This window comes from Acinetobacter sp. JADD-222, from assembly GCF_049310645.1.
The window spans coordinates 403700-444938 of record NZ_JBMOWI010000001.1 but is presented as its reverse complement, the minus strand read 5'-3'; the positions used below and the strand labels follow the sequence as shown (position 1 = coordinate 444938).

The 41239-nt window shown below is 38.2% G+C and carries 35 protein-coding genes and 1 pseudogene (1 of these 36 only partly in view); 18 read left to right on the top strand and 18 right to left on the bottom strand.

Translation table 11 applies throughout. From position 1 onward, the window contains the following. Positions 1 to 337 (top strand): transposase (locus tag ACO6UW_RS02005; protein ID WP_161414176.1); only part of this gene is annotated, 337 nt, incomplete at its 5' end. Between the two features lie 50 nt (positions 338 to 387). On the opposite strand, the pseudogene ACO6UW_RS02000 reads toward ACO6UW_RS02005, so the two are convergent. Both ACO6UW_RS02000 and ACO6UW_RS01995 read right to left on the bottom strand, forming a co-directional pair. Then, positions 388 to 744 (bottom strand): annotated as a pseudogene (locus tag ACO6UW_RS02000) (histidine kinase); the annotation flags it as partial. 175 nt (positions 745 to 919) lie between these two features. Beyond that, a complete protein-coding gene (locus ACO6UW_RS01995) occupies positions 920 to 1711 on the bottom strand; it encodes an A1S_2505 family phage non-structural protein (protein ID WP_017386250.1) in 792 nt (263 codons plus the stop codon). A 179-nt stretch (positions 1712 to 1890) separates the two neighbouring features. Between ACO6UW_RS01995 and uvrB the strand changes: the two genes are divergently transcribed. The 8 genes from uvrB (at position 1891) to proB (ending at position 11435) form a co-directional block, all read left to right on the top strand. After that, the gene (gene uvrB / locus ACO6UW_RS01990) at positions 1891 to 3912 is read left to right on the top strand and encodes an excinuclease ABC subunit UvrB (protein ID WP_002118463.1); all 2022 of its coding nucleotides are present in this window, start codon (positions 1891 to 1893) and stop codon (positions 3910 to 3912) included. Positions 3913 to 4005: 93 nt separating this feature from the next. Further along, positions 4006 to 4593 (top strand): lipocalin family protein, encoded by a 588-nt coding sequence (locus tag ACO6UW_RS01985; RefSeq protein ID WP_017402788.1) that lies wholly within the window; start codon positions 4006 to 4008, stop codon positions 4591 to 4593. Positions 4594 to 4703: 110 nt separating this feature from the next. Continuing rightward, a complete protein-coding gene (rarD, locus tag ACO6UW_RS01980; RefSeq protein ID WP_081037777.1) occupies positions 4704 to 5651 on the top strand; it encodes an EamA family transporter RarD in 948 nt (315 codons plus the stop codon). Between the two features lie 216 nt (positions 5652 to 5867). Next, positions 5868 to 7325 carry a glyceraldehyde-3-phosphate dehydrogenase gene (locus ACO6UW_RS01975; RefSeq protein WP_002118702.1) on the top strand — a complete coding sequence of 486 codons (1458 nt, stop codon included), beginning with the start codon at positions 5868 to 5870 and terminating at the stop codon, positions 7323 to 7325. A 149-nt stretch (positions 7326 to 7474) separates the two neighbouring features. Continuing rightward, entirely contained in the window at positions 7475 to 8200 is a 726-nt protein-coding gene (locus ACO6UW_RS01970; protein WP_017399267.1) for a hypothetical protein, read from the top strand. Positions 8201 to 8211: 11 nt separating this feature from the next. Next, on the top strand, positions 8212 to 8886 hold the full coding sequence (locus ACO6UW_RS01965; RefSeq protein ID WP_005073191.1) for a hypothetical protein: 675 nt from the start codon (positions 8212 to 8214) through the stop codon (positions 8884 to 8886). Positions 8887 to 9065: 179 nt separating this feature from the next. After that, positions 9066 to 10286, top strand: a complete 1221-nt coding sequence (gene cgtA, locus ACO6UW_RS01960; RefSeq protein WP_002118576.1) for an Obg family GTPase CgtA — start codon at positions 9066 to 9068, stop codon at positions 10284 to 10286. A gap of 15 nt (positions 10287 to 10301) precedes the next feature. Continuing rightward, positions 10302 to 11435 (top strand): glutamate 5-kinase, encoded by a 1134-nt coding sequence (gene proB / locus ACO6UW_RS01955; protein ID WP_002118789.1) that lies wholly within the window; start codon positions 10302 to 10304, stop codon positions 11433 to 11435. Positions 11436 to 11461: 26 nt separating this feature from the next. On the opposite strand, the gene ACO6UW_RS01950 is transcribed toward proB, so the two are convergent. Together ACO6UW_RS01950 and ACO6UW_RS01945 are read right to left on the bottom strand one after the other, a co-directional pair. Beyond that, positions 11462 to 12118, bottom strand: coding sequence for an HAD-IB family hydrolase (locus tag ACO6UW_RS01950; RefSeq protein ID WP_057062842.1), 657 nt, complete (start codon positions 12116 to 12118; stop codon positions 11462 to 11464). Continuing rightward, on the bottom strand, positions 12085 to 13293 hold the full coding sequence (locus tag ACO6UW_RS01945) for a DUF1615 domain-containing protein (protein WP_057062846.1): 1209 nt from the start codon (positions 13291 to 13293) through the stop codon (positions 12085 to 12087). The genes ACO6UW_RS01950 and ACO6UW_RS01945 overlap by 34 nt, the downstream gene beginning before the upstream one ends. Positions 13294 to 13376: 83 nt before the next feature. Between ACO6UW_RS01945 and dusB the strand changes: the two genes are divergently transcribed. Then, entirely contained in the window at positions 13377 to 14402 is a 1026-nt protein-coding gene (dusB, locus tag ACO6UW_RS01940; RefSeq protein ID WP_005067871.1) for a tRNA dihydrouridine synthase DusB, read from the top strand. 37 nt (positions 14403 to 14439) lie between these two features. On the opposite strand, the gene ACO6UW_RS01935 is transcribed toward dusB, so the two are convergent. Then, the gene (locus ACO6UW_RS01935; RefSeq protein WP_032063315.1) at positions 14440 to 15486 is read right to left on the bottom strand and encodes an NAD(P)H-dependent flavin oxidoreductase; all 1047 of its coding nucleotides are present in this window, start codon (positions 15484 to 15486) and stop codon (positions 14440 to 14442) included. Positions 15487 to 15603: 117 nt separating this feature from the next. Continuing rightward, positions 15604 to 16305, bottom strand: coding sequence for a VIT1/CCC1 transporter family protein (locus ACO6UW_RS01930; protein WP_002118524.1), 702 nt, complete (start codon positions 16303 to 16305; stop codon positions 15604 to 15606). Positions 16306 to 16572: 267 nt separating this feature from the next. On the opposite strand from ACO6UW_RS01930, the gene ACO6UW_RS01925 reads away from it, so the two are divergent. Both ACO6UW_RS01925 and wecB read left to right on the top strand, forming a co-directional pair. Then, complete coding sequence (locus ACO6UW_RS01925; RefSeq protein WP_065387997.1) at positions 16573 to 17790, top strand: tetratricopeptide repeat protein; 1218 nt, start codon at positions 16573 to 16575, stop codon at positions 17788 to 17790. 1 nt (position 17791) lies between these two features. Continuing rightward, the gene (gene wecB / locus ACO6UW_RS01920) at positions 17792 to 18934 is read left to right on the top strand and encodes a non-hydrolyzing UDP-N-acetylglucosamine 2-epimerase (RefSeq protein ID WP_057062840.1); all 1143 of its coding nucleotides are present in this window, start codon (positions 17792 to 17794) and stop codon (positions 18932 to 18934) included. Here the strand turns inward: wecB and ACO6UW_RS01915 are convergent. The 9 genes from ACO6UW_RS01915 to ACO6UW_RS01875 form a co-directional block, all read right to left on the bottom strand. Continuing rightward, complete coding sequence (locus tag ACO6UW_RS01915; RefSeq protein WP_032035907.1) at positions 18919 to 19839, bottom strand: hypothetical protein; 921 nt, start codon at positions 19837 to 19839, stop codon at positions 18919 to 18921. The two genes, wecB and ACO6UW_RS01915, sit on opposite strands and share 16 nt — an antisense overlap. Further along, on the bottom strand, positions 19817 to 21661 hold the full coding sequence (locus tag ACO6UW_RS01910; RefSeq protein ID WP_065387996.1) for a hypothetical protein: 1845 nt from the start codon (positions 21659 to 21661) through the stop codon (positions 19817 to 19819). Before ACO6UW_RS01910 ends, ACO6UW_RS01915 begins: the two co-directional genes overlap by 23 nt. Further along, positions 21662 to 22912: a glycosyltransferase family 2 protein gene (locus ACO6UW_RS01905; RefSeq protein ID WP_002118919.1), complete on the bottom strand. Its 1251-nt coding sequence runs from the start codon at positions 22910 to 22912 to the stop codon at positions 21662 to 21664. It lies immediately after the preceding gene. Then, positions 22899 to 23795, bottom strand: coding sequence for a hypothetical protein (locus ACO6UW_RS01900; RefSeq protein WP_002118561.1), 897 nt, complete (start codon positions 23793 to 23795; stop codon positions 22899 to 22901). The genes ACO6UW_RS01905 and ACO6UW_RS01900 overlap by 14 nt, the downstream gene beginning before the upstream one ends. Further along, positions 23795 to 24538: a hypothetical protein gene (locus ACO6UW_RS01895; RefSeq protein ID WP_057062838.1), complete on the bottom strand. Its 744-nt coding sequence runs from the start codon at positions 24536 to 24538 to the stop codon at positions 23795 to 23797. The genes ACO6UW_RS01900 and ACO6UW_RS01895 overlap by 1 nt, the downstream gene beginning before the upstream one ends. 195 nt (positions 24539 to 24733) lie before the next feature. Then, a complete protein-coding gene (locus ACO6UW_RS01890; RefSeq protein WP_057062837.1) occupies positions 24734 to 26176 on the bottom strand; it encodes a cryptochrome/photolyase family protein in 1443 nt (480 codons plus the stop codon). A gap of 118 nt (positions 26177 to 26294) precedes the next feature. Further along, positions 26295 to 26777, bottom strand: a complete 483-nt coding sequence (locus ACO6UW_RS01885; RefSeq protein ID WP_002118581.1) for an FKBP-type peptidyl-prolyl cis-trans isomerase — start codon at positions 26775 to 26777, stop codon at positions 26295 to 26297. A gap of 135 nt (positions 26778 to 26912) precedes the next feature. Further along, positions 26913 to 28199, bottom strand: a complete 1287-nt coding sequence (locus ACO6UW_RS01880; RefSeq protein WP_057062836.1) for an NAD(P)/FAD-dependent oxidoreductase — start codon at positions 28197 to 28199, stop codon at positions 26913 to 26915. 97 nt (positions 28200 to 28296) lie between these two features. Beyond that, positions 28297 to 29616 carry a D-alanyl-D-alanine carboxypeptidase PBP6B gene (locus ACO6UW_RS01875; RefSeq protein ID WP_057062835.1) on the bottom strand — a complete coding sequence of 440 codons (1320 nt, stop codon included), beginning with the start codon at positions 29614 to 29616 and terminating at the stop codon, positions 28297 to 28299. 171 nt (positions 29617 to 29787) lie between these two features. On the opposite strand from ACO6UW_RS01875, the gene ACO6UW_RS01870 reads away from it, so the two are divergent. Together ACO6UW_RS01870 and ACO6UW_RS01865 are read left to right on the top strand one after the other, a co-directional pair. Continuing rightward, positions 29788 to 31491: a M61 family metallopeptidase gene (locus tag ACO6UW_RS01870; protein WP_057062834.1), complete on the top strand. Its 1704-nt coding sequence runs from the start codon at positions 29788 to 29790 to the stop codon at positions 31489 to 31491. Positions 31492 to 31891: 400 nt separating this feature from the next. Further along, on the top strand, positions 31892 to 34129 hold the full coding sequence (locus ACO6UW_RS01865) for an NADP-dependent isocitrate dehydrogenase (RefSeq protein WP_002118624.1): 2238 nt from the start codon (positions 31892 to 31894) through the stop codon (positions 34127 to 34129). Between the two features lie 115 nt (positions 34130 to 34244). Here ACO6UW_RS01865 and ACO6UW_RS01860 read toward each other — a convergent pair whose 3' ends face one another. Beyond that, a complete protein-coding gene (locus ACO6UW_RS01860) occupies positions 34245 to 35033 on the bottom strand; it encodes an rRNA large subunit pseudouridine synthase E (RefSeq protein WP_005067912.1) in 789 nt (262 codons plus the stop codon). A 196-nt stretch (positions 35034 to 35229) separates the two neighbouring features. Here ACO6UW_RS01860 and icd point away from each other — a divergent pair, with 196 nt between their 5' ends. Further along, positions 35230 to 36486 carry an NADP-dependent isocitrate dehydrogenase gene (gene icd, locus ACO6UW_RS01855; RefSeq protein WP_005067916.1) on the top strand — a complete coding sequence of 419 codons (1257 nt, stop codon included), beginning with the start codon at positions 35230 to 35232 and terminating at the stop codon, positions 36484 to 36486. A gap of 35 nt (positions 36487 to 36521) precedes the next feature. Here the strand turns inward: icd and ACO6UW_RS01850 are convergent, their stop codons facing one another. Further along, the gene (locus tag ACO6UW_RS01850) at positions 36522 to 36647 is read right to left on the bottom strand and encodes a hypothetical protein (RefSeq protein WP_014207334.1); all 126 of its coding nucleotides are present in this window, start codon (positions 36645 to 36647) and stop codon (positions 36522 to 36524) included. Further along, a complete protein-coding gene (locus ACO6UW_RS01845; protein ID WP_057062833.1) occupies positions 36644 to 37822 on the bottom strand; it encodes a YbfB/YjiJ family MFS transporter in 1179 nt (392 codons plus the stop codon). Before ACO6UW_RS01845 ends, ACO6UW_RS01850 begins: the two co-directional genes overlap by 4 nt. Positions 37823 to 37918: 96 nt before the next feature. Between ACO6UW_RS01845 and ACO6UW_RS01840 the strand changes: the two genes are divergently transcribed. The 3 genes from ACO6UW_RS01840 to ACO6UW_RS01830 all read left to right on the top strand — a co-directional run. Then, the gene (locus ACO6UW_RS01840) at positions 37919 to 38800 is read left to right on the top strand and encodes a LysR family transcriptional regulator (RefSeq protein ID WP_002118709.1); all 882 of its coding nucleotides are present in this window, start codon (positions 37919 to 37921) and stop codon (positions 38798 to 38800) included. Positions 38801 to 39008: 208 nt separating this feature from the next. Next, entirely contained in the window at positions 39009 to 40403 is a 1395-nt protein-coding gene (locus ACO6UW_RS01835) for an L-cystine transporter (protein WP_002118474.1), read from the top strand. 149 nt (positions 40404 to 40552) lie between these two features. Continuing rightward, positions 40553 to 41239: the 5' portion of a PhzF family phenazine biosynthesis protein gene (locus tag ACO6UW_RS01830; protein WP_032063308.1), read on the top strand. The gene runs 129 nt beyond the window's last position; 687 of the gene's 816 nt are visible here — the first part of the coding sequence; it begins with the start codon at positions 40553 to 40555; its stop codon lies beyond the right edge, outside the window.

The window sequence follows — 41239 nt, the reverse complement described above, 5'->3', positions numbered from 1 at the left end:
CACCAAGCAATGCCGTCAGGTCATTGCAGATCGGCAAGCACATGCGGTGATTCCACCTAGAAAAAATGCGAAACCATGGAAAGATACAAAGAGTAGCTCGCTAGAGCGAAATGAATTACTTCGAACAATTAAACGTTTAGGTAGGACACTATGGAAAAAATGGTCAGGCTATCATCGCCGAAGTTTGGTTGAGACTAAAATGCACTGCATCAAATTATTAGGAGATAAACTCAGTGCAAGGAGCTTTGATAGCCAAGTCAATGAGGTTCATGCACGTGTAGCAGTCCTCAACAGATTTACGGAATTAGGTCGACCACTTACCCAAGTTACGCCTTAAATTTGGCTCAATTAGGGGCGCTTTGCCTTTCAAATCTTTGTGCAACAAAGCCCTGATAAGGTGTAATTCACGGTAGTGCTTGAAAAATGGGTTTTGCCATTCCATAACGCTTCAAGTTCATAAATATGTGATTCGAACATTTCCTTTTTAAAAATAAGGTTCAAATTCGAATAGAGTTCTTCATGTGTTGTTGCTTCAAAAAGTTCTAAAGTTTTTTGGTTAACACGAATAATTTTAATTTTATGAGCGCATTCGATAACTAAGTGTTTATTTTGATTTAAAAAGTCATGAAGGTTTTCAATTCCTTGCTTTCTCCATAAATCAAATTGTTGTTTAACTTCACTGAAATCCTCAATCCACATTGGAATTGGGCTAAGGTCAAAAATCGAAGAATCTAAAGTTTCCATATGTTTCTTTAAGTATTCAGTTTGCCTTAAAGTATAATGAGAAAAATTAAGATTTGGGAGGATAAAGAGTTTAAATATATTAGAATAATTAAAAATAAAAGGATTAAATGTAATTAAAAATAAAATAATGAGAAAGCAGAGATTATCTGCTTAACTCATAAATTCATAAGAAAAATTAACGATTAATAGGGTGATCAATGTTTTTTTCACCACGCCATAACTTAATAAAATCTTGCTCATCAAAATCGTAAAGTTCCATCAGTGCAACAACTGCACTTACAAAAATCATGGCACCCTCAGAGTTTCCATGAAGATTGAAAATTTTACCGTTTAACTTCCCTAAAATATCACTAAGCTCATGATCACGGCCTCGTCCATAACGATCTCGTGGGTACAACTCTTCATTTAAGACAATAAGAGCTATGGCTTTTTCAGCATCTGATAAATCAGTTTTATCTAAAGCTTCTTCAAATGATTCACTGCCATGATTAAAGTAAAAAATAACTTCATCATTAATGAAACTTTGTACCATCTTTTGAGTTAAAGTCGGAAATTGTGATACTGCATTATCTTCTACATAGGGTTTAAAAGATTCCGGAAAGATAACGTTATGATAAATCCCTTTAAAAAGAGGAGCGATTTCGGAAACTTTATAACCAGCAATGCCACAACCTAATGCAGTAATGAAATATTTCATTTTAGGATGATTTTTTGTGTATACCTTAAAGTCTTCAACATAATGCTGAATTTGTGAAAGTGGCATTTGTTGAATGTGTTCATTTAAAGTTGGAATTGCAAAGCTTTGACCAGCCCAGCCACGACCTACACCTTCAACTGCTCCGAAGTGCTGACTTGCAACGCGCGCTGCACCACTACCGTGTTGTCCAGCAAGATTACTTCCAAATACAAAAACTGTATCTTCGGGAAGTTCGGTTACAATACTTTCATCATGATATTGATAGGTCATGGTTATACTTTTTGTTTAATGGATAGCTTCATGTTGCAACCGATTAGGGTATTGGTCAAGTGTTAAGATGCTTAATCTTTTACATTGAATTTCCAGCTCAATTTAGACTTTAAATTAAGATAAAAATCCCCATTAAAAGGGGAGACGTTAAATTCAATTTTTCATAAAGAGAGATAACTTTGAACGAAAATCAACCTTTTGATTTGGTCACTCATTATCAGCCAGCAGGTGATCAGCCACAGGCCATTGAAAAGCTGGTAAATGGTATCGAGCATGGTTTTCGTAATCAGTTATTGCTGGGTGTAACTGGCTCGGGTAAAACCTATACCATGGCGAATGTGATCGCTCAAACACAGCGACCTACAATTGTGATGGCTCATAACAAAACTTTGGCTGCCCAGCTTTATGGAGAGTTTAAAGCGTTCTTCCCTAATAATGCGGTTGAGTATTTCGTAAGTTACTATGATTACTATCAACCCGAGGCTTATGTTCCATCCTCAGATACTTTTATTGAAAAAGATGCCGCTATTAACGATCACATTGACCAGATGCGACTATCAGCAACACGTGCTTTATTAGAGCGTCGTGATGCAATTATTGTGGCCTCGGTTTCTGCAATTTATGGTTTGGGTGACCCAAATGCTTATATGCAAATGTTACTGCATGTGGTTGAGGGCGACCGTGTAAGTCGTGATGAAATTATCCGCCGTTTGGTTGAAATGCAATATACGCGTAATGAACTTGAGTTCTTACGTGGTACATATCGAATTCGCGGCGAAATTATTGATATTTTCCCTGCCGAATCTGATCAACATGCGATTCGTATTGAACTATTTGATGACGAGGTCGATTCGATCCGTTGGTTTGACCCGTTAACGGGTAAAATGGTCCGTAAAGTTCCACGTGTTACGATTTATCCAAAAAGCCACTATGTAACGCCGAAAGATCATCTAACTCGTGCTATTGATACAATTAAAGATGAGTTACAAGATCAACTTAAATTCTTCCGTGAACATGACAAATTGCTGGAAGCCCAGCGTATTGAGCAGCGTACCCGTTATGATTTAGAAATGATGCAACAGTTGGGCTATACCAATGGTATCGAAAACTATTCACGTCATTTATCGGGCCGTCCAGCTGGTGAAGCGCCTCCAACTTTATTTGATTATGTACCAGAAGATGCATTACTGATTATTGATGAGTCACACGTTACAGTTCCGCAAATTGGAGCGATGTATAAAGGTGACCGATCACGTAAAGAAAATTTAGTGAATTACGGGTTCCGTTTACCAAGCGCACTTGATAATCGACCAATGAAATTTGAAGAGTGGGAGCGCATTGTACCGACGACCATTTTTGTCAGTGCAACACCTGCTAAATATGAGCTAGAAAAGTCTGACCAAGTGGTTGAACAGGTGGTACGTCCAACAGGACTAATCGATCCTGAAATTGAAGTTCGTCCTGTATTAACTCAAGTCGATGATGTTCTTTCTGAAATTAATATTCGTAAGAACCTAAATGAACGTGTGTTAGTGACCACTTTAACAAAGCGTATGGCGGAAGATCTGACTTCTTATTTAAAAGAATACGGGGTTAAAGTCGCTTATTTACACTCGGATATTGATACAGTTGAACGTGTCAAAATTATTCATGAGTTACGTACAGGTGTATTCGACGTTTTAGTCGGTATTAACTTGTTGCGTGAAGGTCTCGACATGCCAGAAGTTTCTTTAGTTGCTATTTTAGATGCAGATAAAGAAGGTTTTTTACGTTCAGAACGCTCACTCATTCAGACAATTGGTCGTGCCGCGCGTAACGTGAAAGGTAAAGCAATTTTATATGCTGACCGAATTACTGATTCTATGCAAAAAGCAATAGATGAGACTGAACGCCGTAGAGCTAAACAAATCGAGTTCAACGAGTTGCATGGTATTACGCCACGTAGTGCTGTTCGTCAGGTCATCAAAGAAATTGATTCAGGCGAAGTGCTTTCAGACGACGAAATTGATGAGAAGGTGCTTGAACAAGCACAAGCTTTAAGTGCTGACGAAAGACATATTCTCTCTGATCCAAAATTGTTTAGTAAGCATATTACTAAGCTTGAAAAAGAGATGTTAAAAGCTTCGAAAGATTTACAGTTTGAGCAAGCAGCACGGATACGTGATGAAATCATTCGACTAAAAGCGCAAATGTTGCAATAAACGAATACATAACGCTACATAATGTGTTTAAAAAACAAGCTACTGTAGATATTTGAGTTCTTTTGTATTCACAACTAATCGTTGAGGGCAACAATGGCATTTCGAAATAATGTTCCGCAAGCCAGCTGGCGTTTGGCTAAAATTGCGTTGGGCGGTGTCGTTTTGGCTGGTTTGGCTGTTGGAACCTATGTCTATGCCCAGCCGAAACCTTTGCAAACTGTCTATAAAGTTGAACTGGACCGATATTTAGGTGTTTGGTATGAAGTCGCGCGTAAACCTGCATTTTTCCAAAAAAAGTGTGCTTATAATGTATCTGCAACCTACACCTTAAACGAAAATGGAAATGTAGTAGTAGATAATCGCTGCTACGATAATAGAAAACAATTACAGCAATCTATCGGGGAGGCCTTTGTGGTTAACCCGCCATATAACACCAAATTGAAGGTAAGTTTTTTACCGGAAGCTGTAAGATGGATTCCGGTAATCCGTGGGGATTACTGGATTTTAAAGCTAGATGAAGACTATCAGACTGTTTTGGTTGGGGAACCTTCACGTAAATACCTTTGGGTGTTATCAAGAGACCCTCATCCAGAGCAAGAAGTGGTAGATGAATATTTAAATTATGCAAAAACATTAGGTTTTGATATTCGAGATATTATTCGTACAGAACATAAAGAATAGTGGTATATGTCTGTTTAAGAAAAAACCATGTTTTTACATGGTTTTTTCTTTTTTATAGTGGATAAATCAAGTATTGTAGTGAGTTGTTTTTACTAAAGTCTAAGAGGTTAATGATGTTTAAGGGCGTGATCTTGTCTGTCATGGCATCATTCACTTTTGGTGTACTTTATTTTTATACTCAATTATTAAGCCAGCTAGATAGTGAGCAAACTTTTGGATGGCGGATTATTGCAACACTGCCGTTCCTTACTTTATTTATGTGGTGGAGTGGTGATTTAGCTTATATCAAAAATATCTATCAACGTATTTTGGCTAAACCTTCTTTACTATTATTGTTAATCACAACCTCTATTTTAACCTCAGTACAACTTTGGCTTTTTTTGTGGGGGCCGATGCATGGGCGTGGGTTACAAGTCTCTTTGGGATATTTCTTATTACCGCTGGTTCTTGTCTTAGCTGGAAGTGTGTTGTATGGCGAAAAAATATCAAAATTTCAATGGGTAGCAATTATTCTTGCAGTCATTGGTGTTAGCCATGAGATATGGCGTTTAGGAAGTATTGCGTGGGAAACTGCATTGGTAGCAGTTGGATATTCTGCCTACTTTTTATTACGTAAAAAAATTAAAACAGATAATTTAGGGGGCTTTTGGTGGGATTTGGTCATTATTATGCCCGTTGCGATTTATTTAACTCATACAGGTTTGCAGCCATACAGTAAATTTATAGACCAACCAAGTCTTTCTTTGATCATTATTGGGCTTGGAATTTTAAGTGCTATTGGTCTGGGAAGTTATATTCTGGCAAGTCGCTTTCTACCTTTAGTTGTGTTTGGACTCTTAGGATATTTGGAACCTGTATTACTTGCTTTAGCTTCTTTAGTTTTAGGGGAGAGCATTGGTCAAGAAGAATGGTTCACTTATATTCCGATTTGGTGTGCTGTTTTTGTACTCGTTTTAGAAGGGGCAATTCATCTTTATCAACAACGGCAAAAAGCCCAAAATCTGCAACTTAATATCACGAAATATCAAAAAAGATTAAAAAATGATGAGTTCAATTAGGTCGTCAGAACCTAAAAAGTAAGAAAAAGCAAAAATTTAGCTGCTTTAAACAATAAGATAATAAAAAATAATTATAGGTATTTTATGAATTTATGATGAATTTTAGGAAAATCTAGTCACTAACGTCAGCTTTTGATTCATTCTTGCCAATAATTCCATTACAATTACGGGGTTTTAAAAATCACGCCTAGATATAATTAATTAGAGGACGTATCTGTGAGCAAAGACACTATCATCGCCCTGCACGCTGAACACCAAGGCCGTTGGAAAAACCGTGAAGAAATCGCGGAACGTATGATTGCATTAATCGGTCAATTATACCGTGAAAAAAATATTGTCGTATCTGTTTACGGTCGCTCTTTAATTAACCGTTCTGTTATCCAAATTTTGAAAACTCACCGTCGTACACGTGTTGTAGACGTTGAACTTTCTGTTGTAAACACATTCCCAATTTTAGAAGCTTTAGCAAAAGTTGAAAATATTGGTTCTGCAGAAGTTGATATCGGTAAACTTGCTGTCGAATACAAAGAAAAAGGCGGTGATGTTGATGCTTTTGTTGCTCAATCAGTTGAATCAATCAAAGGTAGCGCAACTTCTGAACAACCTAAAGATGTAGTTCTTTACGGTTTTGGTCGTATTGGTCGTATCTTGGCTCGTTTAATCATTAGCCAATCAGGTTTAGGTCGTGGTTTAAGCCTTAAAGCAATCGTTGTACGTAAGTCTTCTGACGGTGACTTGGCAAAACGTGCTTCTTTACTTCGTCGTGACTCTATTCACGGTACTTTCGCTGGTACAATTTCTGTTGATGAAGAAAACGAAGCAATCATTGCTAACGGTAACTTCATTAAAGTGATTTATGCGTCTAGCCCAAGTGAAGTTGACTATACTGAATACGGTATTGAAAACGCACTTTTAATCGACAACACTGGTAAATGGCGTGATGCTGAAGGTCTAAGCCAACACTTGAAATGCCCAGGTGTTGCACGTGTTGTATTGACTGCACCAAGTAAAGGCGAAATGAAAAACGTTGTATTTGGCGTAAACAACACAGATATCTTGGATGAAGACAAAATCATCTCTGCTGCAAGTTGTACAACAAATGCAATTACTCCAATTCTTAAAGTATTGGATGACAAATATAAAGTTCTTAACGGTCATGTTGAAACTGTTCACTCATTTACAAATGACCAGAACTTAATCGATAACTACCATAAAGCAGATCGTCGTGGCCGTGCTGCTACTTTGAACATGGTAATTACAGAGACTGGCGCAGCTAAAGCAGTTGCTAAAGCATTACCTGCATTGAAAGGTAAGTTAACTGGTAACTCTGTACGTGTTCCTACACCAAACGTATCTCTTGCAATCTTGAACTTAACACTTGATAAAGAAGTTGATCGTGAAGAAGTGAACGAATACATTCGTCAAATTTCGATTAACTCTAACCTTCAAGGTCAAATTGGTTATACCAACTCGACTGAAGTTGTATCGAGTGACTTTATCGGTTCTCGCACAGCAGGTGTATACGATGCTCAAGCAACGATTACTTCTGGTAACCGCTTAACTGCTTACGTTTGGTACGATAACGAAGTTGGTTATAGCTGTCAGGTATTACGTATTGCTGAACAAATGTGCGGCGTAAGCTACAAAAAAATCCCAGCAGAATTGAATGCTTAAGATCATTTAACGATCTATAAAATATTTTCACAAAAAAACCCAGTTTAAACTGGGTTTTTTTACAACCGTACAAAATATATGCTGACTATTTTTTGTAAATAAATGAGAATACAAATTAAGGAAAAAAAGAAAATAGTAAGGGATAGGAATTGTCGCAGTTTAAACGTTTGTTGGTCGTTTTTGTATTCATCATTATTGCCAATTTATGTGGTGTACTCATTGCAATATGGGTATTTAAGCACTTTAATATTTATATTCCACTGAAAAATCAGGCAGTTGCTATTGATTTACAAGAGCCTCTACAGGTTAAGGTTAAAGTACAAGATGCTTTAAATGTGGATGTAAAGGGGCGCGTAAATGCCAGTATTCCAATTGATGAGAAACTGAATATTCCTTTAACACAAACATTAACTCCGCGTGTTTATTTCGATAATATGGTGCCGATTAGCACTACTATTCCTGTCAAAGAAACATTAAAAGTTGAGCAAAATCTACCAATTGATACTAAGGTTCAGGTGCGAGTTTTAGGACGTGATATTACGTTGCCATTGAAAGGAACAATTCCATTAAAACTTGATGTGCCAATTGATATTAATGTCCCGCTTGAGCAAAAAGTTCATTTAAAATTTGATGCGCCAGTACGCACGGTATTAAAAGAAAATTTACATATTCCTCTAAAAGCAAGATTAGATACGAATATCCCAATTGAGGGTAATTTAAATGTACCTGTTAAAACTGCATTAAATGCTTCGGTTGATGTGAAAAATACTTTGCCTGTTAAGATTGCAAATGGTGAGTTAAAGATTCCTCTGTCCACTATGCGATTAAATCGAGTATTAGGTTCAGAAACTTCACAAAAGACAGCTGATCAATAGGGTGGATGCTAATGTTCCGTTCACTCAAGAGTATGTTAATCAGTTTCTTTTTAATGATGATACTTGCCGCTATTATGTTTTGGGTGTATCTCAACATTCAGGCAAATTTAGTCGTTTCTGCTCATAATGCCGATATTAGTTTACCTGACTCTTTAGAAACAAAAATTCAAGTTGGTAATACTTTGCAGGTTCAGTCTATTGGTAAACTTGATACAACCTTAGATATAGACCGCCAATTAACTTTACCCTTAAAAGGGAAATATTTGGCAGATTTAAATTTTGCTGTAGAAACACCTATTACGGTAAGTGTCGATTATTCAACGACTCTAAAAATTGATCAGGTTATGCCTTTAGAAACCACCACAGACTTGGTTTATCAAAGTAAGTTTTTACCAAAATTTCCCCTTAAATTAGATATCCCTATTAAATTAGATGTGCCTTTTAATTTAAAACGTAGTTATACCGTTCCCGTTAAAATTGTTTTTGATGGTCCGGTTTATTTTGAATTCGATGAACCTGTAAATTTATCGGTGAAACATCAGTTTAAACCAAGCCTAAACGTAAATGATCCTATGGAAATGGGGAATGTCTCTTCATTTAATGCCATCATGTATAATTCTGTGCCAAAAACAAAAGCAAATCTTGATATGCAAATGACCTTACCTCTGCGCAATGTTCATCCTTGATAATTAAATAAATTGGCTAAATTTTATTTTTTATAAGGATACTATTTGCAAAACTAAAAGCATCTGCTGGATTAAAGATAAAATAGATCGTTATAAATGGAATTGTTCCATTTTCTATTCGAGAATTTTATGAAAATATGGCAGAATAGGCGGTTTTAGAGTTTTTAGAGGATTGGCAGATGCGCTTTGTTGATGAAGCAGTCATTACCGTAGAGGCTGGCGACGGTGGCAATGGCGTAGCCAGTTTTCGCCGTGAAAAATTTGTACCATTTGGTGGCCCAGATGGTGGTGATGGCGGACGTGGTGGAAGTATCTATATTCAAGCTGATGACGATACAAGTACGCTAGTCGATTACCGTTACACACGTAAATTCCGTGCTGAGCGTGGAAAAAACGGTGCAGGTGCTAACTGTACTGGACGTGGTGGTGAAGATGTGGTTTTAAAAGTACCCGTTGGTACAACAATTGTTGATACAGATTCAGGCGATATTATTGGCGATTTGGTTGAAGACGGCCAAAGAATTCTGGTTGCTGGTGGTGGTGAAGGTGGTTTAGGTAACACTCACTTTAAATCATCAACTAACCGTGCACCTCGTAAATGTACGACTGGTACAAAAGGTGAGTTCCGCGAAATTCGTCTTGAATTAAAAGTATTGGCTGATGTTGGTTTGCTGGGTATGCCAAATGCCGGTAAATCTACTTTCATTCGTGCTGTAAGTGCTGCAAAACCAAAAGTGGCAGACTATCCATTTACAACCATGGTTCCAAACTTGGGTGTAGTCGATGCTGACCGCCATCGTTCATTTGTAATGGCCGATATTCCAGGGTTAATCGAGGGTGCAGCAGAAGGTGCAGGTTTAGGAATTCGCTTCCTTAAACATTTGGCACGTACTCGTATTCTTTTACACATTATTGATGTACAACCAATTGATGGTTCTGATCCAGCGCATAATGCAAAAGCGATTATGAATGAGTTGGCTAAGTTCTCACCAACTTTGGCTAAATTACCAGTTGTTTTAGTACTCAATAAACTTGATCAGATTGCTGAAGAAAGCCGCGAAGAGTGGTGTCAGCACATTCTAGATGAACTAGAGTGGACTGGACCTGTCTTTAAGACATCGGGCTTATTAAGCGAAGGTACAAAAGAAGTTGTGTATTACTTGATGGATCAGATTGAACAACAACGTGAACGCGAAGTTGAAGATCCTGAATATGCAGCAGAAGTAAGAGCTTTCCGTGAACAACTAGAAGTTGAAACACGTGAACAAACCATTGCGGCAAAAGAAGCATATCGTGCAATGCGTCGAGCACAACGTCTCGAAAGCATGATGGACGATGATGATGATTTTGACGATGATGAAGACGACAATGATGTAGAAGTCATCTACGTTCGTGACTAGAAAACCGAGGGAAACATGATAGAAGTGGTCGATGGGCAACGTCAGCTCAGTGAGTGTAAACGAATCGTTGTTAAAATCGGATCATCTTTACTTACGGCTAATGGGCAAGGTTTAGATCTAGATGCTATTTCGCATTGGGCGAAACAGATTGCAGATCTGCACAATGCTGGACACGAGATTATTTTAGTGTCATCAGGAGCTGTAGCAGAAGGTATGGTTCGTATGAAGCTTGCGAGTCGACCCACCGATCTACCCAGTCTACAAGCCTGTGCTGCAATTGGGCAGATGGGCTTAATTCATACTTGGTCTAGTGTGCTTGAAAACCACGGTATTCGTACTGCTCAGGTTTTATTGACTCATGATGATTTGGCAGATCGCCGTCGTTATCTGAACTCGTGTGATGCTTTGCAAAACTTGATTGATTGGCGTGTGATTCCTGTCATTAATGAAAATGACACGGTGTCTACCGATGAGATCCGTTTTGGAGATAACGATACCTTAGCTGCAATGGTGGCAGGTCAGGTTCACGCAGAATTACTGATCATTTTAACCGATCAGCAAGGTATGTTTGACTCAGATCCGCGTCATAACCCTGATGCTAAATTACTCTCTACTGTTCGTGCTATGGATGATGATTTATTCGATATGGCCGGCGGTGGTGGTGTGCTTGGCAGAGGTGGGATGGTCACTAAAGTTCGTGCTGCACGTTTAGCTGCTAAATCGGGCTGCCCAACCCTCATCGCGAGTGGCGAAAGTGATAATGTCTTATCACGTGCGATGGCAGGTGAGATGCTAGGCACTTTGTTTACTACAGATAAAGACCGCATGACTGCTCATCAACAGTGGCTCGCTGCTCATTTACAAACAGCAGGTCGTCTTGTGATTGATGATGGTGCTGTTGAAGCGATTAAATTGAAGCATCGCAGTTTGCTCCCTGTTGGAGTTAAAAATGTTGAAGGACATTTTGATCGTGGTGATGTGGTTGAATGTGTCGATAAACAAGGTAAACGTATTGCGGTAGGTCGAGTGAACTTTAGTTCACGATCAGCCGAAATTATTAAAGGCTTAGCCTCAGATAAGGTTTATCAAGTGCTTGGTGAAGCTCGTTCACTTGAAATGATTCACCGTGATCATATGGCAATTTATTAAGATTTACTCAAATAAAAAAGCTCGCTTTAAGCGAGCTTTTTTTCTGGTGTTAAACGAGGTAAAACACGGTCTTCACCTACCATATATGGATGTGTGGCGAGACTAAGCATGTCTAAGTCTTCCGAGCTATTACCATAAGCATAAATCTGGTGGTAATGCTGTAGCGTATATTGCTGATGTATTCTCAACTTCTTTTGTTCACTACTACAATCTGGAGTGGAGTAGTAACCAGTCATCATACCGTTTCTAATTTGAGTTTCGGTACAAATTAACTCGATATCTAGTAACTTACAAAGTGGAGCAAGATAGACATCAATTGAAGCTGAAACTAATACGACCTGATCACCACGCAATTGATGGTGTTGTAACTGAGTAAAGATTTCTGGCGAAAGCGCAGAGACTAACTCTTGTGCGTATTCTTCACCTAATTTTTGTAATTCAATTGCAGGCGTATTTTTAAACATGCTACGGAATAACTTGGCACGCATAGCATGGGCTGGATAAAAGTTAAGATAGTAGGCTTGAATCCATGGCAGAATTTTTAAGCCTTGCTTAACAATGTGACGCTTAGATAAAGCATAAAAGATGAACCCTGTAAAACTATCTTTACTACACAAGGTTCCATCAAAATCGAACAGGGCGAGACTTTTTATAGTCTTATTCGTTTCGCTCGTTGCATACATGTTTCATATCGTCCGTTTACGCGGGTTGCATACCAATTGGTATTATAATCACGACTTAATTTAGGCCCGGAAATCACCACTTGAGGCATAATTGCATAGAGCGGTTCTTTGCCAGTTTTTGATTTATAAAGTTTAGTTAGCGCAATATAAGTTTGAGTATTCTCAAACTTTTTCTCTTTTTCTAATTTAAGATCATTACGAATTTGTCTTGGTGTAACTAAGATATTATTTTTTGCAAATACCGTAATCAGCTCTTTTTCTGACTCGCTTTGAGTCGCGCGTGGATCACCATCTTTTGTATAAAGAAGTAGATCGCCATCAAGGCTTATATCCTTATCAGTAAGTTCTCGTAGCATTTTTTGAAAAGCTGCATTACGGCTAGAGTACATACCGGAGTTATAATCCGCAAAACGATAAATAGCTTTATCATAGTCTGCCGGATAAACCATTAAACGATGTATGCCGTAATATAAACCACCATATTCAGTATAGAGATCATCGCGAAGCGCAGCAGTACTCATACTCGAACGCTTGTTTGCTTTTGCATAATTAATATGAACTTGCATTGAGCCCAAAGTCGTAATAGGGTTCATTTTCTCGCCAATATCTTGACCAACCAATTTGGCTGCACCAGTTAAGGCACTCACATGATAATGTTTAGCCATGAAGTCGAAAATTTCTCGGTAAAGTAAGTCGAGTTCTTTCTCGGTTTTAACTTTACGCATTTGACTCATATAGTTGTTATCAGGAGAAGGCTGAGTTCTTAGAACTTCTTCAAAATAACCAGCAATTGTTCCACCAACGGTTTTGCCAAGTTTATCTTCAAATTTTTCATTTAAACGTGTACTCACTTCCTCAACAGCCTTTTGTCCTAATCCAGACACCTGAGGGTTGGCAACAAAGTTAGATTCTTGATCGACAACTGCAATAATACTGCAGACATTTTTTTTATTTTTTTGAATATCTAACTCTTTCATGATGTCATCGATATCATTTGCCCATGACTCACGGTCATGCACACGCGATGGAATTAGACGTTTAATCTGTTGGCTTTCTAGTTCAGGCTCATCATCGTTTGACCACCAAGCTTTATCACCACAAGCAGCTAAACTCATGCATACGGCAGCCATGCCGAATGATTTTAATAAAAAACGGGAAGACAACGGTTTGTTCATGGCGAGGAAAGCACCTGCATAAAAAGATGAGCCGATTAAGCGGATGAAGTATACTATGTTGATCATCAATTGTATGAATATATATGTATATTGGTCCCTATCAACTGTCAAATAATTTAATTGTCGCTCCTATGGCGGGAGTCACTGACCGTCCATTTAGAACACTGTGCAAATATTTTGGTGCAGGCCATGCAGTCAGTGAAATGATGACTGCTGATAAAACTTTGCGGATGAGCAAAAAGAGCCTCTACCGTGCGAACTTTGATGGTGAACTCGCTCCAATCTCTGCTCAAATTGCAGGTTCTGATCCTGAGCAATTGGCAGAGGCTGCACGCTATCAAGTAGCAAATGGCGCACAAATTGTTGATATCAATATGGGATGTCCTGCCAAGAAAGTATGTAACAAACTTGCTGGTTCAGCGCTATTACAAGATGAAGACTTAGTGGCTCGAATTCTTGATGCAGTTGTTGCTGCTGTTGATGTTCCCGTGACTTTGAAAACCCGTTTGGGCTTTTTAAATGGTCAGGAAAATATTTTAAGAGTCGCAAAAAGGGCAGAAGAAGCGGGGATTGCCGCGCTAGCTTTACATGGCCGTACTCGCGAAGACATGTATTTAAATACAGCGCGTTATGATTTGATCAAACATGTTAAAGAATTAATCAATATTCCACTTATTGCGAACGGTGATATTGATAGTCCTGAAAAAGCAAAATATGTACTCGACTATACTGGGGCAGATGCAATTATGATTGGTCGAGCTGCTCAAGGTCGACCATGGATTTTTCGTGAAATTGCTCATTATTTAAAAACTGGTGAACACTTAGCTGCACCTAATATTGAAGAGGTGAAGCAGGTGTTACTAGGACATTTATCAGAACTTTATCAATTTTATGGTGAATACTCTGGCTGCCGTATTGCCCGTAAACACATTGCTTGGTACACCAAAGGATTACGTTCGAGTAATGAATTCCGCCAAAATATGTATAAAGTTGAAAGCACTGCTGAACAGGCAATAGTAGTCGAAAATTATTTTAATCAGTTATTAGCTGAAGGCAATTTGATGAGTGATGTTCAGGTTGAGCAGGTTAACTTACTAGAAACCCATTAAATAAAAAGCCAGTATATGATTACTGGCTTTTTAAGATTTACTCATCTTCTAGCATTTCTACAACTAACTGGTTAACCAGATCAGCAGCATCTAGCTCTCGTATTTGAGAGACATTACTACCCGCCCAAAAAGCACCGAAGCCATAGTCTTTATTCTTGCTTGCAATGGCATTTAATTGCTTGGCTAGATCGTATGCATATGGATATTCGGGTTGAGGAGGGCGATTAGGTAAATCAATTTGTGTGTGCCAATGGTTGAGCAGGCCACGGGCTGGACGCCCAGAAAGACTGGCGCTGATTTGTGTTACAGGTTCATTAAATAAAGCTTTACGATACTCGGCAGATGCATTTGATGTATGGCATTGAACAAATGCTGTTCCGAGTTGAACCGCAGCAGCTCCTAAGCTCAACATATGCCGTGCCTGTGCTCCATTCATAATACCGCCTGCAGCTACCACAGGTGGTTTGCAATGCTTGACAATAAGGTGTACTAAATCGCTCGTTTTAATTGCTGCATCAAAGGCTTTATTAAAGATTCCACGATGTCCGCCTGCTTCAATCCCTTGAGCAATAATAATATCTATACCAGCCGTTTCAATGGCTTGTGCTTCAACTAAGTTGGTAGCAGACACCATCGTGATAATTCCGGCATCTTTTAATGCCTGAATTTGATGGGGATGGGGAATTCCAAAATGAAAACTTACCGCTTTAGGTTTGGTTTCTAATACGACATTTAGAAAATCATCGTTATCAAGAAAACTTGGATAAATACAGTTTAAGTTTTGAGGAGGCTGTTCTCCGAACTTTTCAAATTGTGGGCGTAAATATTCAATCCATTGTGCTGAGGTTTGAGGGTTTAGTTGTTCGGGTTGATGGCAGAAAAAATTAACCTGAAATGATTTTTCTGTAAGTGTTTGGGTTTTTAAAATCTGTTCACGTGCACTTTGCGCCGTATTTGCACCTAGACCTAAGGATCCAAGACCACCCTGATTAGAAACTTCTGCTGCAAGTTCAGGTGTAGATACACCTGCCATAGGGGCAAGAAAAATTGGATGTTTAATTTCAAGTTGTTGTAATAGGTCCATTTTATTCACCTCATTTCTTTCTATTCACCATAGCGTGAAAACCGAACCAAGAGCAAATAATATTGGGCATTTAGTTTTTAAATATTTAGTTCTTAAACATTGATAAGTTCTGATTTTTTAAAGTGGAGTAACATGAAATAAAGAGCCGATCCAGCTTGAAAAGCCCATCGCTAAAATTCCCCACAAGGTAATGCGTAGACTCCCTTTAAGCTTGGAAGTACCTGCGAAATGACTTGATAGCGCTCCTAAAAAGGCTAATGAAATAATGCCAAATATTAAGACTGTTTTTTCGATCCATATATCTGGACTGAGTAAAATAGCCAGCATAGGAAACAATGCCCCAAATGAAAATGAGCCAGCTGAAGCTAATGCGGCTTGAATAGGGTTTGCTGCGGTATTTTCATGAATACCAATTTCATCACGCGCGTGAGCCCCTAATGCATCATGATTTGTAAGTTCAGTAGCAACTTGTAGAGCTAAGTCAGGTGCTAAGCCTCTGGATATATAAATTTGGGTGAGTTCGTCCAATTCACGCTGCGGATGCTTTTTGAGTTCTTGTTCTTCAAATTTTAAGTCGGCTTTTTCAATATCTTCTTGTGATTTTACTGAAATATATTCTCCTGCAGCCATAGAGGTTGCACCAGAAATTAAACCAGCAATACATGCAATAAGAAGTGTATGAGCAGAAGCCCCACTTGCAGCCATTCCCATAATTAGGCTAGTAACAGAAATAATTCCATCATTTGCCCCTAAAACGGCCGCCCTTAACCAACCTGAGCGGTGAATAAAATGATGTTCTGGATGCTGAGAAAAGGACATGTTTTCCCCTATTTGTAGTTATAAATTTTTATCTTATCCTATAAGATTATTTACAATAATACGATTAAAAAATGTGTCATTATAGGAAAAACAAACAGATAAGAACTTTTTTAAAACATAATATTAAAGGAGATAAAATGAACAATTTAAAGAACTCATCTACTTATATAAACAGTGTCATTTATGGGTTTAATTATAATACTTATTGATTAAATTTTAATTTGATTGCTACGCAAGCATTCTACCTATTTTACTCTAGAGGTCCCAATGAATAGCAAAACAATAAAATCTATAACCCGTTCCTTTATCGTTATTGGTTCGATCTGTCCAGCTTTAGGCCTCTTAAGTGTTGAGACTAGTTTTGCGCAAGAGATTGTTAATCAAGAATATAAACCAGGTAATCCAATTTATGATAAATGGGATCAATTTTATAAAATTGAAAAGACTCAACCTGAAAATGCCGAGAAGTTATTATTAGAACTTGGAGAGATGACACCACAAGATATTAAAGTATGGAAAAGTTTAACTTATTTACAGATTAGGTTAAGGAAACAAGATGCTGCTTTGCAAAATCTAAGAAAAGCAGAGGCATTAGATCCAGCAGATGATAATTTAAAACTCCAAGAAGCTTATCTACTGAATTCTCAAAAACATAACAAAGAGGCTTTGGTAGTTTTTAAGGAGCTTACGCAATCTAAAGATGCGGATATTGCCAATAAGGCGACACAGGCCGTAAAGAATTTAAGTGGAGGGGAAGTCAAAACTTATTTCCGTGATGTGTATTTTGCACCTTCATATGAATCACGTTACGACGATGTAATTTTCCCACTTAAAGCTCGCTATGGTAAGAACCTCGATAATGGTCGAGCGCAGGTGTATGGCTTTTTAAATCTAAACCGCGATACTCAATCTCAAGGCGGAGTACGACCTGAAATTATTGATGAAAATGCAGTAACTCTAGGTGTCGGCGCTAATTATCAACCTTGGACTTCTATACCTGTACGCATGTATTTAGAAGTAGGTGGAAGCTATGATCTGATTGACCGAAATAGAGATAAATTTCGTGAAAGTGTTGTGGGTGGGATAGCAGGTTATCAAGAATGGTATTCTCAAAATAGTTGTAATCAGTCACTTTGTTTTAATGATTACTTCACTGATTTATATGGCAATGCTGCGACTTATTCTAGAGAAGATTATAACGTTATTGGCGATTTACGCTTACGTACGGGTTTGAATGTCTATAAGGGGGAAACGGGCACTGTACAGGCGTATATGAAATTGCATGGCTTAGCTGACAGTAAAGATGAGTATTACAATAATTTATTTGAATATGGCCCAGGTATTTCATGGCAGCCTTTTAATTATCAACCTATAAAATTACGTGTAGAACGACTATATGGCAATTACTTTAAAGATGTGCCAGTAAATACGAAAGATCATTACAACAATACTCGAGTAGAACTCGTTTTTTATAAGGATTTCTAAAATGAATAAAATTTTTATATCTATCGTATTTGGAACCCGTCCTGAATTAATCAAACTTGCCCCTGTGATTTTATTGGCAAAACAAGACCCTCGCTTTCAAGTTGAAGTGATTTTTACTGGACAGCATGACGAACTAGTAAGAGATGCGATAGATTTCTTTGGGGTTGAAATTGACCACCGTCTTAAAATTATGAATGCTGGACAAAGTTTAAATCAGCTCTTAATTCATGGTTTGAGCCAAATCGAGAATGTGTACACTGATGGACAAAAACGAGATGCAATTGTTATTCAGGGTGATACAACAACTGTTTTAGCAGCTGGCTTAGTCGCGTTTTCAATGAAAGTTCCTGTTGCGCATGTTGAAGCTGGTTTACGTTCTTATGATTTAGATCATCCTTTTCCAGAAGAGGGAAATCGTCAGTTAGTTTCACGTATTACTAAATGGCATTTTGCCCCGACTGAACAATCAAAAAGAAATCTACTTAATGAACAAATTCCGCCAGAACTCATTACTGTTACAGGCAATACTGTTGTTGACGCTGTGTATTTAGGGCGTAAATTAATTGCTGAAAAATCTGATTTGAAGAACCAGCTTGAACGTTATGGAATTCAATTAAAGCAGGATGACAAAGTTGTACTTATTACTGCCCATCGTCGTGAAAACTTTGGTGGTGGAATTCAAAATATTTGTAATGCAGTTGAGCACTTAGCTCAAGCACATCCTGATTTACATTTTATTTGGCCTGTACATTTGAACCCGGCAGTACATGATGTAGTCCATGATAAGTTTAAAGACCATTCCCAAATCCATCTTGTTAAACCATTAGACTACCCAAGTCTATTGGCAGTGATAGACCGATCGAATTTTATTTTGACGGATTCGGGAGGCTTACAAGAAGAAAGTCCATCATTTAATAAGCCAGTTTTGATCTTGCGGGATACTACCGAGCGACCAGAAGTTGTTGAGGTGGGAGCAGGCGTTTTGGTGGGTACAAATCAACAAAAAATTATTGAAGAAGCTGAAAAGTTACTCACCGACCAACAGCATTATGAAAAAATGGCACATGTGGAAAACCCATTTGGCGATGGGCAAGCTGCTCAACGTATTCTCAATCAAATTGCTAAATCTTATGAATCGGCATAATTATGATTTAAGGATCTCGTCTCATTTATGGTTTTATTCGCATGACCATAAGTGAGGCGGTACCATAAGCTCACAATATTAACGCACCAGCGGCTCATGTAATGAGGACCATCAAAAATATAAACAGTTTTACCTTCATATGCTTTTAGCTGAGAAATAATTTCCCAAGGGTATGCGGCTCTAAATTGCCCATTCTTTTTCACTCTAAAAGCTTCTAATACTATAATTACTTTGTCTTTTCCAAGTTTATGTTCAAGCTGATCTAAAATATGTTTGGCCTGTTTAGGTGATCGAATCCCTACGCCAACGCCATCTTGGAAAAAAACTCCAGTATGGTCCGGTAGCCAGCTTTTAACCCACAAATCATAATTTTCAGGTTCACTTTCGCCACTATAAATACTTACCCAAACTGGTGAGGGGAGCTTTGACAATACATGGCCTAAAGCACTGACTCGTAGCCAAGTTGGATCAGCTTCTACCGGAAAGTAATAGCCTTTAAATGCCGTTTTTTGCTCTTTTATAATTTGGGCAGATTTTTCGCCTAACTCAATGACATTTGCTCGCGCTTTAGGTTCATTATATTCGCCAGCTAACCCTAATATAAGATTTTTAGCCCATGGCTCTTGTTTAATTTTTTCTAAATTAATTGCTTTTTCCCACTGTGGAAAATTGGATTCTTTCCACCATGATTTAGATTCAACCACAGACCATTGGGGAACAAAGGTATCGACACCTAAGTAGTGCCAATTTCCTTCTGGAGGAGTCGTTTTATTATCAGGCTGCCAGAAAATACCTTCAATATGAGGGGCTTGACCTTGATGTTTGAAAAGCCCCGCATATACGATGACACTACATATAATTAAAATAATAAAAGCAGCTATTTTAATTGGTATCTGTTTTCTCATTATTTCGTCTTAACCAGTACCACAAGAAGATAATTATTATCATAATTGCAGAGATAATCACAACTAATAAGAAGAAAGAAGACTGTTGGACTAGAGGCGCCTTTTGATTTCCGACAATGAGTTTTTGTAAAACATAGATATTTCCATTTTCTGAAACCAGCATTTTCGTCACGTTGTTTGGAATTTTATGTTGTATTTTTTCCCAAAGGTGCATAAACGTTTGTGCGCCACCTTGTGAGTCGGTAATCACATCAAAGCGGTTATTGTTATAACTGACAATAAAACCATTTTGGGCAGCAGGTGCATAAATAATATCCTGATGCATTAGTACTTGTTGTTGATAAATATCTTTGTTAACACGGACATTTACAGATTGTGGCGCGCTCGGTGAATAACGGACTAGGTTGAGAGGCATTGGTGCTTGGGTTAAAAGCATTTTTTTCGCAGTTTGACCTAACACAATCGCGATATTTAATGCACCAGATTGACCATCAACCGCAATTGTGGGGGTTGTTGCTAAAGTCATTGAAATTGCGGCTACACCATTTTTAAGTTTATGAGGTAGCTTTACAGTAGATTTGGCTGTATCAATCCAAAGTGAACCATGTGCGTTAGGTAAACATTGGGAATTGGCTATCACTGAATTTTCCAGCTTTAGACTAAAATTTGTCGTATTAGAAATAGCTTTTGCAAAAATATTGAACTGACGGTTTACTGGGTCTGAAGCAAGGTCGGCTGTTTTCATGCTTCCAGCAAGTCCTCCATCAATCCAAGCTGTAATATTGGAACCTTGTAATAAACCACTTTGAATACGAAGTGCGATTTGTCCTTGCAAGATATCGGTTGGTTGCCATACCGCAGGGAAATCAAGAAATAAGTTTTTTTCAGCGTGATTTAATCTGAAATCTTCAATTCCTAAATCGGCGAGTGTATCGATTTTTTTAAATTGAGCCCATGTTGGATTAGATATTGTATTTGGAAAAACTGCGTTTCCTGTACTCAATTGTTGTACATAAGAAGAATTAATTAGTCCATTTACTGCGCTCGTTAAATCTTGTTGAGTATGATAAGTAATTGATAAGGTAGGCACACCTTCTACAGGTTTTGCAATTTGTACTAGTGCTCCGCCTTTTAGTGGTGCTGCTGAGCGAATAACTTCAATAATAAAGTTTGTTTCAGGATTTAAATTGGTTTGTCCTGAATCAACCCATTCAACAGGTGTTATGGAGGTCCATGAACTTGCTAATCTGGCGAGCATGGAGGCTTCTATAATCTCTTTACGGTTGTATTTTAAAATACCAACAAATGGAGTAGGCCGTCTCGCTTGTGGGTTATATAAAGCATCTGGCAAATCTTTTAAGCGATATTCATTACGAATAGGTGTAAAGTCGAGCTGGGAATTACTTAAATAAGTTAGGTGATCAATATCTTCTGTACAGAATGTTTCTTTGGTTTGATTCAGCGTAGTCGGTTTCGCATATTGTTGAATAATAAAATCTAAACGGTGAAAACCACTCTGACTTGCTGGAATATCAAATTTGACTTGACCATCCCCACTTAGGGTAGTGTTATAAATGAGTTTATCATCATATTTTACAAGTAAAGTTGTATCGCTTTCAGTGGAATAATCACTTGAAAATTGAATGTTTTGCCACTGGGCACCTTTGCCAATATAGAAAAAATGAGGCTCGACTGTGTATTTAGTAGAAGTACTAATATCGTCCAGTTCCCATGTATACGCATGAGCAGACATGGCGAGCATAAGACTGGTGCTGGCAAGGAGCACTTGAGCTGTTTTGTAAAGATCAAAAGTCTTTTTCATTTATTTTTTCTCCTTGCTACGTTCCGTTTTGTACCATTGAAGGGAGTTGCCCTGTATTTTATTTTTAAGCATGTCATATGCGGCTTTAAAAACAATAAATAGAAATATTTGTGAGTAACTTACGTAAGATAGAACTGAATAAAAGTAGAGTTCTGGTTTAACTTTTTCGAGTGAAAGCGTAAACCACATTTGTGCCACATATAGGCAAAATGACAGTCCCCATAGAGTTGTGAATGGGCCTGGAACTGAAATACCCGCAATATCAAGTATGCCAAGGGTTAAGGTGATATGACTCCAGAATAAAGCGGGTACAAAAAGTATGTAGCACATAATGTTGTTAAGAATTTCAATTCCGATAGGAAAAGGCGTTCTTAATGCGACGGGTAAATATTTACGAGTCACATAAAAATTACCTTGGGTCCAACGTGAACGCTGTTTAACAAACACACTCAGAGATGGAGGATCTTGCTGCCAACCAATTGCATAGGGCACCCATTTAATCCGTTTTTGACCAATGAAAATCCTAAAACTCATTTCTGTATCATCGACCAATGACTTTTCATCAAAACCGCCTAAGGTTTCTAAAGCATCACGCCAAATCACATAGTTAGTACCCATTAATGTCGATAGCTCAAAACGTTGCCAACGACCGCCTTGGAAAATCCATTGGAAAAAGATGAACTCAATGGCAATAAATCGGGTCAAAATACTATCTTGCCAATTACGTGTTCTTACTTTTCCATTAACGGCTACTAATTTTTTATCGGCAAGTAGGGTTTGAGCTAGCAAGCGAACACAATCGGGTTCTGGTGTACTGTCCGCATCATAGACAACAATCAATTCGCCTCTAGCATGGGGGAGGCCATTATTAAGCGTTCTAGATTTACCTTTACCCCCCATTCCTTTAGGAACATTAACAATCTTTATGCAAGGATAAATTTTTGCCAAATTTTCGGCGATTTCTAGGGTGTTATCCTTTGACCCATCATTAATGAGTAAAACTTCATATGCTTCGGCTGGGTAATCTTGTTGAGCAATTGCATGCAAAGTATCTTCAATCACAACACCTTCATTATAGGCAGGGATCAAGACACTCAAAACGGGCCATCTCTCTGGTATTGGAAGGTTTTGTAACTCTTTTTCTGCTGTTTTTGAATATTTCCAAGCTTGATAACTTAACCACGCCCAAAATGCTTGTGGAATCCAAATCCCTAAAAATCCAAATAAGAAGAGAATATCAATGGGAGCCATTTGATTTAACCCTCCTGATAATAGACGAGATGAGCAAGACTAATAAAATCAACCCGATTACAAGAGAGAACCATGAAATATAGCTACCAAACGTACCAAGGAGGTCAGGGTAGGTACTCGTCAGAATTAGATCGAGTGGAACTACAACAGTACTTAAACCGATAAAAATGTATCCAAGGAAATTAGTTTTTACATGCTCTGGCGTACTTATGTAATTAATCTTATTAAATTTCCAAGATATTCCGAGTTGAGGATATCGAATATTTGTTGTGGGTAGATCAGCAGGAGGATTAATAATAATTTCATACCCAGAAATATGACCGTTAAAACGTTTAGCCGAATAAAATAAATGCTGTTTTTGCTTAATTTCTCTAGAGGGTAACGGGAGCTGCGAAGGGTTAAATTGAATAATATAACTACCAGCGGTCTGTGAAATTAAATTTTCATCCCATCCCGTTGAGACAAAAGCAGCCATTGGGCGCAACCCAATTGCAGTCGAAAATGTGGCTTTAGCCGCAAAATATTGAGGTTGCTCTGATTTATAAAGTGCAATCGGAATCGCACCTTGGCTGACTGCTTCTTTGAGCAAGAAATAATGAGAAAAGCTAAAAACTTCATCCGGCAATATAATGCCAGGCTTGAACCCTTTATGAATAAGTCGTTGAAAGCTATCCGAGCTGATCTGGTCAATTGTAAAGATAGGCCACCATGTATCCTGATATGGAAAAAACATTGAAAGATCATCGGTACTCTGAACTTCTGTTTTTGTTTGTTCCGTTTTAATCTCACAATGATAATATTGCCGATAGAACTGCTGTAAAGTGGCATCAGGATACTGACTAGATGCAATAATAATTCCACAAATATTAAGAAGATTAGACATTAATTAATCTCCTCTTCAGGTGGAATCTGAATAACTTTATATTCGACTTCAAGCCGCAAAGTCATAATTTCTTTTAGCTTTTTAATAAATTCAGGTTCTTCATCCGTTTTTTGCTTGCGAATTACAATGCTGTATATAGTTTCAAGATCATCATCAGCAAACTGGAAAATGATTTCTTGTGGATGATGTTGGCTCAAAATTTTAATCATTTCATTTTGAGTGGTTTTCCACACATCGTCGCCTAACATTTCTTTAATTAAGCTTCGGTTGAGAATTCTAATTTCAAAGACTTCATAGTCTTGAATGTGATGATGATCAAGAAGCTTAAAGAAACTGCGTTGAAAATACTTGAGTGCGCTAAGCGGGAAAATATCACGGCGATAATTACGGTCATAACTTTGAATATCGCGGTATTTTTGAACGTTAATTTCAATATTATGGCGAACAGCACTCAGAAAAAGAGGAATGAGGGGAATAATAAAAAGTAAAAGAAGCTGACGTTCAATATGCGTCTGAGCCCCTAAGTCGAGTAGAAAATATACTGCAACACCGATAAAAGCGAGTAAGCCCACAATTAAGGATGCACCAACTTGTAAAAAAGCTCCAGAAATTAAAAGAATGAGAATAAAAATCCAGCTTCCTCTAAAACTTACAGGCAACCACTCATACGCCACCATGCCCATAAATAGATGAGCTGCGATAATCCATAAGACGAGTGTTCTTCCAGGGTTCTTATGTTGCATGTGAGCTATAGCTACCTTATTGTAATGTTAATTTTTTTATACTTTTATTACTAAATGTGAGACATTGCGAAGTTGTTGTTGTTTATGGCCTTTTTTAAGTATCTATTATGTTTATTTGTAGAACAAAGTCTCACTATAGTCAAATACTGTTATTATTTTTTAATTAAAAATAAACACTTAAGACGTAATTCTTATTTAAATACTCTTGAAAGTTTCAATTGCTTTAAGACGAGTTTCCTTTAAATCTACAATTGGTTTTGGATAATTTAACTGAATATTCGTTTTAGTCGAGTAGGGCTCATGAATGGCTTTATTGTCTAGATGAGCTAATTCTTCAACCCATTGACGAATATAATCTCCATTTGGATCAAATTTCTTTGATTGAGCAATAGGGTTAAAAATTCTAAAGTAAGGTACGGCATCAGTTCCGGTAGAAGCACACCATTGCCAGCCACCATTATTTGCTGCTAAATCCCCATCGATTAAATGCTCCATAAACCATTGTTCACCTACTCGCCAATCGATGAGTAAGTTTTTACATAAAAACATAGCGGTAATCATGCGAACACGATTATGCATCCATCCCGTTTTTAAAAGTTGACGCATTCCAGCATCAATAATCGGTATACCTGTCTGGCCCGTTTGCCATGCAATTAGGTGCTCTGGGTTGTGATTCCACTTAATTTTCTGAGTGTCTTTTTTAAACGGAATATGTTTAGAAACATGGGGGAAATCAAATAAAATATGTTGATAAAATTCTCGCCAAATGAGTTCATCTAACCAAGTCTGCTGGCCTTCATTTGTCAAATGAAAGTTGCCATGTTCAGCCCTAAAAAGAGCTTGCAGGCACTGGCGGATAGACAAAATCCCAATGTTTAAATAGGGAGAAAGTTGGCTAGTTCCTCTTACATTGGGAAAGTCACGTTCTAATTTATAATCAGATAAATGATCTTTAATAAATATGTCGAGCTGCTCTAGAGCAAAATTTTCTCCAGCTGGCCATAAGTCTTGTTGCTCTTTAGAAACAGAAGGATCAAAAAAAGCTTCAATATCTTCTAGAGTTAAGCTGTTTATTTTTGAAAAAGACGCTGGATAGCTACTTTGCTTTTCAGGAATTGGATAGCATTGAGGTAAACCACTGATATCCAATTTTGAATAACATGATTTTTTGAATGCACCGAAAACCTGATAGGGCTGCTGTGACTGATTGCGAATAGAGCATAAAGGAAAAATCGTACGGTCATGGAATAAAAAGAGCTCTTTACCTTGTTGATTTAAAAAATCTTGTACAGTTTTATCTCTTTTTAATTCATTAACGCCGATCTCTATATTTGAATAGACATTTTCAATATTAAGTTGAGTGCAAAGTTCACCAATATAATCAGCGATATCTTTCCAGTAAGGAATGACTTGGATAATAAGGGGAATATTAAGTTGTTCTAGTTCTTTTTTTAGTTGTTGAAGTTGACGTAAATAGAAATTAATTTTTATAGGCGCATCGTGATGCATTTTCCATTGTTCAGGCGGTAAAATAATTAACCCAATACAAGGCCCTTGTTGAGAGGCATGCCATAAAGCAGCATGGTCTCGAACTCTCAAATCTTGACGAAACCAAATTAGCTGATTTACGTTTGACATGAAAATTGGCCCTTATAGAGTGAGGTGAGTTAAAGAATTATTATCAAAATATTATATAAAAATAAATACATAAAAAAAGCAAAGCCGAAGCTTTGCTCTTATCATCTTTAAAGATGAATTAGTGGTGATGACCACCAGCACCGTGTACGTGACCGTGATCTAATTCTTCTTGAGAAGCATCACGGATTTCTACGATTTCAACTTCAAAAGTTAAATCTTGACCAGCAAGTGGGAAGTTAGCATCAACAACAACGTTGTCGCCTTCAACCGCTTTAACAGTAACGATCTGTACGCCGTCATCTGTTTGAGCTTGGAATTGCATGCCAGGTTGAATGTTCTCAACACCTTGGAACATTTGAGCTGGAACTTCTTGTACTAGGTCTGGGTTGTATTCGCCATAACCTTCAGCAGCTGGAACGTTAACAGTGAATTTTTCACCAACAGTTTTACCTGTTAATGCATTTTCTAAACCAGGAATGATATTGCCTGCACCGTGCAAATAGGCAAGTGGTTCACCTTGAGATTGATCAAGTGTTTCACCCTCAGCGTTTGTTAATTTGTAGTGGAATGAAACCACGTGGTTATTTGCAATAGCAGTCATGTTTTTGATCCATTCAATCAATTGAAGCGTACATCATAAAGTGAAAAATAAATTTTGTAGACTACAAAATCTTAATCTTTGGCACTTTTTCTGATGCGTTTTTATATAAATAGGGACGAACTTAAAAAATTCAACTTAATACAGCTTAATTTTTGGACGTACACGTCTTGTAAGTAAATCTTTCATTGTGAGTAGTCCAGCCTGAGTATATCCGTGAATCGTTGCTTGATGTAAACGATATAAAGAGACATACATTGTTTTCGCAATATAGCCTTGCACGCTTACATCCCCAAGTAATTCTCCAACCGCTTTATGACGACTTAAAGACACGAGAGAACCTTTGTCGTTAAATGTAAACATCGGCTGTGACCGGCCATTTAGTCGAGCAGCCATAGCATCAACTAAGAAGCCGGCCTGTTGGCTTGCAACTTGAGCACGTGGGCCAAGTGGAGGATGCCTTGCATCAAGTTGGCAATGAGCGCAGTCACCAAACGCAAATACATTTGGATCAGAATAGGTTTGCAACGTTGCATAGACCATCAGGCGGTTAATGTTATCGCGTTTAAAATCGGTAAAACTTTCTAATACCTTTGGTGCTTTTACGCCTGCGGCCCAAACGGTAATATCACTTTTGAGTTGGTTGCCATTGCTAAAGTAGATGCAATGCTCATCAATTTTTTCAACGCGGTGTTGAGTTAAAATTTCAACACCCATTTTTTTGAGTTGCCCAGCACTGTGTTCAGCAGTTTTATCGCTTAGAGCAGGTAAAATACGCTCAGAAGCTTCAATCAGTGTGATTTTGACTTGGTTTGGATGAATCTTCTTTAAACCATATCGATAAAAGTTTTTAGTCGTTTCAATTAACTCAGCTGCAAGCTCTACACCTGTTGCTCCCGCACCAACAATTCCAATATTTAAAGTTCGCTGATTGGGTTGATTTTGAGCTTCAATATAAAGATGTAATAAATCTTGCTGGAAAATATCAGCTTGCTTTCTGCTATCAAGGAAATGGCAGTTTTCACGCACACCTGCTGTATTAAAGTCATTTGATACTGAACCAAGCGCTAAAATAAGTGTGTCATAACTTAGCTTTTGCGAATGATTCTGCTGATCCTTAGACACTTGAGGGGGCATTAGTTCAATTAATTTTTTATCTTTATTAACTCCAACTAATGTTCCGAGCACAAATTCGTAATGATGTTTTTCTGAGTGTGCAAAATAGTTAGTTTGTTCTTCGTGGGGATTTAAAGAACCAGCAGCAATTTCATGAAGCAATGGTTTCCAAATATGGGTAAGGTTTTGGTCAACCAATGTAATCTTTGCTTTACGATTTTTCCCAAAAGTTTCACCGAGTTGTGTTGCCAGTTCTAAGCCGCCAGCACCACCACCAACAATTACAATATGATGTAAATTTTGGGTCATTTTTTCACCTAATTATTTTTCTATAAAAAAAGATGGCTAAATTATGCCATCTTTTATTTATAAAAATTATTGTGCGTCTGTGCACAATTTGATGTTTTTAGTGCGAATCTACTGGGTAAAGTTTTGCAGCACTATGTTCACTTGATGAAAAAATAGAGAAGAGGCTAGAAAACCACATTGCGATTTTTTGGAAAATATTGGCTTCTTCAATATGTACATTATCTTCGATTTGAAGACTACGGATCAGTTGATTATTTTGATAAATTGATACTGTTGCCAAACTTACGACTTTCATTAATGGCGCAGTTAATTGTTTTTCATTGAGCTCAATGTTTACATGTGTTTGAGTCGTTTCGAGTGGAGCAATAATCTTTGGTTGCATATTGCTATCAAGTACTTGAACGCGTTGAGTCACATTATCAAAAGTATTTAGGTCAATTGGTGCTGGGTCTGCATATAAAGACGTCGTTACAATTGTTGGTTGCTTTGTTTCTACCTTAAACATTTTTAAAGTCGACTTTACAACAGGTAGTTCAGCAATTAATTTCTGCTCAGGAATAATCACTTCATCACGTGTATAGGCATACGCAAGATTCATTAATTTATCTGCAATCTCAGCGCGTTTTACAGCACTCGGCGTACCTAAAACGATTACTAATAAACGTCTTTGAGTTAAGTCAGATGAGAATGAAGGACGTGAAGCTGTGAGTGCCAAATTATAACCCGCTGCTTTGGTATATCCAGTTTTTAGACCGTCAACAGATGGGTCATATTTTAAAGCAAGGTTTGTCGCATGATGGAAGCGTTGGTTATAGCTAAAGCTTGGCATTTTTGAATAATGTAAATATTCAGGGGTTTGTTTAATTAATGCCTGACTTAATAAGCTAAGGTCGTGTGCTGTAGTGAAATGGTCAGGCATCGTAATTCCGGCAGGATTACTAAAATGAGTATCTTTCATACCCAAAGCTTGAGCTTCCTGATTCATACGTTGCACGAAGCGCGGAACGTCACCAGAGATTTTTTCAGCTAAAGTCACGGCTGCATCATTAGCAGACATCACGATTAGACCTGCCAATAACTGATCAATTGAAATCTGTTCACCAGCTTTAAGATACATTTGTGATTCATCCCATTGCACAACACTAACCACTGGAGTTGCAGTAATGATTTCTTCTTTTTTCAGTTTTCCAGCTTTAATCTCTTTTAGGGCAATGTATGCAACCATCATTTTGGTTAAAGATGCTGGTGCACGTTGCACATGGCTATTATGCTCAGCAATGATTTGACCCGATTGAGCATCTACAATAGTCCATGCAGCAGCTTCAACACTTTCAGGTGCAATATTGAGTAATGCAGCATTGGTTAGGGTAGTACAAAAAATACTAAAGAGGGTAAAAAGAGATAGAAAAAATTTCACGGATGACCTTAACTTTCACTGGCAAATACGGGACACAGATGCACAGCATGCTATGCCTTTTTTTCGTGGAAGGCTAGTGGGAATTGTTGCCAAAAAATACATCTACGCAAGACGATACAAAAAAGTGATAATCTAATGTGAAGCCGTTCTTATTTTTAAATTGAAGAATTTATGTTGCATTATCAAATTGAGTTCGATGATTACAAACAGCACCTTGTTCACGTGACAATTCGTTTTTTAGCCAACCCGAATCAGGAACTTTGGTTACCAACGTGGATTCCGGGTAGTTATCTAATTCGAGAATTCTCAAAACATATTGAATCCGTTAAAGCTTATGATGAAGCTGGACGTCTGCTGGACATTAAAAAAACGAGCAAGAATCGCTGGCGTTTATTTAATACAGATCATGAATTAATGACGATTGAATATGATGTATATGCATATGATTTGTCTGTCCGTGGTGCGTATGTAGACCAGACTCGTCTATATATTAATCCTGCGTGTGTATGTTTAGCGTTAGAGGGGCAGGAGCAGTCTGCTTGTGAAGTCGAAGTTTTCTTGCCAGATGAATTAAAGCATTTTCAGTTAGCAACAGGCTTAGCTTCAAAAAGCTTAGTTAAAGGTCGATTTACTTTAAAAGCAGATCACTACGATCAACTGATCGATAGTCCATTTGAATTGGCTGATCAAACACGCTTTAGTTTTGAGACGAACGGCATTGAACATGAGTTCGTAATTTCTGGTTCGCATAATACCAATATTGATCGCCTAAAAGCCGATATTGAAAAGATTTGCGTAGCTGAAATAAATATGTTCGGTTCAGCACCATTTAAAAACTATACATTTATGACCATGGCAACAGGTAATAGTTATGGTGGATTAGAACATTGCAATAGCACAAGCTTGATTACACCGCGTGACGATTTGCCAAAATTGAATGAACCAACTGAACCTTCTAAAGATTATCAGCGCTTTTTAGGCTTATGTAGTCACGAATATTTTCATTCATGGTTAGTCAAGTTTATCCGCCCAGAAAACTTTGCAAACTATAATTTGCATCAAGAAGGCTATACTTCTTTACTTTGGATATTTGAAGGCTTTACTTCATATTACGATGACCTGATTTTATTACGTAGCGGCGTGATTTCTCAGAAGTCTTATCTTGATTTACTCAAAGCACAAATTGACCGTTATTTGCAAAACCCAGGCCGTTTTGTTCAAACAGTTGCAGAGTCAAGTTTTGACGCATGGATTAAATTTTATCGTCAAGATGAAAACTCGAATAATGCGGGCACCAGTTACTACAATAAAGGTTCGTTAGTTGCATTATGTCTAGATTTAGGTTTACGTCTACGTGGTTCTAGTCTTGATGCTTTAATGCGTCGTTTATATGAAAACACTCAAAATGGTATGCAGGTAAATGAAAGAACCATTTTTGATTTATGTAAAGAACTGACGGGTGATAGCTGGATTGAACAAATTAATCATTTGATTAATACCACTGATGAATTGCCACTTGATCAACTGTTCCCTGAGTTTGGTTTAAGTTATAGAGTTAAAACTGACAAATCTTTGCCATTAGGCTTGAAACTTGTTGATAAGCCAGAAGGTGTACTCGTGCAAAGTGCTCGCCGCGATAGCGCAGCGGCTAAAGCCGGTATTTCTGCCAATGATGTAATTATTGCAATTGATGGTTTAAAAGCGACCACTAAACTTGTTGAGAAGTATGCAAAACAGGGTGGCACTTATACCGTGTTTGCTTTCCGTCGCGATGAGTTACTATCATTTGACGTTGAGTGCGCTACATCTGATTTAACTGAAGTTGAACTTATTATTGAAGATCAGGCTAAAACTGAAAAATGGTTAAAAGCTTAAATAACAGTTAAATAGTTTATAAAAAACCGATGTTTTGTACATCGGTTTTTTATTTTTAAGTGCTACTAAACGATGAGATTCGTTTTATCTTTGAGTTTGTTTTGAATGAAAAGTATAATAATTGTCAGAACTCTGAAAGATATCTCATGTAATTTAATCGTATTCAGTCCATAAAAAAGTAATAATGAATTATGTATTACTTAAAGCTGGGTATAGGAATATTATCGATAGATTTAAATTATGTATTATTTCGCTGCGAAATGTCGTTATCACTGGATATTTCGTTGACTGGAAGACAATGAGAGCCGATACTCTCAGGGTTTTATTTAAGCATATCGGTTCGTAGGCACTGGGCCACAAGCTCGGTCCTCAACACTCAATCAAACGGAAGGGGCTATATATGGCTGGTGAAAAGTCAACTATTATTTACACACTGACTGATGAGGCGCCATTATTGGCGACCTATTCGCTACTGCCGATCATTGAGACCTTTACCAAGCCAGCTGGCATCGAGATTATTAAAAGTGACATCTCTGTAGCTGCACGTGTGCTCGCAGAATTCGCTGATTACCTAAGTGAAGAGCAAAAGGTATCTGACAACCTTGCAGAGCTAGGTCGTCTTACACAAGATCCAGATACAAACATTATCAAACTCCCGAACATTAGTGCGTCTGTTGCGCAATTAACTGCATGTATTAAAGAGCTTCAATCAAAAGGTTACGCAATTCCTGATTATCCGGAAAATCCAACGACTGAAGAAGAAAAATCAATCAAAGCTCGTTATGGTAAGTGCCTTGGTTCAGCAGTAAACCCTGTCCTTCGTGAAGGTAACTCTGACCGCCGTGCTCCAGCAGCAGTTAAAAACTATGCGAAAAAACACCCTCATTCAATGAGCGAGTGGAAACAGTGGTCACAAACTCACGTTTCACATATGGAAGAAGGTGACTTCTACCATGGTGAAAAATCAATGACACTTGATCGCGCACGTAATGTGAAAATGGAACTTATCACGAATAGTGGTAAGAGCATTGTTCTTAAGCCAAAAGTTGCGCTTCAAGAAGGTGAAATCATTGATTCAATGTTCATGAGCAAGAAAGCACTTTGTGATTTCTATGAAAAAGAACTTGATGATTGTAAAGAAGCGGGAATTTTATTCTCTTTACACGTAAAAGCGACAATGATGAAAGTTTCACACCCGATCGTTTTCGGTCACTGTGTGAAAATTTACTATAAAGAAGCTTTCGAAAAACACGGTAAGTTATTTGACGAATTAGGCATTAACGTTAATAACGGTATGGCTGGGTTGTACGAGAAAATCGAAACTCTTCCAACTTCATTACGTGAAGAAATCATTGAAGACTTACATGCTTGTCAAGAACACCGTCCTGCACTTGCAATGGTTGACTCGGCAAAAGGCATCACAAACTTCCACTCTCCAAACGACATCATCGTAGATGCTTCTATGCCAGCAATGATTCGTGCTGGTGGTAAAATGTGGGGTGCTGATGGTAAGCAATACGATGCTAAAGCAGTAATGCCAGAATCAACATTTGCCCGTATTTACCAAGAAATGATCAATTTCTGTAAATGGCATGGTAACTTCGATCCGAAGACTATGGGTACAGTACCAAACGTTGGTTTGATGGCTCAAAAAGCTGAAGAATACGGTTCTCACGACAAGACTTTTGAGATTTCAGAAGCTGGTATTGCGAACATTACCGATCTTGATACTGGTGAAGTGTTATTGACTCAAAATGTGGAAGAAGGCGATATCTGGCGTATGTGTCAGGTTAAAGATGCTCCGATTCGTGACTGGGTTAAACTTGCAGTAACTCGTGCACGTAACTCAGGCATGCCTGCAATCTTCTGGCTTGACCCGTACCGCCCACACGAAAACGAATTGATCAAGAAAGTACAAAAGTACTTAAAAGATCATGATACGACTGGTCTTGATATCCAAATCATGTCTCAAGTACGTGCAATGCGTTACACACTTGAGCGCGTAGTACGTGGCTTAGACACGATTTCTGTGACTGGTAACATCTTACGTGACTACTTAACTGACTTGTTCCCAATTATGGAACTTGGTACTTCTGCAAAAATGTTGTCTATCGTTCCGCTTATGGCGGGCGGTGGTATGTACGAAACTGGTGCTGGTGGTTCAGCTCCTAAACACGTACAACAACTTGTTGAAGAAAACCACTTACGTTGGGATTCACTTGGTGAGTTCCTTGCGCTTGCAGTATCTTTAGAAGAGATGGGTATTAAAGAAAATAATGCTCGTGCTAAGTTACTTGCGAAGACACTTGATGAAGCGACTGGTAAATTGCTTGACAATGACAAGTCTCCATCACGTCGTACTGGTGAAATCGATAACCGTGGCAGCCACTTCTACTTGTCACTTTACTGGGCTGAAGCACTTGCTGCTCAGAACGAAGATGCTGAGTTGAAAGCTAAATTTGCTCCTCTTGCTAAAGCTTTAGCTGAAAATGAAGAGAAGATTGTTGCTGAACTTGCTCAAGTACAAGGTAAACCAGCGGACATCGGTGGTTACTACGCAATTGACCCAACTAAAGTAAATGCTGTAATGCGTCCAAGTGCTACATTTAATGCAGCTCTTGCAACAGTTGAGGCTTAATTACTAACTCGTTAGTAAATAGCTTAAGAGCCGGTGCATATGCACCGGTTTTTTATTGCCTAAAATAAAAGACATTAAAAAAGCCCACTGATGTGAGCTTTTAAAAGATTAAATCTTATCGACCATTGCGGCCACGACCACGTGGTGCTTTGGTATTTGGACGAGTTGTACCATTAGTCTTACGACGTGGTTTCTCGCTTTCATCCATTTGCCAAATACGTTTTGTACCAGACTTTTTCGCAGAACCATCTTTGTTCTTGCGAACCATTGGTTTGCCACCAGTACCGCCTGGCTTTTTCACATATGAACGTGAGCGATAAGGCTGTTCAGCCGGAACATCTTTAAAGTCGGGGTAGAGTAATGGTTCAATTTCTTTTACATCACCCGGTCTTAAACCAAGTTGAACTAAATCGATTGAGCCAATTTTAGTACGAATTAAACGTAAAGTTGGAAAACCTACCGCAGAAGTCATCCGACGAACTTGGCGGTTACGGCCTTCACAAATTGAAATCTCGATCCAAGATGTTGGAATATTTGCACGGTAACGTACGGGTGGATTGCGTTCCCATAACCATTCAGGTTCACTTACTTTAATGGCTTTTGCAGGAAGCGTCATACCATCATTCAGTTCTACACCTTTACGAAGTTGCTCAAGCGCTTCTTCGGTTACATCGCCATCAACTTGAACTAAATACGTTTTGTATTTTTTATTTGCAGGGTTGGTAATGAACTGATTCAGACCACCATGATCGGTTAAAAAAACTAAACCCTCAGAGTCCATATCAAGACGGCCTGCCAAGCGCAAAGTCGGGTCATCAACAAAGTCAGAGACGGTCATGTGCGCTTCGTCTTTACGAAACTGGGAGAGAACGTCATAAGGCTTGTTGAGAATCACAATTTTCATAAAAAATGGCTTCTTCTTTCAAATAACTAGAGAAAACATTGAGCTATATTTAAGTGCGAAATTTGCTTATTTCCCACATAAATCTCAAAAAGAATTAAATTCGATTAAGCTATTATGCGTTAATAAAAGTTGAAAGTATTGTTTATCGATAATTATTTTTAGTTAATTAAGTATTATAAAAGGGAGAATCTACACAATGGGTTATCAGAAGATCGTGGTTCCTGCCGACGGCGACAAAATCAAAGTAAATGCAGACCTATCACTGAACGTACCAAATCATCCAATTATTCCTTTCATTGAGGGTGATGGTATTGGTGTAGATATTACGCCAACCATGAAAGCAGTCGTAGATGCTGCGATTTTAAAAGCTTACGGTGGCAAACGCTCTATCGAATGGATGGAAGTGTATTGCGGCGAAAAAGCCAATAAAATTTATGGCAACTATATGCCTGAAGAAACTTTTGAAGCACTTCGCGAGTTTGTTGTATCAATCAAAGGTCCTTTAACCACACCAGTAGGTGGAGGCATTCGTTCACTCAACGTTGCTTTGCGCCAAGAATTAGATCTATATGTTTGCGTACGACCAGTACGTTGGTTTGAAGGCGTTCCTTCACCGGTTCAACACCCCGAATTAACTGATATGGTGATTTTCCGTGAGAACTCGGAAGATATCTATGCCGGTATTGAATGGAAAGCTGATTCTGAAGAGGCCAAAAAAGTCATTAAGTTCCTTCAAGAAGAAATGGGTGTCACAAAAATCCGTTTCCCTGAAGGATGTGGTATTGGAATTAAACCTGTTTCAAAAGAAGGAACACAGCGTTTAGTCCGTAAAGCCATTCAGTTTGCAATCGAAAATGACAAGCCTTCTGTGACGCTGGTTCACAAGGGGAATATCATGAAATACACCGAAGGTGCTTTTAAAGAATGGGGCTATGAGTTGGCTCTTGATCGTTTCGGTGGAGAGCTAATTGATGGTGGCCCATGGGTTAAAATTAAAAACCCTAGGACTGGTAAAGATATCATTATCAAAGATGTCATTGCAGACGCGTTTTTACAACAGATCCTCATGCGTCCCGCCGATTACTCTGTTATTGCCACACTAAATTTAAACGGTGACTATATTTCTGATGCTTTGGCAGCGGAAGTCGGAGGTATTGGTATTGCACCAGGTGCAAATATTGGTGGTGCAATTGCAGTGTATGAAGCAACTCATGGTACTGCCCCTAAATATGCGGGTCAGGATAAAGTAAACCCTGGTTCTATTATTCTTTCTGCGGAAATGATGCTGCGTGATATGGGGTGGACAGAGGCAGCTGATTTGATCATTAAAGGAATTTCTGGAGCGATTGCTGCCAAAACCGTAACTTACGATTTTGAGCGCCTAATGCCAGGTGCAACCTTGTTACGTTGTTCTGAATTTGGTGATGCAATTATCAAACATATGGGAGAGTAATCTTCTATTAGAAAGCCCTCGGTTGAGGGCTTTTTTTATTGCATAAATTCGGGATGTTTCGGAGTTTTAATAAAGCCAGTTTTCTTTTGATAACTCTGGTCTAGGGCTTGAATAACAAGAACGAAAGTAACTAGAAATAAAGGAAAGAGCAGAGTTTTCACGATTTGGTTTCTCCGAAAGTTGAGGTGAAAGAAGGGCGTAGGGGAATTAAAAGGCAAACCGCAAAGAGAAGAACGGTTCCACCCAAAAGAAAGAGATGTGCATAAGACCAATGCAAATGATGCAAAGTACTAATGACAACACCACCCAAAAGTTGAGTACTGGCAAAGCCAATGGTGGCAAGGCTCCAAAGCTTTTGATAACGGTGCTCATAAATCTGTAGCAGACTATAAGAACTAATAAATACGGTTGCGGGAGTCAGTAAGCCTGTCAGAAGCGAAGATAAGGCCAGTAAAGATGCGGTATGTGAAAGGAACGGCAAAACAACGGCTAAGCTGTAAATGGTATATAACCATTTAATGGCCTGTAGATATCCGATTAGTCTGCTTAAGCAATAAGCGACAAGTGCACCAATGCAGCTTCCCACTCCATAAAGAACCCAAAATAAATTTCTTTGCTGTAACGGAAAATGCAGAGTTCCGGATAAATAATCCATCCAAAACAAAGAGTGTGGAATATATGCAAAGGCACTACACATATAGGCAATAATAATGACAAGGCCTAAACGTGATTTTTGTAAGGCTTGTATAGTGGTCGATTGCGGCTTAATAATCTGGGCAGTATTACGAGTTAATAATCGATAAAGAGTTAAGCTTCCTAATAGAGAAAGACCCGCGAAAATATTCCAAACATAATGTACGGGCATATTTTTAAGTAGAGGAATAATAATAGTGGCGGATAAAACGCCGACACCAATCCCGCTAAATCCTAAGAAATTAACTTTTAATCTTTGCGTGTTGGGAGTGTATTTCATTGCAAAGCTAGGCGCCAAAATCATAAGTAAGCCGCCAGCAATACCTGAAATCGTACGCCAGACAATGAACCACACCAAAGGCATATCCATGAATGAACAGCCTAGTAGGCTGAGGCTGCCAGCTATAGCCGGCAAGACAATCATGGGTGGGATGTACTTTTCTTTAATACTTAAGAGCGCTAATAAGGCACCAATGAGATATCCCAATAAATTTGCGCTCCCTAAGTAACTGGCAAAATCGTGAGTCCAGTGATACTGCTCGATCATGATGGGCATAAGCGCAGTATAGGAAAATCTAAAAACACCAATTCCCAAACAAGTTGCCAAAAAGACAATTAAGCTCATTCGATAAAACGTAGACATGAGAGGACGCTCAATTTTTTTATTATTAAAAGCGAGTTTTTAAATCTTTAAAAATGATTTAATATGATGGTGATTATCTTATTTTGAGATAGTGGTATGTTGCTTAAGTCTCTAGAGTTTTTTTTAGCTGTTGCAGAGAGTGGAAGTTTTTCCTTGGCTGCACAAAAAATGTATACGGTTCAATCGAATATCACGAGCCATGTGAAAAAGCTTGAAGAAGAGTTAGGGGTTATTTTATTCAATCGTAATAACCCTGTGACTTTAACGAATGCTGGACAACAGCTGCATAGTTATGCTGTTCAAATGATTGCTCTACATAATAAAGCGAAAAAAATCTTTCAAGAGGGTGATATTGACCCGAACGAAACCATTCGTTTGGGTAGTATGGAAACGACAGCAGCAATACGGTTACCTCAATTACTCAATCAATGTATGCAGCAATATCCGAATTTGCCGATCGAGTTGCAAACTCACCCGACACGATATTTGTTAAGCGCTGTGCAGCAAGGAGAGGTTGATTGTGCTTTTGTTGCTTCTAAATATTTAATTCCAGAGTTGTATAGTTTACCTGTTTGGCAAGAACAATTGGTTTTGGTTTGTCCGAAACAGCAAACTCACTTTCCAGATGTTGCCAAGCTTGCAAAGACCCGATTTATTGCGTTTCGACAAGGTTGTTCTTATCGTCATGCAATCGAGTTATTTTTAAATGATCACAGTGTCCCGCCTTCACAAATTATGGAAATGGGCAGTCTGGACGGAATTGTAAGCTGTGTGGAATTAGGTGTTGGTTTTGCTTTATTGCCAAAGTCATATCTAAACAAAGTAGTCGAGAAAGTGTCATTAAGTTGTTTTGAACTTAATACTGAATCTGCTCATTTTACTACCTACTTGGTTGCCCAGTCGCCCGAAACATGGGGAACCAATTTAAAGCAGTTTATTCATTTTATTGAGCAACAATTTGAATTAAAGGTTGCTTAGGTTGTGATTGATTTTCATACGTAAATATCCAACTTAATTTATAAATTAAAAGTGATATATATGTATGAAAAAGTCATTTTATATTCTCACAGAGGTTTGTAATCATCTTGATGCTATAAAATTGTGGAAAAGGGTAGTTTATATAGGCTGGCTATGGTCAAATATGCCCCCTTGAAAGATGACACAAGCAATAATTTGGAGTTTGGGAATGAATATACCCTTAATCATCAATATTGTGGTTTTTGTCGGGTTAATATTTTTACTCGCCCAAACACGTAAAACAGACTGGAGCTTATCGAAAAAAGTTCTGGCTGGCTTAGTTCTAGGTGTAGTGTTTGGTTTAGGACTACATTTGATTTATGGCGGTGGCCATCCGATTCTTGCTGAATCTATTAGCTGGTTTAATATCGTTGGAAACGGCTATGTAAAACTTTTACAAATGGTCGTGATGCCTTTGGTATTTGTGTCTATTTTGGGAGCGGTTGCAAAATTACATCAAGCCTCATCTTTAGGCAAAATCAGTTTTTATACAATTGGTACTTTACTCTTTACAACACTGATTGCTGCACTGGTAGGGGTATTTGTTACTAACCTGTTTGGCTTAACTGCAAAAGGTTTGGTGCAAGGTGCTGCTGAAACTGCACGCTTAACTGCCATTAATACGGACTATGTAGGTAAAGTTACCGATTTAAGTGTACCGCAGTTTATTCTTTCCTTTATTCCAAGTAACCCATTTGCTGAATTAACTGGTGCAAACCCAACTTCAATTATTAGCGTGGTTATCTTCGCCGTCTTTTTAGGTATAGCAGCGCTTAACCTAATGAAAGATGATGCAGAAAAAGGTCAACGTATTCTGACTGCGATTCAGACGTTGCAGTCATGGGTAATGAAGCTTGTGCGCTTAGTGATGACACTTACGCCGTATGGTGTTTTTGCCCTCATGACCAAAGTCGTGGCAAGTTCAAACGTCGCAGATATTTTAAATCTAGGCGGTTTTTTGGTTGCATCTTATTTAGGCTTGGCGATTATGTTTGTCGTACATGCCATTATTTTGACTATGACGGGTGTTTCTCCTCTTAAATTCTTTAAGAAAGTTGCTCCAGTTTTAACGTTTGCATTCACTAGCCGTTCAAGTGCAGCAAGTATTCCACTGAGCATTGAAACACAAACTCGTCGTTTGGGGGTGCCTGAATCTATTGCAAGTTTCTCTGCTTCTTTTGGTGCCACCATTGGTCAAAATGGTTGTGCGGGTTTGTATCCTGCAATGTTGGCAGTGATGGTTGCGCCTACTATGGGTATTAACACCTTAGACCCAATGTGGATTGCATCGTTAGTTGGTATTGTGACCTTAAGTTCAATTGGGGTTGCCGGAGTAGGTGGTGGTGCGACTTTCGCTGCGTTGATTGTGCTTCCTGCAATGGGTTTACCTGTAACGTTGGTTGCACTTCTTATTTCAATCGAACCCCTCATTGATATGGGACGTACTGCGTTAAACGTAAATGGTTCGATGACTGCTGGTGTTGTTACGAGCCAATTGATGGGTCAGACTGATAAAGAAATATTAAACAGTGAAGATGAAATTGAGTTAACTCAACATCATTAAAAATCAATAAAAAAACGGCTCTCTATTCTGGATGAGCCGTTTTTTTATATGCATAAATTGCCACTGTGATGTTAATTTTAAAAAAACTGTATCTGTTTTTCTTTTAAATAATTTTCGAAAATAGGCCTATTACAAAAGAGAGCACTATCATGAAAATGTATCAAGTCGATGCTTTTACAAAAGAGTTATTTCGTGGAAATCCAGCCGCTGTCGTTGTTGAAAAAGAGTGGTTAGATGTAGATTTAATGCAGAAGATAGCACTTGAAAATAATTTGTCTGAAACTGCTTTTGTAAAAATTATAGACTCTGAAAACTATGAAATCCGTTGGTTCACGCCAACGGTTGAAGTTGATTTCTGTGGGCATGCCACGCTTGCCAGCGCTTTCGTATTATTTAAAGATTTTACCGAGAAAAAGACCATTAATTTCCATGTTCGAAACTTAGGTCTTTTTGTAGTTCACCAAGATGAAGACGGTAAAATCAGAATGGATTTTCCAATTCGCAAAGCTCATCAAGTTGAAGATTATCCAGCTATTTTACGTCAAGCTTTAACAAAACCTTTTAAAGCAGTTTATCAAAATGTTCAAGCCTACATTGTTGAATATGAATCAGTGCAAGATGTATTAGATGAGCAGCCTGACATGAATTTGCTCAAAGCTCTAGGTAAGAGAACTGCGATTACTACTGCAGGGATGGATGTTGCCATCACCTCAAAAGCCGATCAACAATATGATTGTGTATCGCGTTATTTTGCCCCTGTCGCGGGCATTGAAGAAGACCCTGTTACGGGTTCAATTCATACGGCAATAGCGCCATTATGGGCAGAGAAACTTGCT

Bases quoted from the DNA above. Each gene is read 5' to 3' on its own strand.
- proB (WP_002118789.1), top strand. From the start codon at position 10,302: ATGATAGAAGTGGTCGATGGGCAACGTCAGCTCAGTGAGTGTAAACGA.
- ACO6UW_RS01910 (WP_065387996.1), bottom strand. From the start codon at position 21,661: ATGAAAAAGACTTTTGATCTTTACAAAACAGCTCAAGTGCTCCTTGCC.
- ACO6UW_RS01840 (WP_002118709.1), top strand. From the start codon at position 37,919: ATGTTGCTTAAGTCTCTAGAGTTTTTTTTAGCTGTTGCAGAGAGTGGA.
- ACO6UW_RS01860 (WP_005067912.1), bottom strand. From the start codon at position 35,033: ATGAAAATTGTGATTCTCAACAAGCCTTATGACGTTCTCTCCCAGTTT.
- ACO6UW_RS01925 (WP_065387997.1), top strand. From the start codon at position 16,573: ATGAATAGCAAAACAATAAAATCTATAACCCGTTCCTTTATCGTTATT.
- ACO6UW_RS01985 (WP_017402788.1), top strand. From the start codon at position 4,006: ATGGCATTTCGAAATAATGTTCCGCAAGCCAGCTGGCGTTTGGCTAAA.
- ACO6UW_RS01945 (WP_057062846.1), bottom strand. From the start codon at position 13,293: ATGAACAAACCGTTGTCTTCCCGTTTTTTATTAAAATCATTCGGCATG.
- ACO6UW_RS01905 (WP_002118919.1), bottom strand. From the start codon at position 22,912: ATGGCTCCCATTGATATTCTCTTCTTATTTGGATTTTTAGGGATTTGG.
- wecB (WP_057062840.1), top strand. From the start codon at position 17,792: ATGAATAAAATTTTTATATCTATCGTATTTGGAACCCGTCCTGAATTA.
- ACO6UW_RS01885 (WP_002118581.1), bottom strand. From the start codon at position 26,777: ATGACTGCTATTGCAAATAACCACGTGGTTTCATTCCACTACAAATTA.
- ACO6UW_RS01865 (WP_002118624.1), top strand. From the start codon at position 31,892: ATGGCTGGTGAAAAGTCAACTATTATTTACACACTGACTGATGAGGCG.
- dusB (WP_005067871.1), top strand. From the start codon at position 13,377: ATGTATATTGGTCCCTATCAACTGTCAAATAATTTAATTGTCGCTCCT.
- ACO6UW_RS01835 (WP_002118474.1), top strand. From the start codon at position 39,009: ATGAATATACCCTTAATCATCAATATTGTGGTTTTTGTCGGGTTAATA.
- ACO6UW_RS01915 (WP_032035907.1), bottom strand. From the start codon at position 19,839: ATGAGAAAACAGATACCAATTAAAATAGCTGCTTTTATTATTTTAATT.
- ACO6UW_RS01845 (WP_057062833.1), bottom strand. From the start codon at position 37,822: ATGTCTACGTTTTATCGAATGAGCTTAATTGTCTTTTTGGCAACTTGT.
- rarD (WP_081037777.1), top strand. From the start codon at position 4,704: ATGATGTTTAAGGGCGTGATCTTGTCTGTCATGGCATCATTCACTTTT.
- icd (WP_005067916.1), top strand. From the start codon at position 35,230: ATGGGTTATCAGAAGATCGTGGTTCCTGCCGACGGCGACAAAATCAAA.
- ACO6UW_RS01870 (WP_057062834.1), top strand. From the start codon at position 29,788: ATGTTGCATTATCAAATTGAGTTCGATGATTACAAACAGCACCTTGTT.
- ACO6UW_RS01930 (WP_002118524.1), bottom strand. From the start codon at position 16,305: ATGTCCTTTTCTCAGCATCCAGAACATCATTTTATTCACCGCTCAGGT.
- ACO6UW_RS01895 (WP_057062838.1), bottom strand. From the start codon at position 24,538: ATGCAACATAAGAACCCTGGAAGAACACTCGTCTTATGGATTATCGCA.
- ACO6UW_RS01900 (WP_002118561.1), bottom strand. From the start codon at position 23,795: ATGTCTAATCTTCTTAATATTTGTGGAATTATTATTGCATCTAGTCAG.
- ACO6UW_RS01880 (WP_057062836.1), bottom strand. From the start codon at position 28,199: ATGACCCAAAATTTACATCATATTGTAATTGTTGGTGGTGGTGCTGGC.
- ACO6UW_RS01965 (WP_005073191.1), top strand. From the start codon at position 8,212: ATGTTCCGTTCACTCAAGAGTATGTTAATCAGTTTCTTTTTAATGATG.
- ACO6UW_RS01995 (WP_017386250.1), bottom strand. From the start codon at position 1,711: ATGACCTATCAATATCATGATGAAAGTATTGTAACCGAACTTCCCGAA.
- cgtA (WP_002118576.1), top strand. From the start codon at position 9,066: ATGCGCTTTGTTGATGAAGCAGTCATTACCGTAGAGGCTGGCGACGGT.
- ACO6UW_RS01935 (WP_032063315.1), bottom strand. From the start codon at position 15,486: ATGGACCTATTACAACAACTTGAAATTAAACATCCAATTTTTCTTGCC.
- ACO6UW_RS01950 (WP_057062842.1), bottom strand. From the start codon at position 12,118: ATGTATGCAACGAGCGAAACGAATAAGACTATAAAAAGTCTCGCCCTG.
- ACO6UW_RS01890 (WP_057062837.1), bottom strand. From the start codon at position 26,176: ATGTCAAACGTAAATCAGCTAATTTGGTTTCGTCAAGATTTGAGAGTT.